Source organism: Streptomyces sp. NPDC058701, assembly GCF_042715295.1.
Taxonomy (GTDB): Bacteria; Actinomycetota; Actinomycetes; order Streptomycetales; family Streptomycetaceae; genus Streptomyces.
Map to the genome: position 1 here is coordinate 112,438 of NZ_JBHXSY010000010.1, position 54,365 is coordinate 166,802.

Consider the following 54,365-nt stretch of genomic DNA (forward strand, 5'->3'; position numbering starts at 1 on the left):
GGGCAGGCGGGGGCGCAGGCAGGCCGAGGCGCAGGCAGGCGGGGGCGCAGGCAGGCCGAGGCGCAGGCAGGCGGGGGCGCAGGCAGGCGGGGCGCAGGCCGAGGCGCGGGCGGGTCGGGGCGCAGGCGGGTCGGGGCCGGGGCGGTCTCGGTCGGCACCGGGCCGGGGGTCAGCGGCGTATGACGCCCGCGTCCTCGGCGTACTCGCCCAGGACGACGACGCTCACGGCGGTCGCCGCGAAGACCTTGGCGGCGCGCAGCACGCCGCCCAGGCTGTGCCGGGGACGGAAGTCGGAGGTGGCGGTGGCGCCGCTCGGGCGGCCGCCCTGGGTCGGGGTGAAGGTTGCGGTGCTCATGTATCCATGGTGCGTTTCCGGCCCGGTTTTCACATCGCCCTCCGGACGGAATCCCGGTGCCCCGGCATCCTCCTCCCGGCCCATACCTCCCCCTAGTGGCTCTGCCCCGGGTATGACACCCCCCGGTACGACACCCGTACGGCGGTCCCGCCCGGCAGGGATGTCCGGCCCCCTAATCCGTTCGCACCGGACCCCGCCCCTCGCTAGAATCTCCGCTCCTGCCGCCTCCCGCCGCCTGACCGGGGAGAGCCGCCCGCCGCACGGAAACCGGCGGGCTCCTTGTTCGCACCCGCGCGCGTTCGCACCCGCGCACCCAGCAGCTGGAGGCAGTCCCGTGCCCGCGCACGCCCCCGCACCGTCCGACCCGCTCGCCCGCGAACGGTCCCACCTCGCCGCGTCCCGCTCCGCGCTCCGCGCCATGCGCGAGGACGCCGAGGCGCTCGACATCCGCGACGTGACCGCGAACTGGGTCAACGCGATCGTCCTGCAGGCCCAGATCGACGACCGCATCAAGTCGCTCGCCGACCTCTCCCACACCCCCCTCTTCTTCGGGCGGCTGAACTACCTGCACGCCCCGGGCGCGACCCTCGCCGAGGGCGCCGAGGGCGAACAGTTCTACATCGGCCGCCGCCACGTCCACGACGCGGGCGGCGACCCGATGGTCATCGACTGGCGGGCGCCCGTCTCCCAGCCGTTCTACCGGGCCTCCAGGAAGGACCCCCAGGACGTCTCGCTGCGCCGCCGCTTCGGCTACACCGGCGGCGAGCTCACCGCGTACGAGGACGAGCACCTCTCCGACCCCGGCGAGGCGGCCGCCGTCAGCAAGCTGCTCCAGCAGGAGATCGAGCGGCCCCGCGTCGGCCCCATGCGGGACATCGTCGCGACGATCCAGCCCGAGCAGGACGAGATCGTCCGCTCCGGCCTCTCCGGTTCCGTCTGCGTGCAGGGCGGCCCCGGCACCGGGAAGACGGCCGTCGGCCTGCACCGCGTCGCCTACCTCCTCTACGCGCACCGCGACCGCCTCGCCCGTACCGGCACGCTCGTCATCGGGCCGAACCGTTCCTTCCTGCACTACATCGAGCAGGTCCTCCCGGCCCTCGGCGAGCTGGAGGTCAAGCAGGCCACCGTCGACGACCTGGTCGCCCGCGACGGCCTGGAGGTACGCGCGGCGGACGCCGCCGAAACCGCCGTCGTCAAGGGCGACGCCCGGATGGCGGAGGTGCTGCGCCGCGCGCTCGGCTCGCACGTCACCCCGCCCGCCGAGCCGCTGATGGTGGTCCGCGGCTCACGCCGCTGGCGCGTACCGGCGTACGAGCTGGCCGAGATGGTCGAGGAGCTCCAGAACCGCGACATCCGCTACGGCGCCGCCCGTGACGCGCTGCCGCAGCGGATCGCGCACGCGGTGCTCGTACGGATGGAGCAGGCGGGCGAGGCGCCCGACGACCGCGTCCAGGACGCGGTGGCGCGCAACGCGGCCGTCAAGGCGGCGGTGAAGGAGGCGTGGCCGCCGGTCGAACCGGCGAAGCTGGTGCTGCGGCTGCTCTCCGACCCGGACTTCCTGGCCGCGCACGCGGAGGGGGTCCTCAGCGCGGACGAGCAGAAGCTGCTGCTGTGGCCCAGGCCCTTCCGGAGCGTGAGGTCGGCGCAGTGGTCGCCGGCCGACCTGGTCCTGATCGACGAGGCCGCCGACCTGGTGGAGCGGACGCACTCGCTGGGCCACGTCGTCCTCGACGAGGCCCAGGACCTGTCGCCGATGCAGTACCGGGCCGTGGGCCGGCGGTGCACGACGGGCTCCGCGACCGTCCTCGGCGACCTCGCGCAGGGCACGACCCCGTGGGCCACGCGCAGCTGGGACGAGGCCCTCGCCCACCTCGGGAAGCCGCAGGCGGTGGTCGAGGAGCTGACGGCCGGCTTCCGCGTGCCGCGCGAGGTGATCGCGTACGCGTCCCGCCTGCTGCCGGCGATCTCCCCGGGCCTGGCGCCGGTCTCCTCGGTCCGCGAGACCCCCGGATCGCTGCGGATCACGGAGGTCGCCGATCCGACGGCGGCGGTGCTCGCGGCCTGCCGGGACGCGCTGGCGCACGAGGGCTCGACCGGTCTGATCGCGGCGGACGCCCGCGTCCCGGCGCTCGCGGAGGCCCTGTTGGCGGCGGGGTTGCCGTACCTGTCGCCGGGCGAGGAGACGACGGCGCAGTCGCGGCTGACTTTGGTGCCGGCGTCGCTGGCGAAGGGCCTGGAGTACGACTACGTGGTCCTGGACGAGCCGGCGGCGATCGTGGACGGCGAGCCCGACGAGCGGACGGGCCTGCGGCGGCTGTACGTCTGCCTCACGCGCGCCGTCTCGGGCCTGGCCCTCCTGCACGCCGCACCGCTGCCCGCCGCCCTGGCCTGACCGGCCCGGAACGGGGCGGGTGCGGGGCGGGTGCGGGGTGCCGGAGGGACGGAGGCGGCGCCGGGCCGGTGGATCGCCCCCCGCCCCGGTGCGTGCCCCGCGTCAGTCCAGGGCCGACCGCCACCGCGCCACCGCGGCCGCCGACACCGGGCGTCCCCACCCGTCGGGGCGCGCCGCCCCGCCGATGTGGAACGCGTCCACGCCGGCCTCGCGCAGCACCGGCAGGTGCGACAGCGCGAGGCCGCCGCCGACCAGGATCCGCGCCTCGTACCCGGGCTCGCCCCGGCGCGCCGCCTCGGCCAGCAGCACCGGCAGGCCCTCGTCCACTCCGGCCGCGGAGCCCGCCGTCAGGTACGCGTCCGGCCCGGCGGGCACCGGCTCGGCGAGGGCCTTGCGCAGCTGGTCCCGGTCCGCCGCCCGGTCGATCGCCCGGTGGAAGGTCCAGCGGCAGCCGTCCAGCTCGGCCACCACGGCCTCGACCGCCGCGAGGTCGGGGGTCCCGTCGGGGTTCAGGAAGCCGAGGACGAACTCGGTCGCCCCCTCCGCCCGCAGCTCCCGCGCGGCCGTCAGCAGGAGCTCGGCGTCGCCCGCCGCGAACCCGTCCGTCGTGCGCAGCATCACGCGCAGCGGGATGTCGACCGCGGCCCTGATCGCCGCGAAGGTCTCGCGCGGCGGGGTGAGCCCGTCGGCGGCCATGTCGGTGACCAGTTCGAGTCGGTCCGCCCCACCGGCCTGGGCCGCGACCGCGTCCTCCGCGTCGAGGGCGATCACCTCCAGGAGCGCACGGTTGCTCATTCGATCCCATCCTTCGGAAATGCTCGGGTGACCCGACGGCCCGATCGGGGCACATGTGGTCAGAGTGGAAAATAGGTCTAGTCCAATATTGAGGGTACGGGCCCACCCCTGGCACCACCAGCACAATCACGCCACCCCCACAATGTGCGCATGGACACAGGCACCCCGCACACCGACACGGCCGCCCTCCGCGCCCGCTGGCGGGCGACCACCGCCGCCGCCGGAGCCCCCGCCGACCGCGACCCCGACCCGTACGCCGACCGGCTCCTCGCCGCCTGGGCGGAGCCGCAGCGCAGGTACCACACCACCGCGCACCTGGCGGACGTCCTCGCGCGGATCGACGTACTGGCGCCGCACGCCGCCGACCCGGCCGCCGTCGAGCTCGCCGCCTGGTTCCACGACGCCGTCTACCGGCCCGACCGCTCCGAGAACGAGGAGCGCAGCGCCGCCATGGCCGAGCGCGCCCTCCCCGAGCTGGGCGTGGACCCGGCGCGCACCGCGGAGACGGCCCGGCTGGTCCGCCTCACCGTCACCCACGACCCCGCCCCCGGGGACACCAACGGCGAGGCGCTCTGCGACGCCGACCTGGCCGTCCTCGCGGGCGACGGGCCGGCCTACGCCGCCTACGCGGCCGCCGTCCGCGCCGAGTACGGGTTCGTCCCGGACGATGCCTTCCGCGACGGCCGCGCGGCCGTCCTGCGCCAGCTCCTGGCCCTGCCCCGGCTCTTCCGCACCCCGTACGGGGCCGCGCACTGGGAGGCCCCGGCCCGCGCCAACCTCGCCGCGGAGCTCGCCGCACTGACGGCCTGAGGCTCCCGGGCCGGGGCGCGATGTCACGCTCCCGACACACGGACGGGGAATTCGCGGGCGTTCGCGGCGGTTGGTGAGGGGCATGCCCGTAGCAGCCGCACGCCCCCGCATGCCCGTCGCCGTGTACGTCCTCGGCCTGTCCGTCTTCGCGCTCGGCACCAGCGAATTCATGCTCTCCGGGCTGCTGCCACCGATCGCCGAGGACATGGGCGTCACCATCCCGCAGGCGGGCCTGCTGATATCCGCCTTCGCGATCGGCATGGTCATCGGGGCGCCGCTGCTGGCCGTGGCCACCCTGCGCCTTCCGCGGCGCACCACCCTCGTCTCCCTCATCAGCCTCTTCGGCCTCGGGCAGGTCGCGGGTGCGCTGGCCCCCTCGTACGAGCTCCTCTTCGCCTCGCGCGTCGTCTCGGCCCTCGCCTGCGCGGGCTTCTGGGCGGTCGGAGCGGCCGTCGCCATCGCCATGGTCGACAAGGACCAGCGGGCCCGTGCCATGGCCGTCATGATCGGCGGCCTGTCCATCGCCAACGTGCTGGGCGTCCCCGCCGGCGCCTTCCTCGGCGAGCACTTCGGCTGGCGCGCCGCGTTCTGGTCGGTGGGCGCCGCCTCCGCGATCGCCCTGGCCGGCATCCTGGCGCTGATCCCGAAGATCCCGCTGCCCGCCGAGAAGCCCCGCCTCGGACGCGAGCTGCGCATCTACCGCGACCGCCAGGTGTGGCTGGCCATCGGCATCACCGCCCTGGCCGCGGGCGGCGTCTTCTGCGCGTTCAGCTACCTCTCGCCGCTGCTCACGGACGTGGCCGGGCTGGACTCGCAGTGGGTCCCCTGGATCCTCGGCCTCTTCGGCCTCGGCGCGCTCGTCGGCACCACCGTCGGCGGCCGAGTCGCCGACGCGCACCTGTTCGGCGTGATGCTCTGGGGCATCACCGCCTCCACCGTCTTCCTGGCCGCGCTGGCCCTGCTGGCCGGGACCGCTGCCGCGGCGATCGCGCTGTCGTTCCTGCTCGGCTTCTCGGCCTTCTTCACCGCTCCGGCGCTCAACGCCCGCATGTTCAACGTGGCCGGAGCCGCCCCGACCCTGGCCGGCGCCACCACGACCGCGGCCTTCAACCTCGGCAACACCGGCGGCCCCTGGCTCGGCGGCACCGTGATCGACGCGGGCCTCGGCTTCTCCGCCACCGCCTGGGCGGGCGCCGCCATGACGGTCACCGCCATCGCCCTCACCGTCATCGCCCTGCGCCTGGACCGCCGCCGCCCGCACCCCGGCACGACCCGCGTGGTCGCCTCGGGCGCGGGCGCCGCGACCCCGGCGGAACAGCCGGCCCACGCCTGACGGCCGACGCGCGGCGGGGCCGCCCGCCGCAACCGCGGTCCGGGTCCGGCCCCGGCGCGGTTACAGCGGGCGGCCCTTCGGGCGGCGCAGGCCCGCGTCCGTGAGGCGGCGGACCAGTTCCTTGCTGCCGATCTCCACCGCGCCCGCACCGACCGCGTCCGCGTACCGGTACGACGGCACGTCGTAGTGGTCGCGCTCGAAGGCGCGGGGCGGGCAGCCTATGGACGCCGCGAAGGCGTGCAGTTCCTCGTACGAGACGTCGCTGACCAGGTGCGACCACATGCGGCCGTGGCCCGGCCAGGTGGGCGGATCGATGTACACCGTCACCGTCGCCTCACCGGCCCGGCCTCAGGACCGGGCCGAGGCCGCCCACCGCTGCGACCCTGACGCCCGCCTCCGAGCACACCCAGTGCGGGTCGGGGCCCAGCTCGGGGTCCACGTCCAGCGCGTGCGGCTCGCCGTGGCCGCAGACCGGGCACAGCGGCCAGCGGCCGTACTTCTCCAGCAGCGCGTCCTGGACGTCCTGGGCGACGAGTCCGGGGAGGAAGCCGGCCCCCTCCGGCCACTGCTCCACCCACCACCGGCGGTGCGTGACCGCGTCCTCGACGAGGGAGACGACATCGGCGTCGGCGACCGCGGCCGCGGCGAGGTCGGCGAGCACGAGGGCGCGGGCGACGTGCAGCGCCTGCTCCAGCGGGGGTGCGTGTTCCATGGCCCCATTGTGAACCCGTGCGGGGCGAGTGGTGAAGGTCCCTTCCGGCTCCTGACGCATGGCGCCTTGACGTCCGGGCTCCGCTGAAAATAGGTTTCAGGCGTGAGCGAGAACGCGAAAGAAACTTTCAGACCGGACGCGCCCCCCACGCCGGCCGCCCCCACGGCCCCTTCGGTCCCGTCAGCCCCTACGGCCCCGGTCGCCCCTTCGGCCCCGGCCGTCCCGGCTCCCCCCTCCGCACCCTCCGCCCCCGCACCCTCCGCCCTCCGGGCCCGGGTCCGCAGTCTCGGCCCCTCGATGACCCGCTCCATGCAGGCCGTCGCCGAGGCCGTCGCCTCCGACCCGGCCGGCTGCGCGCAGCTCACCGTCTCCGCCCTCGCCGAGCACACCGGCACCAGCGAAGCCACCGTCGTCCGCACCGCCCGCCTCCTCGGCTACCCCGGCTACCGCGGCCTGCGCCTCGCGCTGGCCGCGCTCGCCGCGCAGCAGGAGTCCGGCGCCGCGCCCGCCGTCACCGTCGACATAGCCGTCGACGACTCCCTCGCGGACGTCGTCGCCAAGCTGGCCCACGAGGAAGCGCAGACCCTCGCCGACACCGCCGCAGGGCTCGACCTGACCCAGCTGGCCGGCGCCGTCACCGCCCTCGCGACCGCCCGTCGCATCGACATCTACGGCGTCGGCGCCTCCGCCCTCGTCGGCCAGGACCTCGCCCAGAAGCTGCTCCGCATCGGCCTGATCGCCCACGCCCACCAGGACACCCACCTCGCCGTCACCAACGCCGTCCTGCTGCGCCCCGGCGACGTCGCCGTCGCCGTCACCCACTCCGGCTCCACGGGCGACGTCATCGAGCCCCTCCGCACCGCCTTCGAGCGCGGCGCCACCACCATCGCACTGACCGGCCGCCCGAACGCCCCCGTCGCCCACTACGCCGACCACGTCCTGGCCACCTCCGCCGCCCGCGAGACCCAGCTGCGCCCGGCCGCCATGTCCAGCCGGACCAGCCAGCTCCTCGTCGTCGACTGCCTGTTCGTCGGCGTGGCGCAGCGGACGTACGAGACCGCCGCACCCGCCCTCGCCGCCTCGTACGAGGCGCTCGCCCCCCGCCACCAGACCTCCGTACCGACCGCCAAGCGCAGCAGCACCGCCCGCTAGGAGCCCGACCATGACCGCGTACGCCGCCCTCCGCGCCCAGCTGGAGACCCTGACCACCGAGGCCTTCCGCCCCGAACTGGCCGAGGTCGACCGGCTGTCCACCCTGGAGATCGCCCGCCTGATGAACGCCGAGGACGCCACCGTCCCGGCCGCCGTCGCCGGGCGGCTGCCGGAGATCGCCGCCGCGATCGACGCGATCGCCGAACGGATGGCGCGCGGCGGCCGGCTCGTCTACGCGGGCGCCGGCACCGCGGGCCGGATGGGCGTGCTGGACGCCAGCGAGTGCCCGCCCACCTTCAACACCGACCCGGCGGAGGTCGTCGGCCTGATCGCGGGCGGCCCCTCGGCCATGGTCAAGGCCGTCGAGGGCGCCGAGGACTCCCGGGAGCTGGCCGCCGAGGACCTCAGCGCGCTGGAGCTCGGCCCCGACGACACCGTGGTCGGCATCTCCGCGTCCGGGCGCACCCCGTACGCGATCGGCGCCGTCGAGTTCGCCCGTACGCGCGGCGCGCTCACGGTCGGGCTGTCCTGCAACGCGGGCTCGGCGCTCGCCGCAGCCGCCGAGCACGGCATCGAGGTGGTCGTGGGGCCCGAACTGCTCACCGGATCCACCCGGTTGAAGGCGGGCACCGCGCAGAAGCTCGTACTCAACCTGATCTCGACGGTGACGATGATCCGGCTCGGGAAGACGTACGGGAACCTGATGGTCGACATGCGCTCGTCCAACGAGAAGCTGCGCGCCCGCGCCCGCCGCATCGTGGCCCTGGCCACCGGCGCGCCCGACGAGGAGATCGAGGCCGCCCTGACGGCCACCGGCGGCGAGGTGAAGAACGCCATCCTCGTCGTCCTCGGCCGCGTCGACGGCCCGAAGGCCGCCGAACTGCTCGCGTCCTCGCGGGGCCACCTGCGGGCCGCGCTCGCCGCGGCCTCCTGAGCCGCGGTCTCCTGAATCGCGGCCCCCTGAGCCGCGGTCTCCTGAAACGCCTCCCACCCCCGCCCGCACCCCCCGACGCAAGGCGACCCCCAGCATGTCCACTGACAAGAACCGCGCCACAGCCGCCGCGATCCTTCCTCTGGTCGGCGGCCCGGACAACATCACCTCGATCGCGCACTGCATGACCCGCCTGCGCATCGGTCTGCGCGACCGGAGCCTGGTCCAGGAGGAGGCCCTCAAGGCCGTCCCGGCCGTCATGGGCGTCGTCGAGGACGACACCTACCAGATCGTGCTGGGGCCGGGCACCGTCGCCCGGGTCACCCCGGAGTTCGAGGCGCTCGTAGCGGAAGGCCGCTCGGCGGCGGCCGCACCGGCCGCGGCGCAGACGGCGTCCGCGGCGCAGACGGCGTCCGCGGCGCAGGCCGCGTCCGCCCCCGCGCCCGCCGGCGGCCACCCCGTCACGGCCGGCGAACTGGCCTCGCAGGGCGCGGCGCTGAAGGAGGCCCGCAAGGCCAGGAACGCCACCCCCTTCAAGCTGTTCCTGCGCCGCATCGCGAACATCTTCGTCCCGCTCATCCCCGCCCTGATCGGCTGCGGCGTCATCGCCGGCCTGAACGGCCTGCTGACGAACCTGGGCTGGCTGCCCGCGCTGGTCCCGGCCCTCGCCGCGATCGCCTCCGGCTTCATGTCGCTGATCGCGGTGTTCGTCGGCTACAACACGGCCAAGGAGTTCGGCGGTACGGCCGTCCTGGGCGGCGCGGTCGCCGCGATCATCGTCTTCCCGGGCGTCGCGAAGGTCACCGCCTTCGGGCTGGAGCTCCGGCCCGGCCAGGGCGGCGTCCTCGGCGCGCTCGCCGCCGCCCTGCTCGCCGTGTACGTGGAGAAGTGGTGCCGCAGGTGGGTCCCCGAGGCACTGGACGTGCTGGTCACTCCGACCCTCACGGTCCTGATCTCGGGCCTGGTCACCCTCTTCGGCCTGATGTTCCTCGCCGGTGAGGCCTCCACCGCCATCGGCACCTTCGCCGACTGGCTCCTCGCCACCGGCGGCGCCTTCGCCGGGCTGGTCCTCGGCGGGCTGTTCCTCCCGCTGGTGATGCTGGGCCTGCACCAGGCCCTGATCCCCATCCACACCACGCTCATCGAGCAGTCCGGCTACACCGTCCTGCTGCCCATCCTCGCCATGGCGGGCGCCGGCCAGGTCGGCGCGGCCGTCGCCGTCTACTACAAGCTGCCGCACAACGGCTCGCTGCGCGCCACCGTCAAGTCCGCGCTCCCGGCCGGGTTCCTGGGCGTCGGCGAACCGCTGATCTACGGCGTCTCGCTGCCGCTGGGCCGCCCGTTCGTCACCGCCTGCGTCGGCGGCGCGGCCGGCGGGGCCTTCGTCGGCCTCTTCAACCAGCTGGGCGTGGGCTTCGGCTCGACCGCCATCGGCCCCTCGGGCTGGGCCCTGTTCCCCCTGCTGGACGGCACGTCGGGCATGGGCGCCACCCTCGCGATCTACGCGGGCGGCCTGGCGGTCGGTTACCTGGTGGGCTTCGCCGCCACCTACTTCTTCGGCTTCACGCGGCAGATGCTGGCCGAACTCAACACCGCCCCGGAACCCACCCCGCCCGCCCCGTCCGGAAACCCGGACCCGGACAAGCAGCCGGCCCTGGCCTGACCTCCCCCCATCCGGCCGCCGCCCCCGGCAGGGCCTCGACGGCAGGAGCGCCCCCGCCGGGACGCCCCCGGCCCCGCTCCGCGCGACGGCGCTCCGACCCGCCCCGCGCATCGGCGGCCGAGCCGTCCGGGGCGGCCTCCGGCCACCCCGGACGGCACCCGTCGCGCTCGATTCCCGCCCGGCCCCACGGGTCCGGCAGGATGCGCTCATGAGCGACGCGATACCCCCTGTGGTCCCCGCCGGCCGACTGGCCGCCCTGCCCCAGCCGGAGTTCTACCTCCCCGGCACCGGCGGACTGCACCTGCGCCCCTGGACCTCGTACGACGCACCCGCGCTCGTCGAGGCCTGCTACGACCCCGACATCCGGTTCTGGAACCGTCCGAGCCTGCTCGACGAGGCCGGAGCCGTGGCGCGGATCGCCCGATGGGAGGCCCGCAGGCAGGCCGAGGAGGGCGTGGTCTGGGCCGTGGCCCCGGCCCAGGGCGGCCGGCCCTTCGGCCTGGTCGGGCTGGGGGACGTCGACCTCGCCGGCGGCAGCGCCGAGTTCCTGTACTGGCTGCTGCCCGCCGGCCGCGGCGCCGGGGTCATGGCCCGGGCCACCGACCTCGTCAGCCGCTGGGCCTTCGAGACCCTCGGCCTGCACCGCCTGCGCATCACCCACTCCGTGCGCAACCCGGCCTCCTGCGTCGTCGCCCTGCGGGCCGGGTTCCCCCTCGAGGGCGTCATGCGCGGCGCGCTCCTGCACGCGGACGGCTGGCACGACGAGCACCTGCACGCCCGCCTGCGCACCGACTGAACGTCAGGGTCCGCTGGTGAACAGCAGCTTGTCCGGCTGCCGGCGCTGAGGATCCGAACGGGCGGCCCGGCCTTCTTCGGGTGCGCCCCGGGACGGGTTCGAGCCACCCGCCTCCGCCTGGCCCCGTACGGTCGGCCCGGGCGCGCCGCGGCGGGGCGCGGCGGGCCGGTCAGAGCCCGCCGGTGAACAGCAGCGCGTTGGGGCTGGACTTGCTGAGGCTGGACAGCACGTCCTTGGTGGACTCCTCGACCAGCCAGGCCGCGATGTCCTCGGGAGCCGCCTTCGGGTTCGCCTGCTGGTAGAGCGCGGCCACCCCCGCGACGTGCGGAGACGCCATGGACGTACCGTCCAGGGCCACGCTGCCGCCGCCCAGCTGCGCGGACACGACCTGCTCGCCGGGCGCGTGGATCGAGACGCACGCGCCGTAGTTCGAGAAGGAGGTCTCCTCGTCCCACTTGTTGGAAGCCGCCACGGTCAGCACCTTCGACGCGGATGCCGGGGAGACCGTGCAGGCGTCCTTCGAGGAGTTGCCGGCCGCGACGACGGGCAGGACGCCCGCCGCGGTCACCGCGTCCGCGGCGCCGTTCAGGGCGTCGGACCGATCGCCGCCGAAGGAGGCGTTCAGCACGGCGGGCCGAACGGCGTTCCTGGCAACCCAGTCCAGTCCGGCGACGATCCCCGAGTACGTGCCCTGCCCGTCACACCCCAGCACCCGTACGCTCACGAGGTTCGCCTTCTTCGCGACGCCGTACGTGCTGCCGCCGACCGTGCCCGCGACGTGCGTGCCGTGGCCGTTGCAGTCCGCGCCGCCCCGGCCGTCGCCGACGGCGTCGAAGCCGAGGGTGGCGCGCCCCGCGAACTCCTCGTGCCCGTAGTCGATGCCCGTGTCGAGGATGTACGCGGTCACCCCGGAGCCGTTGCCCTGGGTGGTGAACTGGCCGTCGCCCCGCCCGCTCGCCCTGTCCCACGCCCGCTGGTCGATCCGGTCGAGCCCCCACGACGCGGCCGGCGCCCGCGTCGCCCCGGTCCGGCTCGGCTTCGGCACCGACCGCACCTTCGCGTCCTCCTCGACCGCCGTCACGCCCGGGCTGTTGCGGACGATCGTCAGCTGGAGCGGGGTCAGCGGGACGGCGAAGCCGTTGAGCGCCGAGGAGTAGAGGAACGACGGCTTCAGACCCAGCCGCTGTGCGACCTTCGCCGCGTCCTGGTCCTTCTCCAGGGTCACGATGTACCGGCCGGGCACGGCGTTGGCAGCGGTCTTGAGCGGCACCGGGGTCGGCTCCGGAGCGGCGGCGGACGCCGTCCCGGCCGGGGCCGGGGCCAGGGCGATGAGCGTGGCGGTGGCCAGACGGGCGATCAGGCGCATGGAGGAGGCTCCCGGACGGAGTGGGAGCGGCACGGGTGGGCCGCCCCGCGGTCGGCATGGGTGAGCCGCCCCCGCGGCATCAGGACCTTCCGCGGGGGCGGCCTTCCGTTCCATCGGTGCCACCTGCCGGATGGTTCAATCAGCCCCGCGCGTCGGCCGGTCGCGCGCCGGGCCCGCGGACACGCCGGTCACACCGGATGAAGAAACGTTCCTTCCCCGGTGCCGCCCAGGATGTCCCGAGCACGTACGGTCCGGGCCGGCCCCGCAAGATCACCCGTACGGCCTGCCGCCACCCCAGGGGGGCGCACGGCGGGTGCGATCCCGTGACCCCGCCGCACCCCGGGCGGTCGTTGACCGGCCCCTCCCGGCGTGATGGCCTCGGCCCCATGCGCACCCCCCTGAGCCGAGCCGGCGTACGCCTGGCCGCCGTCGTCCTGGCGGCCACGGCCGCCGCCGCCCCGCTCGTGTCCGCAGCCGCCGCCGAGCCGGTACCCGGCTCCCGCGTCACGGCCCCCGCCGCCGACCACCCCACGTACATCGTCACCGTCCACCCGGGCCTCGACCCGGTCACCGTGGCCGACGCCTACGGGATCTCGCCGCTCCGCGTCTACCGCGACGCCCTGAACGGCTTCGCCGCCCGTCTCTCCCCCGAGCAGGTCGAAGACCTCCGGGCGACCTCCGTGCTCGTGCGGTCCGTCGAGGCGGACGGCACCGCGTCCGGCTCCGGGATCCACTGAGGACAGGGGTCAGTGGGGGAAGTGCTCCGTCTCCAACGTCACCGAGAAGGGGTCCGGGAGCTTCAGCGCCTCCCCGAAGGCCACCCGTTCGGTGTGCCGGTAGGCACCGTTCTCGGGGCCGGTGAACAGCGTGGCCGTGGGCCCGTGCTCGTCGAAGCGGTCGATCAGCAGATAGACCGGGACCGGGGCATGGGCGTAGGCCCAGAGCTTCTTCTTGCGGTCGTCTTCGGCATTGCCCTTCGAGGTGATCTCCACGACGAGCAGCGCCTCGGCCGCGTCCACCGGATCGCTGACGTCCGCGTCGACCCCTTCGACGAGCGCCGACGGCGCGACCACCAGGTCCGGCACGTACAGCTTCCCCGAGCGGCGATGTGGACGCCGAGCGTCTGGCAGACACCCCGTTCCGGCGACAACCCGGCATAGAGAGCGCGTTGCACCCGTTCAGCGATCCCGTTGTGGTGTCGGTGGGGCGGCGGTACCAGGGTGATCCGTCCTCCGTCGATCTCGGCGCGCCAGCCCTCCGGCACGTCCAGCTCACGCCAGCTCTGCAGCAGGTACTCCCACGCACGGCCACCGGCACTCCGACCGGGCTCGACCATGGCTGCGGTCATCGCGGGTCCCCTCTCCTGTGGCCCATGTGCGTGAGCGTAGACAGACGGATCAGCGGCCCGGGGGCCGCTCCGTCCAGCGTCCCACGATCGGGGGGCGCACGCAGCCGTCTCCGCGCCGCGCCGCCCCCGTCCGCCGGGCGTTCCGGCCTAGCGCCGGTACACGCGCAGTTCCGACACCTCGTACGACATCTCCGTGGTCCCCGGGTCCGGCGCCGGGTGGTAGCGGCCCGCCGACACCGAGAGGTTGACGATGAGGTACGCGCGCCAGTTCCGGCCGACGCCCCGGCCGTCGCTGAAGACGCGGGCGCCGTTCACCCACCAGACCACCGAGTTCCGCCCGAACTCGACCTTCAGGTCGACCCACCCGCCGGGCCGCACCGACGGGTCCCGGTGGTAGCGGTGCCCCTCGCGGACGTGGTTGGACAGCTCCAGCAGGTCCGGGTTGTCGGGGTGGTACTCGAAGACGTCGATCTCCTGCCCGCCGTCCCGCCAGGTCCAGATCGCGGGCCACGCCCCGCGCTCCACCGGAAGCCTCACCCGGGCCTCCAGCACGTCGCCGGTGCGCGCCATGAACCCGCCGTCGCTGCCCTCGGTGGTGAGCAGCCCGGCGTCCCAGTTGCCGTCGGGGCGCAGGGTCGCCCGGAAGACCCCGCCGCGGCTGTAGGCCGGGTCGGCGACGAGGTGGTCCAGCTTGTTGTCGTTCGGGTTGACCGGACCGCCGCCGGGATACGCCCAGGAGCGGCCGGCGACCCACTGGGAGGTGGAGGCGAAGTCGGCGGTGAAGACGGGAGTGCGGCGCGGCGCGAACACGGGCACGCCTCCACCGCCCTCAGGAACGAGGCGGCTTGTCAGGCGCCGCAGCCATCCGAGCGTGTCCGAGAGCATGTTCAGTGCTCTGCCCGCCGGAAACCGGCCCAACCTCCGGTTCTCGCGGAGAGTAATCGCACGAACGCGTTCAGCGATCAGAGGCGTGCGCCGCGCGCACGAAGGCGTGGATGAGCGCCGGGGACTTCACTCCCCGCTCCCCCTCGACCCCGCTGGAGACGTCCACGCCCCACGCACCCGTGGCCTCCAGGGCCTCCCGGACGTTGCCGGGCGTCAGTCCGCCCGCCAGCAGCCATCGGCCCTCCGGCGCCCTGAACTCCTCCGAGCCCCAGTTCCAGGGCTTGCCGGAGCCCGGGTCCGGCGCGTCGATCAGCAGCAGGTCCTCGCCGTGCTCACCGCACCGCCGGACGTGCTCGGCGGTGGCCCGCAGCAGGGTCCGGCCCGCGGCCCGCAGCGCCGCGAAGTCCTCGGGGCCCTCCTCGCCGTGCAGCTGGACACCCCGTACCCCGCTCTCCTCGGTGAACCGGCGGACCTCCGCCACCGGCTGTCCCCGGAACACCCCGACGGTGAGCACCCCCGGCGGCACCTCCGCCGCGAGGACGCGCGCGGTCGCGGCGTCGACCGTACGCGGGCTGCCCGGGGCGAACACGAAACCGACGGCGGCCGCCCCCGCGGCCACGGCCGCCTCGACGTCGCGCGCGTTCTTGAGGCCGCAGATCTTGACGAAGGGTGCACTGCTCTCGCTCATCCCCCGAGTCAACCAAACCCACCCGCCCCCCGGCACTCCGTCCCGAGGACCGGGCACGGCCCCGGCTCCGGCGCTAGCCTGATCTGAGACACGGGCCCCGGCCCGGCACAGGGCGCACGCCATGCGGAGGACCACGGTGACCACCATGACCGAACGGGCCACACCCATAGACACCACGCTGTCGGCACCTCCGACATTCGAGAGCCTCCTGCGCACCGTCGAGGAGATGAACACGCCAGACGGCTTCAAGGCCGAGCTCATCCGGGGGAAGATCGTCGTGTCACCGTGGTCCAAGCTGCGCTACGTCCGCCCCATGCGTGCCCTGCGCCGACAGCTGGAGGCAGCGGCTCCGGACGGGCACATCGTGGAAACCTCCCCCTTCCTCTTCCGGTTTCCCTCGGTCGGTCGCGCGTACGGTCCCGATCTCTTCGTCGCCGACGAAGCGGCCTTCGAGGCGGACGGCCGCCACGCGGACGGGGCGGCCCTGTCCCTGGTCGGGGAGTTCACCTCCGTCTCCACGAAGGACGCGGACTGGACCGACAAGCTCGACGTCTACGGCCTGCTCGTGCCGGTCTACCTGGTCGTCGACATGCAGGGCTCGGAGATCACCTGCTTCTCGGACCCCTCCCCGCACGGCTACCGCTCCCGCACCACCGTGTCCTTCGGCGAGCCCCTGCACGTACCGGAACCGTTCGGCTGCGTCATCGACTCGTCCGGGTTCTGACCGCCCGGGGGACTCCGGAAACCGTTCGCGGCGGCGCGGGGCCGGGCCGCAGAATGGGCCGATGAACGACAACGGGGCGGAGATCACCACCGGCGGCGCGGACGCCGGGCTCGACGCGCGGCTGAGCAAGGAGCTCGACGCCTTCAACCAGGCGGCGACGGCGGGACACGAGCAGTCCGAGTTCACCGTCCGGGTCACGGACGCGGACGGCGCGCTCGTCGCCGGGCTCAGCGGCTGGAGCTGGGGCGACCGGGCGGGCATCGGCATGACCTGGGTCCGCGAGGACTGCCGCGGCGACGGCTGGGGCGGCAGGCTGCTGGCCGCCGCCGAGGACGAGGCCCGCCGGCGCGGCTGCGCGACCGTCCTCGTCTCGTCGTTCACCTTCCAGGCCCCGGCCTTCTACGCCCGTCACGGGTACGTGGAGACGGCCCGCGTCCCCGGCTTCCCGGGGGGCCACGAGGACGTGTACTTCCTCAAGCAGCTCTGACCGGGCCGCCACGGTCCCGGCCCCGCGGCCGGGGAAACGCCCGAGGGCGGCACCCCCCGCGGGGGGTGCCGCCCTCGTTCGAGAACAGCCGATCAGCCGGGGCCGATCAGAAGTCCATGTCACCACCCGGCATGCCGCCGCCCGCGGGGGCACCGGCCTTCTCGGGCTTGTCGGCGATGACGGCCTCGGTCGTCAGGAACAGCGCGGCGATCGACGCGGCGTTCTGCAGCGCGGAGCGCGTGACCTTCGCCGGGTCGATGATGCCCTCGGCGATGAGGTCGACGTACTCACCGGTGGCCGCGTTCAGACCCCAGCCGGGGGTCAGGTTGCGGACCTTCTCCACGACGACGCCACCCTCGAGGCCGGCGTTGACGGCGATCTGCTTCAGCGGGGCCTCCAGGGCGAGCTTGACGGCGGCAGCGCCGGTCGCCTCGTCACCCGTGAGCTCCAGCTTCTCGAAGACCGCGGAGGCCTGCAGCAGGGCTACGCCGCCACCGGCGACGATGCCCTCCTCGACGGCCGCCTTCGCGTTGCGAACGGCGTCCTCGATGCGGTGCTTGCGCTCCTTGAGCTCGACCTCGGTCGCGGCACCGGCCTTGATGACGGCCACGCCGCCGGCCAGCTTCGCGAGGCGCTCCTGGAGCTTCTCGCGGTCGTAGTCCGAGTCGGAGTTCTCGATCTCGGCGCGGATCTGGTTGACGCGACCGGCGACCTGGTCGCTGTCGCCGGCACCGTCGACGATGGTGGTCTCGTCCTTGGTGATGACGACCTTGCGGGCGCGGCCCAGCAGGTCGAGACCGGCGTTCTCCAGCTTGAGGCCGACCTCCTCGGAGATGACCGTGCCGCCCGTGAGGATGGCGATGTCACCGAGCATGGCCTTGCGGCGGTCGCCGAAGCCCGGGGCCTTGACGGCGACGGACTTGAAGGTGCCGCGGATCTTGTTGACGACCAGGGTCGACAGGGCCTCGCCCTCGACGTCCTCGGCGATGATCAGCAGCGGCTTGCCGGACTGCATGACCTTCTCCAGGAGCGGCAGCAGGTCCTTGACCGAGCCGATCTTGGAGTTGACGATCAGGACGTACGGGTCGTCGAGGGACGACTCCATGCGCTCCATGTCGGTGGCGAAGTACGCCGAGATGTAGCCCTTGTCGAAGCGCATGCCCTCGGTGAGCTCGAGCTCCAGACCGAAGGTCTGCGACTCCTCGACCGTGATGACGCCTTCCTTGCCGACCTTGTCCATCGCCTCGGCGATGAGCTCGCCGATCTGGGTGTCGGCGGCGGAGATGGACGCCGTGGAGGCGATCTGCTCCTTGGTCTCGACGTCCTTGGCCTGGGCCAGCAGGGCGGCGGAGACGGCCTCGACGGCCTTCTCGATACCACGCTTGAGGGCCATCGGGTTGGCGCCGGCGGCTACGTTGCGCAGACCCTCGCGGACGAGGGCCTGGGCCAGCACGGTGGCGGTGGTCGTACCGTCGCCGGCGACGTCGTCCGTCTTCTTGGCGACTTCCTTGACCAGCTCGGCGCCGATCTTCTCGTACGGGTCCTCGAGCTCGATCTCCTTGGCGATGGAGACACCATCGTTGGTGATCGTGGGGGCGCCCCACTTCTTCTCAAGGACGACGTTGCGACCCTTGGGGCCAAGGGTGACCTTGACGGCGTCGGCGAGCTGGTTCATCCCACGCTCGAGACCGCGCCGGGCCTCCTCGTTGAACGCAATGATCTTGGCCATCTGAAGTGGTCCTCCCGGACAGCGGTGGATTGCTCCCGGACCGCGCCCGCGCCCGCGACGGACGGCCTGCGTGCCCGGCGGTTCCTTCCCGCCGGACCCTGCGGGCCTCACCGACCCGGTCCTCGTTGAGTAGCACTCTCACCGGGAGAGTGCTAACGCCAATGATTAGCACTCGACCCCCTCGAGTGCAAGCGGCTTGGGTCAACACTCCGGGGAAGAGGCAGGCGCCGCACGGGTCGTGCGGGCCGGACGCACGAGGGGCCCACATCCCCGTGTCCAGGATGTGGGCCCCTCGTAATGCCTCGTACGCCGTGCATCGGTAACGACCGTGCACGCCGTACGTGTGCGTCGGTGGTCGATCGCGTGGGGACTAGCCGGCGGCCGCGAGCTTGACCATGTCCGCCTGCGGCCCCTTCTGGCCCTGCGAGATCTCGAACTCGACCCGCTGACCCTCTTCAAGGGTGCGGTAACCGTCCATCTGGATGGCGCTGTAGTGGACGAACACATCCGCGCCACCGTCGACCGCGATGAAGCCGTAGCCCTTCTCCGCGTTGAACCACTTGACGGTGCCCTGAGCCATGCCTAACTCCCCTATTACCGGCCCTTGCGCGGGAACGCACTTCGCGATCCCGGGTCAGATCTTGCGTCGGAACGCGTCGACCGAGGCTGAATGTATCCGCGCCGATGCTGTCTGCAACAGGTCAATCCGACGAGAATTCCGGCCACTCGGAAACATTGAAAAAGAGTGAAAATTTGGCATACTCCAGGGCAACTCGGGCCCGGCATCTCTCGCCAAAGCCCCATAGCGCACTCGCACATTGACCCGATGTCGACCCTCACGCGACCCGTTCATATGCGGCGGGCAAGTACAGCGGAGGGGACTTCCCCAACCCTACCGCGCACAATCAAGCAGAATTGCCCCCTCCGCTTATGAGCGGAGGGGGCAATTTCGGTTTTAGCGTGTCACCGCACGGCGGTCAGCAGCCGCCCGCGACGGCCGGGATGATCGAGACGCCGGCCCCGTCCGGGGTGACGGCCTCCAGGCCGCCCTCGAAGCGCACGTCGTCGTCGTTCACGTAGACGTTCACGAAGCGGCGGAGCTTGCCCTGGTCGTCCAGGACGCGCGCGGCGATCCCCGGGTGGCTCCGCTCCAGCGACTCGATGACCTCGGCCAGGTTCGCGCCCTCGGCGGAGACCTCGGCCTTGCCACCGGTGTAGGTGCGCAGGATGGTGGGGATGCGGACGTTGACGCTCATGGCGCTACTGCCTTTCCGGTGTGCGGGGGGAGGGTCAGGCCAGGCCGGCGGCGCGGAAGGCGTCCAGGCTCGGGCGGATGGTGGCGGTCTGCCCGCTGTCCGCGGCCACCGCCTCCAGGGTCTTGAGGCCGTCACCGGTGTTCAGGATGACGGTGGTCAGCGCCGGGTCGAGGTGTCCCGCCTCGATGAGCTTCTTCGTGACGCCGACGGTCACGCCGCCCGCGGTCTCGGCGAAGATGCCCTCGGTCTGCGCCAGGATCTTGATGGCCTCGACGACCTGCTCGTCGTTGACGTCGTCGACGAAGCCGCCGGTGCGCCGCGCGATGTCCAGGACGTACGGGCCGTCCGCCGGGTTGCCGATCGCCAGGGACTTGGCGATGGTGTTCGGCTTCTGCGGGCGGACCACGTCGTGACCGGCCTTGAAGGCGGTCGAGACCGGGGAGCAGCCCTCGGCCTGGGCGCCGAAGATCTTGTACGGCTTGTCCTCGACGAGGCCGAGCTTGATCAGCTCCTGCAGACCCTTGTCGATCTTCGTCAGCTGCGAGCCGGAGGCGATCGGGATGACCAGCTGGTCGGGCAGCTGCCAGCCGAGCTGCTCGCAGATCTCGTACGCGAGCGTCTTGGAGCCCTCGCCGTAGTACGGGCGCAGGTTGACGTTGACGAAGCCCCAGCCCTCGCCGAGCGGATCGCCGATGAGCTCGGAGCAGAAGCGGTTGACGTCGTCGTAGTTGCCCTCGATGCCGACGAGGTCGCCGCCGTAGACAGCGGCCATGACGACCTTGCCCTGCTCCAGGTCGTGCGGGATGAACACGCAGGAGCGGAAGCCGGCGCGGGCGGCCGCGGCGCCGACGGCGCCGGCCAGGTTGCCGGTGGAGGAGCAGGAGAGCGTGGTGAAGCCGAAGGCGCGGGCCGCCTCGACGGCGATGGCCACGACGCGGTCCTTGAAGGAGTGCGTCGGGTTGCCGGAGTCGTCCTTGACGTAGAGCTTGCCGGTGACGCCGAGCTCCTTGGCCAGGTTGGCCGCGTCCACGAGCTTGGTGAAGCCGGGGTTCAGGCTCGGCTTGGAGGCCACGTCGGCGGGGACGGGCAGCAGCGGCGCGTAGCGCCAGATGTTGTTCGGACCGGCCTCGATCGCGGCGCGCAGGGCCTCGGGGTCGCCGGTGGGAAGGTCGTAGGCGACTTCCAGCGGTCCGAAGCACTCGACGCACGCGAAGATGGGGCCGAGTTCGAACCGGGTACCGCACTCGCGACAGGAAAGGCCGGTGGCGGGTCCGAGATCGACAGAGGTGGTTTCAGTCTGTACAGCCATGATGGCGAGGCCCTTTCTCCTCATCTTCCCCATGGCGCACTTCGCCATGAGACGGAATTGGCACCTTCCCTAGCCGGGGACCTCGCGGAGTGTGCGCAGAACGCATCGCGAGAACCGACTGGAGGGTTGCCGGGGCTTCAACGGGCCGTGTCCCTCTGCCCCTCTGGATGAGCGGTATGGCACCGGGCCGCGCGCTCCTGGCGCGTCCGGGCGTTTGTGTGCGAGCACCCCCGGCATGCGGTGGTGCTTCGCGTTGTTCAAGACTGTAACGGAAGGTCCGGGTGGTTGAGACAGCCGTCCGAACCGCGAGATGGATCACATTTCGGCTTATACCGCCGAGTAACCAGGGAGTGCCGAGAGTGCTGGAAGAGGTGGAGCGCTGGCTGGCCGAGCGCTCCTGGGCCGCCGCCGACCGACCGCTCGCCCAGCTGATCGAACGGAAGCGGGCGACCGGCGCCACGGTCAGCGTGGTGCTGCCCGCGCTCGACGAGGAGGCCACGGTCGGGGAGATCGTGGAGGTGATCCGGCGCGAGCTGATGGACGGGCTGCCCGTCCCCCTGGTGGACGAACTCCTCGTCGTGGACTCGGGCTCCACCGACCGCACCGCGGAGGTGGCGGCGAAGGCCGGCGCCCGGGTGGAGCACCGCGACGCGATCCTGCCCCGCGTCCCGGCGCTGCCCGGCAAGGGCGAGGTGCTGTGGCGCTCGCTGCTGGCCACGACCGGGGACCTCGTGTGCTTCGTCGACGCCGACCTGCGGGACTTCTCGGCCTCCTTCGTGTCCGGCATCGTGGGACCGCTGCTGACCGACCCCGAGGTGCAGTTCGTCAAGGCGATGTACGACCGCCCGCTGGGCGGCGCACCGGGCCAGGGCGGGCGGGTGACGGAGCTGGTCGCCCGGCCCCTGCTCAACCTCCACTGGCCGCAGCTGGCGGGCTTCGTCCAGCCGCTGGGCGGGGAGTACGCCGTGCGGCGCTCGCTGCTGGAGCGGCTCCCCTTCCCCGTCGGGTACGGGGTCGAGCTGGGCCTGCTGGTGGACGCGCTGCACACGGTCGGGCTGGACGCGCTGGCCCAGGTCGACGTGGGCGTACGGGTCCACCGCCATCAGGACGGGCAGGCGCTGGGCCGGATGGCCGCGGCGATCTACCGCACGGCGCAGCTGCGGCTCTCGCGCGGCCACCTCGTACGGCCGGAACTGACGCAGTTCGAGCGGGGCCCGGGCGGCTTCGTGCCCCGGACCTACGCGGTGGACACCGAGGAGCGGCCGCCGATGCGCGAGGTCGAGGAGTACGCGGTACGCCGCGTGGCGTGACGGATCGGACGGTTTGAGGGGGCCCGGGCCCGGCTAGGTTGGCGGCATGGCTTCTCAGGTACTCGTTGCAGCGAACCGCGGCCCGCTCTCCTACGCCCTGTCCGACGACGGGGAACTCGGCGCCCGCCGCGGCGGGGGCGGACTCGTCTCCGGACTCTCCGCCGCCCTCGCGGAGCAGCCGGACGCGCTGTGGATCTGCGCGGCGCTCTCGGACGCCGACCGTGAGGCGGTGCGCCGGGGCGTCTCCGAGCCCGGCGTCCGGATGCTGGACATCGATCCCACTGTGTACGACGACGCGTACAACGGCATCGCGAACTCCGTTCTCTGGTTCACCCACCACCACCTGTACGACGTCCCGCGCGAGCCGGTCTTCGACGCGCGGTTCCGCCGCCAGTGGGACTCGTACACCGAGTACAACCGCGCCTTCGCGCGGGCCCTCGCGCAGGAGGCGGCGCCCGGCGCCCGCGTCCTGGTGCAGGACTACCACCTCGCGCTGGTCCCGGGGCAGCTGCGGGAGCTGCGGCCGGACCTGCGGATCGCGCACTTCACGCACACGCCGTGGGCCTCGCCCGACGTCCTCGGCATGCTCCCCGACGACGTCCGCCAGCAGCTGGTGTGGGGGATGCTCGGCGCGGACGTGCTGGGCTTCCACACGGGCGAGTGGGCGCGGAACTTCGTCGCCGGGGCGCAGGCCGACGACGCGAGCGGGGTGGCGGAGGGCTTCTGGCCGGCCGCGGGGCCCAGCGGGGTGCGGCACCGCAGGACGGTGGAGGACGGGCGGCGCGAGGAGCGGCCGGAGGAGCCCCGCTTCACGGAGGTGACCGCGTTCCCCCTGGGTGTGGACGGGGACGACCTGCGGGCGCTCGCGCACCGGCCCGAGGTCGACGCGAAGCTGGCGGAGCTGCGGGCGGAGGTCGGGGACCGCAGGACGGTCGTCCGGGTGGACCGCACGGAGCTGTCGAAGAACATCCTGCGCGGGCTCCTGGCCTACCGGGAGCTGCTGACGGTCCACCCCGAGTGGCGCGGCCGGGTGGTGCACCTGGCCTCCGCGTACCCGTCGCGGCAGGACCTGAAGGTGTACCGGGACTACACGGCGGCGGTGGCGGAGCTGGCGGCGGAGATCAACGCGGAGTTCGGCACGGAGGGCTGGGAGCCGGTGCTGGTGTCGGTGAAGGACGACTTCGCGCGCTCGCTGGCCGCGTACCGGCTGGCGGACGTGGCCCTGGTCAACCCGGTGCGCGACGGGATGAACCTGGTGGCGAAGGAGATCCCGGTGGTGTCGGAGGCGGGCTGCGCGCTGGTGCTGTCGACGGGCGCGGGGGCGTACGAGGAGCTCCGCGACCACGCGCTGACGGTGAACCCGTTCGACGTGACGCGGACGGCGCAGGCCCTGAACGAGGCGCTGACCATGCCGGAGCCGGAGCGCGCGGAGCGTACGAAGCGGCTGGCCGCGGCGGCCACGGCGCTGCCCCCGGCGGCCTGGTTCCGCGCCCAGCTCGACGCCCTGGACGCCCCGGAGTCCTGACCCGCCGGCGCGGCGCGGGTTCCGGGGCCGGGCCCCGGAGCCGTGCGCACCGCCCCGGGGGTCAGGACCGCAGCGCGTCCGCCAGGGCGGCCAGCAGGGCGACGACCTCGGCGGGGCCGGCGAGGACGATGTCGGCCCGCGCGGCCAGTTCCGGTACCTCCGCGGAGCCGCTGCACACCAGCAGGCCCGGGTGCCCGTCGGTCCGCCGCTTCTCGACGGCGGCGTAGGCGGCGAGGTCGCCCAGGTCGTCCCCGGCGTACAGCACCGTCTCGGCGCCGGTCTCCTCCAGGAACTCGGTGAGGGCGACGCCCTTGTCCATGCCCGGGGGCCGCAGCTCCAGCACGGCCCGGCCCGGCTCCACCATCAGCCCGTGCCGGGCGGCGAGGTCGGCCAGCGGCTCGCGCAGGGCGTCGAAGGCGGCGGCGGGGTCCGCGGCGCGCCGGGTGTGGACGGCGAGCGCCTGGCCCTTCTCCTCGATCCAGGTGCCGCGCCAGGCCCCGATCGACTCCAGGAACCCCGGCAGCTCCGCCCGGACCGCCGCGACCCCGGGGTGCTCGGCCGGGGCGTGGACGGTGCCGGTGACGGCGTCCCAGCGCTCGGCGCCGTAGTGCCCGAGGACCACGAGGTGTTCGAGTCCGGAGACGCCGGCGAAGCCGCCGTAGCGTACGGCGACGCCCGCCGGGCGGCCGGTGACCACGGCCACGGAGGCGACCTCGGGGGCGAGCGCGGCGAGCGCCGGCACGGCTCCGGGGTGGGCGCGGGCCTGGTCGGGGTCGGGAACGATGTCGGCCAGGGTGCCGTCGAAGTCGAGGGCGACCACGGACCGGCGGGGCGCGCGGAGCAGGGCGTCCAGGCCCTCGCGTCCGGATGCGGTGACGGGCATCGGCAGGTCGTGCGGATGGCTCCCCATAGGGACGACCCTAACGGGCGAGCCCGGCGACGGCTACGGCGCGGTACCGGTCCGCGCCGACCGGCCCCGTACGGTCACCGCCGCGCCCGCTGGGCCTCGCGGATGCGGCGCAGCCGGTTCACCGTGCCCGGGGCGTGGGCCAGCGCCCGGGGGTCGTCCATGAGCGCGTTGAGCAGCTGGTAGTACCGGACCGGGGTCATCCCCAGCCCCTCCCGTACCGCCCGCTCCTTGGCGCCGGGTCCCGGCCAGGTCCGGGACTCGTACGCGAGCACCTCGGCCTCCGTGGCCGTCAGCCGCCCCTCGTCCGTCATACCGCCAGATTAACGCCGCCCGCCGACACCGGCCCGCGCCGGGCGGGCCGGTGGACCGGCGGGCGTACCGGCGGGCCGGCGGGCGGGCCGGCCTGCCCGGTCAGCTCGGGTCGGCCTTGCGGGCCGCCGTGGCGATCTCCTCCAGCACCTTCGCGGGCTGGCCGCCGGGTTGCACGGTCTTGCCGATCTTCTGCTTGATGTCCTCGCTGACGCCCGCCCAGGACTTCTTGCCTACGGGGTAGAGCCGGGAGTTCGGCAGGGCCGCCAGGAAGGTCTTGAGCTGCGGCGAGGAGCCGCCCGTGTCCGCCGCGGCGGCCCGGTAGCCGCTCGTGGTGACCGGCAGCAGGTCGTACTTCTCGGTGAAGGCCGTCACGTTCTTCGCCTGGTACAGGTAGTCGAGGAAGGTGCCGGACTCCTTGCGGTGCCCGTTCTTGAAGGCCATCACCCAGTCCGCGACGCCCATGGTCGGGTGCTCGGTGCCGTCCGCGCTGGGCAGGGCCACCATGCCGTACTTCACGCCCCGGTCGCCCGCCTGCTTGAGCAGCGTCGGGTGACCGTTGAGCATGCCGACCTCGCCGCGCGCGAACGCGTCGAAGGCGGCCTGCCGGTCCAGCTTGCCCGGCTCGACCGAGCCGGTCAGGCCCTGACCGACCAGCTTGTCCCGCAGGAACTCCAGCGTCTTGGCGTTGTCGGCGGAGTCGAGGGAGTAGTTCTCCTCGTTGTCCGTGTAGCCGCCGCCGCCCGCGAGCATCCACATCATCGTCTCGGCCTGGGCCTCCTCGCGGCCCAGCGGCAGCGCGAAGGGGGTCGGGACGCCCGAGCCCTTCAGCTTCTTCGCGGCGGCCTCCAGCTCGCTCCAGCTCTTCGGCTGCCAGGCGGTCCTGCCGTCCTTGGGGATGACGCCGGCGTCGCCGAGCAGCTTCTCGTTGTAGAAGAGCAGCCGGGTGCTGGCGACGAAGGGCAGGCCGTACTGGACCCGCTTGACCTTGCCCGCGTCGGCGAGCGGCGCCAGGAAGTCCGCCTCGGTCTTCACGGAGAGCAGCTCGTCCGCGGTGTACAGCTTGCCGTCGGCCGCGTAGTCGGCGTAGGCGCCGATCTGGGCGATGTCGGGGGCCTTGCCGGCCTTGACCATCGCGGCGACCTTGGCGTCGACCTCCGACCAGTTGAAGACGCTGACCTCGACCTTGATGCCGGGGTGCTGCTTCGTGAAGGCGTCGCCGAGGTCCTTCCAGTAGGCGGCGGAGGAGTTCTGCGGATTGTCCCCGTAGTCGGCCGCCACGACCCGGAGGGTCACCTCGTTGTCCCCGGCGAGTCCGTCGACGGCTCCGCAGCCCGTCAGCGTCACGCCCGTCAGGCAGAGTGCGGCGCCGGAGGCGGCCAGGCTCAGGTAACGGCGCTTCACAGTTCTCGTTCCACCCCTTGTTGTACGTACGATCCACGTAAGGTCTACACCACTTTGGCGACTGGTCCACATCCCGGGCGCGGTCCGTGTCCGCTTCGTATCCGGACCCGGGCCCCGATTTTGTATGGCCACTCAACAATCCCTCCCAATGGACTAGACCTTTCCCCGTCGAGCACGCGAGACTGTCCCCTGTGAAACCCGTGAAACACGTCATCGCCCTCGATGTGGGCGGCACCGGGATGAAGGCCGCCCTCGTCGCCGACGACGGCACCCTGCTGCACGAGGCGCGCCGCGCCACCGGCCGCGAGCGGGGTCCCGACGCCGTCGTCGAGACGATCCAGGACTTCGCCGCGGAGCTGCTGCGCACCGGCGCGGAGCGCTTCGGGCGGCCCGCGTCGGCCGCCGGGGTCGCCGTGCCCGGCATCGTCGACGCCGAGAACGGGATCGCCGTCTACGCGGCGAACCTGGGCTGGCGCGACGTCCCCCTGCGCGAGCTGATCGGCAGACGGCTCGGCGGCATCCCGGTGGCCCTGGGGCACGACGTCCGCACGGGCGGCCTGGCCGAGGGCCGCATCGGCGCCGGCCGCGGCGCCGACCGCTTCCTCTTCGTCCCCCTGGGCACCGGCATCGCCGGCGCCATCGGGATCGCCGGCCGCATCGAGGCCGGCGCCCACGGCTACGCGGGCGAGATCGGCCACATCGTGGTGCGCCCCGGCGGGCCCGCCTGCGGCTGCGGGCAGCGCGGCTGCCTGGAGACCCTCGCCTCGGCCTCCGCCGTCTCCCGCGCGTGGGCGGCGGCCTCCGGCGACCCCGCGGCGGACGCGGCGCGGTGCGCCGAGGCCGTCGAGGCCGGCGACGAGCGGGCCCGCGAGGTCTGGCTGGCGGCCGTCGGCGCGCTCGCCGACGGCCTGGTCACGGCGATCACCCTGCTGGACCCGCGCACGCTGATCATCGGTGGCGGGCTGGCCGAGGCCGGGGAAACCTTGTTCACACCACTACGGGCGGCCGTCGAGGAGCGCGTGACGTTCCAGCGGCTGCCGCACATCGTTCCGGCGGCCCTCGGGGACACGGCCGGATGCCTGGGCGCAGGGCTGCTCGCCTGGGACCTACTCGCCACGGAGGTACCCGCCTGATGTCCGGAAGCGCTCACAGCACCGTTCTCTCCGGCGCCAGGGTGGTGCTGCCCACCGGAACCGTCGCCAACGGCCGGGTCATCGTCGAGGGCGCCCGCATCGCCGGCAGCGCCCGGGAGGGCGCGGACGTCCTGGACCTGACCGGGCACTGGATCGTCCCCGGCTTCGTCGACATGCACAACCACGGCGGCGGCGGCGCCTCCTTCACCTCCGGCACCCCCGAGGAGGTCCTCAGGGGCGTGCGGACGCACCGCGAGCACGGCACCACCACCGTGGTCGCCTCCACCGTCACCGGCGACCTGGACGAACTCGCCCGCCGCGCCGGGCTGCTCGCCGAGCTGACCCAGCAGGGCGAGATCGCGGGCATCCACTTCGAGGGGCCGTTCATCAACCCCTGCCGCAAGGGCGCCCACAAGGAGGACCTGCTCCGCGACCCCGACCCGGCCGAGGTCCGCAAGCTGATCGACGCCGCGCAGGGCGCCGCCCGGATGTTCACCCTCGCCACCGAGCTGCCGGGCGGCCTGGAATCCGTACGGCTCCTCGCCGAGCACGGGGTCATCGCGGCCATCGGCCACACCGACTCCACGTACGAGCAGACGTGTCAGGCCATCGACGCGGGCGCGACCGTGGCCACCCACCTCTACAACGCCATGCCGGGCCTGGAGCACCGCGCCCCGGGCCCCATCGCGGCGCTGCTGGAGGACGAGCGGGTGACCGTCGAGCTGATCAACGACGGCGTCCACCTGCACCCGGCCATGCTGGAGCTGGCCTTCCACCACGCCGGCGCGCACCGCGTGGCGCTGATCACCGACGCGATGGACGCGGCCGGCTTCGGCGACGGGACCTACCACCTCGGTCCGCTGGAGGTCGAGGTCAAGGAGGGCGTGGCCCGGCTCGTGGAGGGCGGCTCCATCGCCGGTTCGACCCTCACCCTGGACACCGCCTTCAAGCGGTCGGTGACCCTGGACCGGCTGCCGGTGGAGTCCGTGGTCCAGGCGATCTCCGCGAACCCGGCCAAGCTGATCGGCCTGTACGGCGAGATCGGCTCGCTGGAGGCCGGCAAGTACGCCGACCTGGTCGTCCTCGACGCCGCGTTCGACGTCAAGGGCGTCATGCGGCGCGGCGAATGGATCGTCACCCCGGCCGTGCGGGCCGGTTCCTGACGGTCCGGCACACCGGCGGGACACGCACGGAAGGCGGTCGGCCCGCGGGACTGGGCCGACCGCCTTCCGTTTGGCATGATCCCGGCAGCAACAGACCCGGGAGTGCCCATGATCCTGACCGTCACGCTCAACACGGCGCTCGACGTCACCTACCGCGTGCCGCGGCTGCTCCCGCACGCCTCGCACCGCGTCTCGGACGTCGCCGAACGACCCGGCGGCAAGGGCCTCAACGTGGCTCGCGTCCTGGCCGCGCTCGGCCACGAGGTCACCGCCACCGGCTTCGCCGGCGGCCGGACCGGCGCCGTCGTACGGGACCTGCTGGCGGCCTTCCCCGGGGTGACGGACGCGCTGGTCCCCTGCGCGGGCACCACCCGCCGCACCGTGGCCGTGGTGGACGCGGCCTCCGGGGACACCACGCAGTTCAACGAGCCGGGCCCGCTGATCACGGCCCCGGAGTGGTCGGCGTTCCTGACCCGGTACGACGCCCTGCTGGCCGGCGCCGAGGCCGTCGCCCTGTGCGGCAGCCTCCCGCCGGGCGTGCCGGTGGGCGCGTACGCGGTGCTCGTACGGGCCGCCCGCGCCGCCGGGGTCCCGGTGCTCCTGGACACCGGCGGCGAGGCCCTGCGCCGCGGGGTCGCCGCCCGGCCGGAGGTCATCAAGCCGAACGCCACCGAACTGGCGGAGCTCACCGGGTCCCGCGACCCGCTCCCCGCCACCCGTGACGCCCGCCGCCGGGGCGCCCACGCGGTGGTCACCTCGCTCGGCCCGGGCGGGCTGCTGGCCGCCACCCCCGACGGCACCTGGCAGGCCGCCCCGCCGCGCCCGCTGGCCGGCAACCCCACCGGGGCCGGCGACTCCGCGGTCGCGGGGCTGCTGTCCGCCCTGACGCAGGGCCTGGACTGGCCGAGCCGCCTCACCCGCGCGGTCGCCCTCTCGGCGGCCACGGTCCTCGCCCCGGTGGCGGGAGAGTTCGACCGGGGCGCCTACGAGGAGTTGAGGCTCGGCGTCCGCGTCACCGACCGGAGCGCAAGCTGAACCCCTTCCGCATGCCCGGGGCACGGACGGTCCGGCAACGGAACCGGCCCCCACCGCGCGAGCGATGGGGGCCGGGTTCAGCCGACGGGCGGGCCGGCCGGGCGGGAGGTCAGCGCCGGACGTGGCCCGAGGCCATCTCCAGCTGGTCGAAGACCACGTCGCACTGGTTGCCCGTCTCGCAGGAGATCTTCACGTTGTTCGTGCCCTTCTTGAGGGTGATCCAGGCGTAGGTGGTCGTCCACCCCTTGTCCCAGGCACCCTCCGAGGCCTTCGCGAAGTTGGCGAGGTTCAGCGCCTGGTTGGGGCTCTGACCGTTGACCGTGAGCGTCGCCTTCGCGTCCTTCCCGGGCACGCCGTACTTCACGTAGACCGTGTAGTCGCCGGCCGACGGGACGTCGACCGTCCAGGTCAGCGCCGCACCGGGCTGGTTGAAGCCGCCCACGTACTGGCCGTCGCCGCTCTTGGCTCCGGGCACCGTGCTCTGCAGCTGCGCGCCGCCCGTGAGCACCATGCCCGCGCCCGAGGCGTCCGCCTTCGGAAGGGGGGCCTCCGAGGGCTTCGCCGAGGCGCCGGGGGTCGGGGACGCCGGCTTCTGCGGGGCGGCCGACTGCTGGCCGCCGTCACCGCCCGCCTTCTCGTCGGTCTTCTCCTTGCCGTCACCGCCGAAGGTCAGCGCCGCGCCGATGCCGATCACGACCGCGCCGACCACGGCGACCGCCGCGATCAGCAGGCCCTTGCGGCTGGAACCGCCGCCGCGGCCCGATCCCCCGTGGCCGTGGCTCCCGCCGCCGCCGTGCGAGGAGATCGCCTGGGTCTGGGAGGACTGCGACGCACCGCCCTGCTGCGGCGGGACGCCGTAACCGCCGGCCTGGAGTGCCTCGGGGGCCTGGTACTGCGCCTGGTAGGACGGCTGGCCCTGCGGGGGAACGGGGCCCCGGGGGCCGCCGCCGCTCCTGCGGTCGCCGACCGTGCGCACCTGGTGGTGGGAGGTCCGCGGGACACCGGGCTGCGTACCGGGGTGACCGCCGCCCGGGCCGGGGTAGCCGTATCCGCCCTGACCGGGCGGGGTGGCCCCGGCGGCCTGGCCGTCCTCGTAGAGGTAGCCGAACGGATCGTCGTCCTCGGGCTTGTTCGCCCCACTGTGCGAGCCGTTGTTCGCGGGCGTCGTCATCGCAGGTCACTCCTTTCGACCCCCGGGAGCCTACCCCGAACGCATGCGCCCCCGAGCGGCCGATCGCCTCATCCGGCCCGGCGGTGCGACTTCGACCGCGACCGCTTCTCGATGTACATCCGCTGGTCGGCGGAGCGCAGCACCTCGTCGGCGGACATCCCGCAACTCGCCCATCCGATCCCGAAACTCGCTCCCACGCGGACCGCGCGGCCGTCGACCCGGATCGGCGGGATGATCGCGTTGCGCAGCCGGACCGCGAGGTCGGCGGCGTCCGCGGCGCCCAGACCGTCGGCGAGGACGACGAACTCGTCACCGCCCAGCCGGGCGACGGTGTCGCCGTCCCTGACGCCGGTCGTCAGCCGCCGGGCGACCTCGATCAGGACCGCGTCGCCCGTGTGGTGCCCGAACCGGTCGTTGATCGACTTGAAGCCGTCGAGGTCGCAGAAGAGGACCGCGAGCCCCTTCGTCCCGTCGTCGACGTCGGTCGCGGGCGCCACCGTGTGCACGTGGTGGTCGTACGGCCCGTCCGAGGGGCCCGCCACCGCCCCGGGAAACTCGAAGGGGTCGGCCCCGCCGAACCGGTCGGGGCCGACGGGCTGGAAGTCGGGCTGAAAGCCGTGCTCACCCGCACCACCCGCCTCCCCGTGCACTTCGTACCCCGTACGCACCTCGCGTCCCTCGTAGGCCGCGTCCAGGGCCTCGACCGCGGTGGCCCGCACGGACTGCGGGCGGCGGCACAGCCGGGCCCCGAGCCGGGACCTGAGCTCGGCGCTGTTGGGCAGGCCGGTCAGCGAGTCGTGGCTGGCCCGGTGGGCGAGCTGGAGCTCGTGCCGCTTGCGCTCCTCGATGTCCTCGACGTGGGTCAGCAGGAACCGCGGCCCGTCGGCGGCGTCCGCGACCACGGAGTTGCGCAGCGAGACCCATACGTACGTGCCGTCGCGGCGGCCGAGGCGCAGCTCGGCCCGGCCGCCCTCGGCGGAGGTGCGCAGCAGGGTGCCGATGTCCTCGGGGTGGACCAGGTCGGAGAAGGAGTAGCGGCGCAGTACGGAGGCCGGTCTGCCGAGCAGCCGGCACAGCGCGTCGTTGGTCCGCAGCAGACGGCCGTGCTGGTCCCCGCCCATCTCGGCGATGGCCATGCCGCTGGGTGCGTACTCGAAGGCCTGGCGGAACGACTCCTCGCTGGCGCGGAGCGCCTGCTGCTCGCGCTCCAGCCGGACCAGGGCCCGCTGCATGTTCGCGCGGAGCCTGGCATTGCTGATCGCAATCGCCGCCTGGAAGGCGTACATCTGGAGCGCCTCGCGCCCCCACGCCCCGGGGCGCCGCCCGTTGCGCGGTCTGTCCACCGAAATGACACCCAGAAGTTCCCCGCCGGACGCGTACATGGGCGCGTAGAGCCGGTCCTCGGGGTGCCACTCGTCCTCGAACCGCGGTTCGGGCCCCTCGGTGTGCCACTGGGGGACGTCGTCCTCCATGAGGACCCAGCCCTCGGTGTGCGGGATGAAGCGGAGCCCGTCCCAGTTCTCACCCATCGTCAGGCGGCGTTCCCAGGAGGCGCGGGAGCCGACCCGGCCGGTGATGAGGGCCTCGGCGGCGGGGTCGCCGGCGAAGGCCGCGACGACGAGATCCCCGTCAGGACGTACGAGGTTGACACAGGCGAGTTCGTAGCCGAGCCCCACGACGATGCCGTCCACCACGGTCTGCAGGGTGTCCGCCAGGCTCCGGGCCGTATTGAGCTCGGCCACCACCCGGTGCAGCTGCCGCAGGGTCGCAAGACGGACGTACGGCTCCGACTCGGTCTCCATTGCTCGCTCTCCCCGAGACCTCGACAGCAACTCCAGGTTTGTCATCGGCGTTTCGTTGCGGTGTCCCGTCCACTGAATCACAGTGAGCTGTGCGGCAGGTACACAGGGTCAACAAATCTTGCCCTCTGTGACTCAAGTCACATGAGATGAATAACGGTACGCAACGGACCTCCCGGGCTGGAAGCACTCCCCCCGCCTTCCCGTGAGCAAACGATACGCCCGGGCCTAGGACGAGAGGCGGGGGCGCGACTCGGCCCGGGGCCCGATGTGCGCCGGGGAGCGCGAGATTAGCGTTTCACCGTGCACCAGACGACCCCCGTACCCACCCTGCCCGAGCGAACCCCCCATGCTGAGGGCGTGAGCAATGACGAGTTCCGCGCCGCGATGGCCCGGCTGGCGGCGGGCGTGTGCCTGATCACCGCGCACGAGGCACCCCTGACGACCGGCGGTCCGCGCGGCGAGGACGTCGGCATGACGGCGCCGCCTTCATGTCCGTCTCGCTGGACCCGCCGCTGGTGGTCGTGAGCCTGCGCGAGGGCTCCCGGATGGACGACCTGCTGGCGGAGCAGCCGCTGTGGGCGGTCTCGGTGCTCGCCGACCACCAGCTCCAGATCGCGGGCCGCTTCTCGATGAAGAACCGGATCAGCGACCGCCTGCTGTTCGCGGACCTCCCGTACGTGCGCGGCGAGGCCTCCGGGGCCCCGCTGCTGACCGGCGCCCTGGCCACCCTCGAATGCCGTACGGAGAACCGCGTGGAGGCGGGCGACCACACCCTGGTCGTCGGCCGCGTGCTGACGGCGGGGCTGCCGTCGCCGGACTCGCCGCCGCTCACGTACTTCCGCGGGCGCTACCGGCACCTCGGGCAGTAGCGGGGACCGGGGGCGGGGCGCACGGGACCGGGCGCGGGGACCGGCCGTAGGGACCGGCCACGGGGACCGGCCGCAGCTTCCGGCCTGGGGGCGCGGCCGGAAGGGCGTGCACGCCGGTGCACGGAGCGCGCGGCGGCCCGGAGGGGCGTGCGGCCGCACGGGGGGCGCGCGGCTGCCGGTGCGCTACCAGTCGCGGCCGGTGCGGCCCCGCTTGGTCTCCGCCCTTGCCTTCTTCTCCCGCAGCCGGCGCTCGTTGATCCCGCGCGGGATCTTGGTCGCCCGGCGCTGCCGAGGCGGCGGCGCCGTCGCCTCGGCGAGCAGCGAGGTCAGCCGGACCAGCGCCATCTCCCGGTTGCGCAGCTGCGAGCGGTGCTCGGAGGCCCGTACGGTCACCACCCCGTCGACGAGGCGGGAGGCGAGCCGCTCCAGCGCCCGCTCCTTCCACACCTCGGGCAGCGCCTTGGTCGCCGCGAGGTCGAAGAGCAGTTCCGCGCGGGAGTCCGAGGTGTTCACGTGCTGTCCGCCGGGCCCCGAGGAGCGCGAGAAGCGCCAGGCGAGCTCCGACTCCGGGAGCACGACCGAACCGCGAATGACATAGGGACCGGGCATGCCCCCTATGATCCGTGCCCGCGGCCGCTCCGTCACCCTTATTTCATTCGGGAACCCGGCAGGCCCCTCGTCGCGTTAGAGGGGACAGCGGTACTTTGACCGCCTGTACGTGCATGTTGGATGAGGAAAGGGACATTCCCATGGCTGTAAGCCTGTCCAAGGGCGGCAACGTCTCGCTCTCGAAGGAGGCCCCCGGTCTGGCTGCCGTCACGGTCGGCCTCGGCTGGGACACCCGCACCACCACCGGTGTCGACTTCGACCTCGACGCCTCGGCCATCGCCGTCAACGCGACCGGCAAGGTCGTCTCCGACGGCCACTTCGTCTTCTTCAACAACAAGTCCACCCCGGACCAGACCATCGTCCACACCGGTGACAACCGCACCGGCGAGGGCGCGGGCGACGACGAGGCCATCAACGTCAACCTCGCCGGCCTACCGGCCGACGTGGACAAGATCGTCTTCCCGGTCTCCATCTACGACGCCGAGACCCGCAACCAGAACTTCGGCCAGGTCCGCAACGCGTACATCCGCGTCGTGAACCAGGCCGGCGGCACCGAGATCGCCCGCTACGACCTCTCCGAGGACGCGGCGACCGAGACCGCCATGGTCTTCGGCGAGCTCTACCGCAACGGCGCCGAGTGGAAGTTCCGCGCGGTCGGCCAGGGCTACGCCTCGGGCCTCACGGGCATCGCGCAGGACTTCGGCGTCAACGTCTGACCGGTTGACCGACTGACCGACTGACCGTCGACCGTCGACGGTCGACCGTCGACCGACTGACCGTTGTCCGGTGGTCCTGTTGTTCGGTCCGTCTGCCACTCGGCCGACACCTGTACTGGTGAAGCCCCCTCCCGGCCGTCCGGGGAGGGGGCTTCGCTACCGTTCGACAGGTGATCATCCACCCGCTCGTCCCCGTGGACGGCGCCCTGCCCGGCCCGGTCCTCACCGAGATCGCCGCCCTCTACGCGACGAACCACGCCTTCTTCGAACTGAGCGGGGACTTCCCCGATCCCGGTCGCATCACGGTCGAGCAGGTCGCGGCCGCCCTCGCCGACGAACTCTCCCACCCCGGCGCCGAGGTCCTCCTCGCCCGCTCGGCGGGCCGGCTGGTCGGCCTGGCCACCACCCTCGCCCACCATCCCGACCCGGCGTCCGAGGACCCCGACCCGTGGATCGGACTGCTGCTCATCGACGCCACCGCGCACCGCGAGGGCTACGGCACGACCGTGGCCGGCCTGGTCGAGGACCGCTTCCGCGCAGCGGGGCGCGCCGGGCTGCGGCTCGCGGTGCTGGACAACAACCCCGGCGCGCTCGCCTTCTGGGAGTCCCGCGGCTACGCCTTCGTACGCCGGGCCGAGGACCGCGAGCGGGGCCGCGCCTGCGTGGTGCTGCGCAAGCCGCTCGAAGCCCCGTAGACCCGCGGTCTAGGGGGCGCCGCCCGGGCGGCCCTTTCCGTACAGCCAGACGTCCCAGACGTCCTTCAGGTCGTGTCCCGTCGTCTTCTCCGCGTAGGCGGTGAAGTCGGCCGTGCTCGCGTTGCCGTGCCGGTGCTCGGCGGCCCAGCCGCGCAGCAGCGCGAAGAACTTCTCGTCGCCCACCTCCTGCCGGACCCGGTGCAGGACCATCGCCCCGCCGTAGTACACCGGGTTCCCGGAGATGTCCGCGGGCCCGGGCGGGGCGGCCGGCGGGAAGGCGTCCCAGTCGGAGTCGGCGTTCTCGTCGACCTCCGTGTCTCCCTCCAGGAAGGCGTCGAACTCCTCCTGGGCCGTGGGCCCGTCGTGGTCCTCGGTCCACAGCCACTCGGCGTAGGTGGCGAAGCCCTCGTTCAGCCACATGTCCTTCCAGGTCTCGGGCGACACCGAGTTGCCGAACCACTGGTGGGCCAGCTCGTGCAGGACGAGCTCCTCACTGCCGGGCGCCCCCGGGAAGACCGGCTTGGTCTGCGTCTCCAGCGCGTAGGCCAGGGTGCCGGCGGGCAGTACGACGGCGCCCGCCGTGCCGAACGGGTACGGGCCGAACCGGCCGCTGCCCCACTCCACCATCTCCGGCAGCCGCGCGAGGACCCCGGCGCTCGACGCGGCCTCGTCGGGCGTCACCGCGTTGTAGAGGGCCACCCCGGAGGGCGTGCGCCCCGTGGTCACCCGGTACTCCCCGACGACGGCGGTGGCCAGGTAGCTCGCCATCGGCTCCGGGTTGTGCCACGCGAAGGCGGTCCGCCCGGCGCCGGCCGGGGTGCGAGAGCGCAGCGCGCCGTTCGACACGGCCTCGTAGCCGTCCGGGACGGTCAGCGTGATGTCGTACGCGGCCTTGTCGCTGGGGTGGTGGTTGCCGGGGAACCAGGTCATCGAGCCGACCGGCTCGCCGACGCCGACCGCACCGGCCGCCGCGCCCGCGCCCCCGGCGCCTCCCGGGGTGGTGATCCAGCCCTCCTTGGAGCCGTCCGGGTCGGTGAGGGCCTTCGGGTGACCGCTGTAGTCGACCTCCGTACGGAAGACCTCGCCCTTCTTCAGGTCCTCGGCCGGCCGCACGGTCAGCTCGTTCCCGGTGCGGTTGTACCGGGCGCCCTCGCCCTGCACGGTCACGGCGTCGACGCGCAGCCCGCTCAGGTCCAGGTTGAACGAGCTGAGGCCCTGCCCGGCGCGGGCGGTGATGACGGCGCGGCCGCGCAGCCGGTTGCCGGCGGGTTCGTAGTCCAGGTCCAGGGCGTAGTGCTCGACCTGGTAGCCGCCGTTGCCGGCCTTGGGGAAGTACGGGTCACGCAGCCCCGACGCACCCGGCCGCCCCTGCACGGTGCCGCCCGTACACGCCGTGGTGAGGGCGAGGAGGGCGGCAGCGGCGGGGACGGCGAGGCGGGAGGAGCGGGATCGGGCGCGGTGTTCCACGCACTCGATCCTAAGCGGGGGACGGGGCGGGCTACTTGCCCAGCGCGTCCGCTCCGGCCTTGGCGAACTTCTCGTCCAGGTCGCCGCTGGGGGCGCCGGCGACGCCGATGCCGGCCACCGGGGCGCCGTTGGCCTGCACCGGGGTGCCGCCGCCGAGGAAGAGGGTGCCGGGGATGTCCTTCAGGTTCGGGGTCTGGGCGAGGCGGCCCACGAGGACGGAGGTGGGCGCGTTCCAGGACACGGCGGTGAACGCCTTGCGCTCGGCGGACTCGTAGGACTGCGGGCCCGCGCCGTCGCCGCGCAGGGTGACGATGGTGTTGCCGTTGCGGTCGACGACCGCGACCGTCACGCGCTGGTTCTCCTTCTCGGCGGCGTCCAGCGCGGCCCGGGCGGCGCGGGTGGCGGCGTCGACGGTGAGGTGGGTGGAGGTGGTGAAGTTCCGGTCGTCGTCCTTCTTCGCCGCGGCGGCGGCCGGGGCGGCGGCGGACGCGCCGGCCGGTGCGGCGGTGGCGCTGGCGCTGACGGCCCCGAAGGTCCCGGCACCGATGACGGCGGCGAGGGCGGTACCGGTGAGGACGCGGGTACGGGTGTTCATCTCTGCTCCTGAGGACGGTGACACGGGGGGCGACATCGGTGGGGCCGTCCGCTCCGGTGGTGCGGGGCGGGCCGGCTCCTCCACTGCTCCAAGCCTGGGTCCGGAACCCCCGCCGGCCCGTCCCCGTACCGGCTCCCGCCGCCGACCGCACCGGTTGACCCGGGGGTCAACCGATCGGCCGATGCGCCGCCCCCGACTCCGGTATTGGCTGACACCACCCCTCCCCCACCAGGAACAGCGCCGGCGGCGCGACCGGGCCCGCCCCCGCCCGAACACCCACCCCGGCGGCAGCCCCGGCCGCCCCCACGGAACCGGATCCGGACGCCTGTCCCGCACCAGGCCGGCCCGGCCCGACCCCGAAGCCCCGCCCCACCGGGGCACCGCCCCACGGCCCCATCGCCCCACGGCCCCGTCGCCCCACCCCGCGCCGCCCCGCGAGGGGACCGCGCCGCCCCGCGCGGACCCGGCAGGATGGGGAGGGCCGCACCCCCCACCCCAGGAGACCCCGTGAGCCACCCCCCACCGCGGCGACCGGACACCCGCACCCTGGCCACCGTCACGCACGCGGCGTTCTTCCTGCTCCTGGGCGCCTCCCTGGCCCGGTTCCTGCTCCGCCACCCCGGCGAACCCCGCACCCCGTGGATCATCGCGCTCAGCGTCACGCTCTCCCTGCTGTACGTGCTCGGCCCCGCGGTCGGCGCCACCCCGCCCCCCGACGCCCGGGCCGCCGGGGCCGGGGCCGCCGCCCCCGCGGCCACCGCACCGGCCCCGCCCCTCGGGCGGCTGCTGTGGCTCGGTCTGGTCGTCGCCACCTGGGTGGTCCTCGTCCTGCTCGCGCCCAGCTTCGCCTGGTGCGCCGTCCCGCTCTTCTACACCGCCCTGCGCACCCTCCGTCCCCGCGCGGCGGTCGTCCTCGTCGCCCTCCTCACCACCTTCGTCGTCCTCGCCCAGCTCCAGCTCGCCACGGCCTTCGACCCGAACCTGCTCCTCGCCCCGCCCGCCGTGGCCGCCCTCGCGACCGCCGTCTTCGTCCACACGGAACGCCAGGCCGAGGCCCAGCGGGCCCTGATCGACGACCTCATCCGCACCCGCCGGGAACTGGCCGCCACCGAGCGCCGCGAAGGCACCCTCGCCGAACGGCAGCGGCTGTCCATGGAGATCCACGACACCCTCGCCCAGAACCTCTCCAGCCAGCAGATGCTGCTCCAGGCCGCCGACCGCACCTGGGACACCGACCCCGGCACCGCCCGCGCGCACGTCCGTACCGCCACCGGCATCGCCGCGCACGGCCTCGCGGAGGCCCGCCGCCTCGTCCACGACCTGGCCCCCTCCGAACTCGCCGACGGTGCCGGCCTCGCCGACGCCCTGCGCGCCCTGGACGCCGGCCCGCACATCGAGGTCCGCTTCCACCTCGAAGGCGCTCCGGCGCCGCTCCCCGACCGCGTCCAGTCGGCCCTGCTGCGCATCGCCCAGGGGGCACTGGCCAACGTCCGCGAGCACTCCGGTGCCCGTTCCGCCGCCCTCACCCTCAGCTTCCTGGGCGACCAGGTCGTCCTGGACGTCGCCGACGACGGCCACGGCTTCGGCGAGCCCCGCACCGGCACCGGCACCGGGATCGGGGACGGGAACGGGAACGGTCCCGGCACCGCCCGCGCCCCCGAACGCGGCCACGGCCTCCCGGCGATGCGCGCCCGCGTGCGCCAGCTGGGCGGCACCCTGACCATCGAATCCGCGCCCGGAGAAGGCACCGTCCTCTCCGCGGCCGTCCCCCTGGAGCCCACCGGATGACGACGATCCTGCTCTGCGACGACCATGTGGTGGTCCGCGCCGGACTGCTGGCCCTGCTCGGCAGCGAGCCGGACATCGAGGTGCTCGGCGAGGCGGGCAGCGGCGAGGAGGCGGTCGCGCTGGCCGCCAAACTGCGGCCCGACGTGGTCCTGATGGACCTCCAGCTGGGCGAGGGCATCGACGGCGTGGAGGCCACCCGCCGCATCACGGCCCTGCCCGGGCCGCCGCACGTCCTGGTCCTCACCACGTACGACACGGACGCCGACATCACCCGCGCCATCGGCGCGGGCGCCACCGGCTACCTGCTCAAGGCGGAGCGGCCCGAGGAGCTCTTCGCGGCCATCCACTCCGCGGCCGCCGGGCGCACCACCCTCTCCCCGCCGGTGGCCAGCCGTGTGATGGCCCACATGCGCGGCACCCGCCCCACCCTGACCGACCGCGAGCTGGACATCCTCGGCCAGCTGGCCCGCGGCCTCGGCAACCGGGACATCGCGCGGGCCCTGTTCATCAGCGAGGCCACCGTCAAGACCCACCTGGGCCGCATCTACGACAAGCTCGGCGTCGACACCCGCGCGGGAGCCGTGTCGGTGGCCAAGGAACAACGCCTCCTGCCGTGAGCACCGCCGCCGTACCCCGCCGCCGCCGTACCCCGCACGGCCGGGGGCGGGGGCGGCCCGGACCCGTGACACCATCGGGTACGTGCTCGACATCGGCTACTCCCTCTCCCGGCGCTTCCCGGACCCCCCGCAGACCGACTACCGCTCGGCGGACGTCCACACCCTGCGCCACGACCTGTTCTGCGGGGACGTCTACCTCGCCGACACCCACGCGGACCGGGAAGTATCCACAGCCTGGGGATGGGTGCCCGTACTGGACTTCGCCTGGGCCCTGTGCGACATCGTCGAGCAGCTCGACCAGGACCCGCGCGGCAGCCGCTCCGCCCACCGCCAGTACGCCGAACTCGACTTCACCGAGTCCACGGACCGGATGCTCTTCGAGCGCCGCTTCGGGTGGGTCGACGTCGAGGCCGACTGGATGCCGGCCGAGGAGGCGCCGCTGACCTTCAGCCACCGCCTGCTGCGCCGCGAGGCCCGCGACTTCCTGCACGACGTGATCGCGGACCTCGTCGACATGCACGAGGGCCTCGCCGACAACCCGGCCATCTGGACCCTCCAGTCCCGCTTCCCCCGCGTCCCGGCGTAACCCCCCGCCACCCCCACCGGGGGCCGACACCAGCCCACGGGGGCCGATACCACCCCCACCGGAGCCGACATCAGCCCACCGGGGCCGATGCCAGCCCCGCCGCAGCCGACACCAGCCCCGCCGGGGGCTGAATCCAGCCCGCCGGGCCAGCATCAGCCCCGCCGGCGTTTGAGGCGCGGGGTCCGGGGCGGAGCCCCGTGGCCCCCGAGCAACCCGCCCCCGCCCGGCCCGAGCCCCCGCCCCCACCGCCCGGCCGGCGCCTGGTCCGCCAGGCCGGGCCCGGCCGGGCAGCGCAAGGCCCGCCCAGGCCAGCGCCGGCGCCCCGGCACCGCTACGCAACCACCCGTACCCCCAGCTGCGCAGCCAACGCCGGCGCCAGGTCGAACAGCTGCGCCGGGCTGATCACCGCCCCGGACAGCGCCTCCACCCCGCGGGCGATCTCCAGCACGGCGGCGTCCCGCAGGTCCACGTCCGTCATCCGTACCCCGGAGAAGTCCGCCCCCCGCACCGCGCAGTCCCGGAACTCCACCCGCTCCAGCACCGCGCCCGCGAAGTCCGGCTCCACGAGCACGCACCCCTCGAAGACCACGTCCTTGAGCCGCGCCTTCCGCAGGTTCAGGTAGTCGATCTTCCCCCCGCGCACCACCACCCGCTCCAGCACCGCCCCGTGCAGCTGCACCCCGCCCAGCCGGGCGTCCACCAGCTCCACGTCCCGCAGGGACGCTCCCGACAGGTCCGTCCCCACGCCCCGGACCCCCTCCAGCACCGAGTCCAGCACGCGCGCCTTCGCCAGCCCCGCCTCGTCCAGTACGCAGCGCCGCACCGCGCAGTCCATGAACCGGGCCCCGATCCCCTCCTGCCCCGTCAGATCCAGGTCGGCGAACTCCACCCCGTCGTAGTCGCCGTCAGGCTCCAGCTCGCCGTCCGCCCACACCGCGAGCTCCGGCAGCCGCACCTCCGGCCGCTTCGCCTCCTTCACCGCCTTCACCGCCTTCACGGCCTCCACGCCCTTGGCCGTCCGCTGCTGCTGCCCGTTTCGCGCCATTCCCCCATCCTGGCGCACCGCACCGACAACACCCCTTGACCTCGAGCCCGCTTGAGACAAGAGCCCGACCCCATGCCGACACCCACGCCAAGCCCCACGCCGATGCCCGCACCCCCTCCCTGCACGCCGTCCGCCTCCACGCCTTCGGCCCCGCCGAGAACCTCACCTACGAATCCGCCCCCACCCCCGTACCGGCCCCCGGCCAGGTCCGCATCGCCGTGGCCGCCGCCGGGGTGCACCTCCTCGACACCGCCCTGCGATACGCCGAGTACGCCGCTTACCCCCTCGCCCAGGCGGCCGCCGCCCACCACGCCCTGGAGACCCGCGCCACGACGGGCAAGGTCATCCTCGAACCTTGACCCTCCCGGGCCGCCCCCCGCCCCCCGCCAGCCCGCGGAGCGCGTCGTCCGTCAGGCGGTGCACCGTCCACTCGTCCATCGGCGCCGCCCCGACCGACCGGTAGAAGTCGAGGGCCGGGGTGTTCCAGTCCAGGACCGACCACTCCAGCCGCTCGTACCCCCGCTCCACGCAGGTCCGCGCCAGTTCCGCCAGCAGCGCCTTGCCGTGGCCGCCGCCGCGCGCGCCGGGGCGTACGTACAGGTCCTCCAGGTAGATCCCGTGCGCCCCGCGCCACGTCGAGAAGCTCAGGAACCACACCGCGAAGCCCACGGGCTCGCCGTCCTCGGACTCCGCGATGTGCGCGAACACCGCCGGCCGCTCGCCGAACAGCGCCTCCCGCAGCTGCTCCTCGGTCGCGCGGGCCTCCCCCGGCACCTTCTCGTACTCCGCCAGCTCTCGGATCATGTCCCGGATGACGGGAACGTCGGCGACACGCGCGTTACGGATCATCCCCGCACTCTAGACATCACGCCCCATCAGCAGCTCCGCCACCGCCCGTTGCTCCTCCGGCAGCCGTTCCTCCCCGTCCTCCACCTCCCACAGGCAGTTCTGCAGCACCCGCGCCAGCGTCCACGCCCGCGCCCGTTCCCGGTCCGGCCCGACCGCCTCCGCCAGCAGGTCGAACCGCCACCGCACCTCCTCCGCCGCGAAGTTGTTCACGATCGCCGGCAGCAGCTCGAAGCCCGCGTCCCCCGCCAGGGGCTTCGGGTCGATCGCCAGCCACTCCCCGCGGCCCCCGGCGCCGCCGCCCAGCACGTTGCCGTCGTGCAGGTCCCAGTGCAGCAACCGGTCGCCGGGCTCCCCCGCCACCTCCGCCAGCGCCGCCGCGCAGTCCGCCAGCACCCGCCGGTCCCGCCCGTCCGCCAGCCGCCCCAGCGCCCGCGGTACGTCCTCCAGCATTCCGGCCGCCATCGCGCCGAGCCCCCGCAGGCCCGCCGGAGCCGGCGTCGCCGTCAGCCGCACCAGCAGCCCGGCGACCACCTCCACCGCCGCGCGCGCGTCCCGCTCCGCGACGGCCGTCAGCGGCCGCCGTTCGTCCAGCCGCTCCAGCAGCATCGCCCCCGACGCCGCGTCGTGCTCCCACAGCCGTACGGCGCCGTCCCCGTCCCACGCCCGCAGCGCCACCGGCTCCCCGGCCGTCTCCTCGTCCACCGTCTGGAGCTTCAGCGCCGCCGGCGTACCGTCCGCCCGCTCCACCGGCAGCACCAGCGCGGCCACCCCGTGCATCCCCGGCCCCGTACGCCGCAGTTCCCACCGCTCCAGGAACCGCCCCGCCAGCGCGGGCAGCCCCGCGATGAACGCCCGGCCCGCGTCGCCGCCGTACGTCGCCTGCGCCTCGACCAGACCCGGCGGGATCTCGAAGCCTCCGGCGTCCCCGGCGTCCCCGATCTCCCTGACGTTCCCGACCCTGTCGACCATGGTCCCGAGGCTACGGCGGCCGCTTCCGGGGTAGCCACACGGCGCACGAACCCCACCCGCACGAACACCACCCACCCGCACCAGCCATACAGGGAGACCGACCGCATGAGCGTGTCCGACCGCTACCGCACGTCCTGGGACGGCTTCTGGGAGCAGAGCTCCGGCGAGCCGGGCGAGCCCTTCTGGGACGCCGATCCCGCCCGCACCGCCGCCCGCGACCTCCCCCGCCTCACCCCGTACGCCGACCCGGGCCTCCCCATCGCCGACCTCGGCTGCGGCAACGGCACCCAGACGCGCTACCTCGCCACCCGTTTCCCCCGCGCCGTCGGCGTCGACCTCTCTGCCGCCGCGGTCGTCCACGCCCGCCGCGCCGACCCGGAGGGCACCGCCGCGTACGAGCAGCTCGACCTCGCCGACGCGGACCAGGCCCCGGCCCGCGCCCTGCACGCCCGCCTCGGCGACACCCACGTCTACATGCGGGCCGTCCTGCACCAGAGCGACCCCGAGGACCGCCCGGCCGTCGCCGCGGCCGTCGCCGCCCTCGTCGGCGCGCGGGGCCGTGCCCTCGTCCTGGAACCCACCGGCGACGCCAAACGGGTCATCGCCGCCATCGCAGAACAGCCCGGCGGCCCCTCCCTCAAACTGCGACGCGTCAAGGAGCACGACCTCCGCCCCGGCGAGGTCGCCGAGGGCGAGGTCGCCGCACTGCTGCGCGGCGCCGGCCTCACCGTCCTGGAGGAGGGCCCCACCACCCTCGCGATGAGCGAGAACCGCGCGGACGGCTCCCCGGTGGAACTGCCCGCCCGCTGGTTCGTCGCGGGCCGCCCCTGACCCGCACGGCTCCGCCAACACGCCACCCGCCACCCGCCACCGGCACCCGGCATCCCCCAACACCCCACCCCCACCGCCTACCCGCCGCCTCCACCCTTCCCGACTCCGGCCTCCCCGAGCGCCGCGGCGAGCGCCGCCCCGTCGAAGATCGACCCGGCGGCACGCTTCCCCAGCGGCTTCCCGTCCAGCACGTGCGGCGCGTCCCCCCGGCCCACGACGACCGTCCCGCCCTCCACCCGGGCCGGCAGCTTCGCCAGCCGGTCGGCGATCGGGCTGGTCCGTACGACGAAGGCCGCGTCGGCGTCCGCCGTCGCGTCCGCGCCGCCGCCCCCGCAGCCCGCCGCGGCCCCGCCGAGGAGGGCCGCCACCGCGACCGCCACGACGGCGCGACCCGCGCGCCCTGCCTTCCGCACCCGCGCCACGAACCGCACCTCTCCACTGAAACAATGACAAACCCCCCGGCCCACCGTACGGATCGCCACCCCGCCCCCGCATCGGTCCTTCGGCCTCCGATCCGCCCCCGGAACACGACACTCCGTCCCTGGACACCCCTTCGGAACCGGGTGTAGCAACTCCTCCATGACGATCAACGGCGGCATCTCCTTCTGGTACGCGACCGACCCCACCGCCCCGACCACCCCACCCCGCGCGCCCCTCACCTCCCACGCCACCGCCGACGTCGTCATCGTCGGCGGCGGCTACACGGGCCTCTGGACCGCCTACTACCTCAAGCGCGCCGCCCCCGACCTGCGCGTCACCGTCCTGGAGCAGGCGTTCTGCGGCTACGGCGCCTCCGGCCGCAACGGCGGCTGGCTCTACAACGGCATCGCCGGCCGCGACCGTTACGCCGCGCTCCACGGCCACCCCGCGGCCCTGCGCCTCCAGCGGGCCATGAACGACACCGTCACCGAGGTCGTCGAGACCGCCTCCTCGGAGGGAATCGACGCCGACATCCACCGCGGCGGCGTCCTCGAAGTCGCCCGCACCCCCGCCCAACTCACCCGCCTGCGGGCCTTCCACGCCACCGAGCTCTCCTTCGGCGAGACCGACCGCGAGCTGTACGACGCGGCCGCCACCCGCGCCCGCGTCAACGTCGCCGGCGCCCTCGGCTCCAGCTGGACCCCGCACGGCGCCCGGATCCACCCCCTCAAGCTGGTCACCGGGCTGGCCGCCGCCTGCGAGCGCCTCGGCGTCGTCATCCACGAGTCCACCCCCGTCACGGGGATCGCCCCCGGCCGCGCCGTCACCCCGTACGGAACCGTCCGCGCCCCCCACGTCCTGCGCTGCACGGAGGGCTTCACCGCCGCCCTCAGGGGGCAGCGCCGCTCGTGGCTGCCGATGAACTCCTCGATGATCGTGACGGCCCCGCTCCCCGCCGCGGTCTGGGAGTCCCTCAACTGGTCGGACGCCGCAACCCTCGGCGACACGGCCCACGCCTACATGTACGCCCAGCGCACCGCCGACGGCCGCATCGCGATCGGCGGCCGCGGCGCCCCGTACCGCTTCGGATCGCGCGCGGCGGGCGCCGGGAACACCGGGCGCACCGAGCCGGCCACCATCACCGCCCTCACCGACCTCCTCACCTCCTTCTTCCCCCAGCTCACCGGTACGGAGATCACCCACGCCTGGTCCGGCGTCCTCGGCGTGCCCCGCGACTGGTGCGCCACCGTCAGCCTCGACCGCGCCACGGGCCTCGGCTGGGCGGGCGGATACGTCGGGTCGGGCGTCGCCACCTCCAACCTGGCCGCCCGCACCCTGCGCGACCTCGTCCTCGGCGAGCCCACCGACCTGACCGCGCTGCCCTGGGTCGGCCACCGCGTCCGCCGCTGGGAACCGGAACCGCTGCGCTGGCTCGGCGTCCACGCCCTGTACGCGGCCTACCGCGCGGCGGACCGCCGCGAGGCGTCCACCGGCAGTCCGCGGACGACCCCCCTGGCCCGCCTGGCCGACCGCGTGGCGGGCCGCCACTGACGGCACGGCGAAGGCCCCGGACGGCGAACGTCCGAGGCCTTCGTGCGCGGAGCCCCCTGTCGGGTTCGAACCGACGACCCCCGCTTTACAAGAGCGGCGCTCTGGCCAGCTGAGCTAAGGAGGCGAGGCGCTCTCACTCTACACAGAGGCCCCTCACCGGGACCATCACGTTGTCGCCGCCGCCGGGCGGCCCGTCCGGCCGCGCGCGAGGGCGCACGGAAGCACGCCGGGCCGACAATCGGGTCCGTCAGGGTGCTGACAGGAGCCGTTTGGACGGGTAGCGTCGAGCGGAGTCCGACAACTGGACTAGACCTTCCACTCGGATCGTCCGGCACGTTCCTGCCGGTAGAAGGGATTCACCACCATGGCTTCTGTCACTTTCGACAAGGCGACCCGCCTGTACCCCGGCGGCGACAAGCCCGCCGTCGACCAGCTGGAGCTGGAGATCGAGGACGGCGAGTTCCTCGTCCTCGTCGGCCCCTCCGGCTGCGGCAAGTCCACCTCGCTGCGCATGCTGGCCGGCCTGGAGGACGTCAACGGCGGTTCCATCCGCATCGGCGAGCGCGACGTGACGCACCTGCCGCCCAAGGACCGGGACATCGCGATGGTGTTCCAGAACTACGCGCTGTACCCGCACATGTCCGTCGCCGACAACATGGGCTTCGCGCTCAAGATCGCCGGCGAGGACAAGGCCACCATCCGCCGCAAGGTGGAGGACGCGGCGAAGATGCTGGACCTGACCCAGTACCTCGACCGCAAGCCGAAGGCGCTCTCCGGCGGCCAGCGCCAGCGCGTCGCCATGGGCCGCGCGATCGTCCGCAAGCCGCAGGTCTTCCTCATGGACGAGCCGCTGTCGAACCTGGACGCCAAGCTCCGCGTGTCCACCCGCACGCAGATCGCCGCGCTCCAGCGCGACCTCGGCATCACCACCGTCTACGTCACCCATGACCAGGTCGAGGCCATGACGATGGGCGACCGGGTCGCGGTCCTCAAGGACGGTCTGCTCCAGCAGGTCGACACCCCGCGGAACATGTACGACCGCCCGGCGAACCTGTTCGTCGCCGGCTTCATCGGCTCCCCGGCCATGAACCTCGTCGAGGTCCCGATCACCGACGGCGGCGTGAAGTTCGGCGACAGCGTCGTCCCGGTGTCGCGCGAGGCGCTGTCCGCCGCGGCCGACGCGGGCGACCGCACCGTCACGGTCGGCGTCCGCCCGGAGCACTTCGACATCGCCGCGACCGGCGGCCTGACCGTCACCGTGAACGTCGTCGAGGAACTCGGCGCCGACGGCTACGTGTACGGCTCGACCTCCGCCGCCGACGGCTCGCAGGACCTCGTGGTCCGCGTCGGCGGCCGCCAGGTCCCGGAGAAGGGCTCCGAGCTCCACGTGGTGCCGCGGGCCGACGAGATCCACGTGTTCTCGACGTCCTCGGGCGCACGGCTCTCCAAGTAGCCGCCGCGGCACGGTCCGACGCACGAGAAGGGGCGCCCCCCAAGGGGCGCCCCTTTCGCGTCCGTTGCCCCGCGCGGCCAGCCGCCAGAACCCCGACAGAACGGGCCATTCGGCCCCAACCGTCAACCCCGTATTCGAAAAGCCACGTCGAACCATCCCCCGACAGGGTGACTAAATGTCGCCAAATCTTCACCGAGCGCTACTCTCGCCCTCGTGACCCACACTGCCCGCCGTATCGGCCGTTCCCTCGCCCTGGTCCTGCCCGTCGTCCTGGTCCTGTCCGGGACCCTCGCGGTCACCATGGTCCCCTGGGCGGACACTTCCTCCTCCCGGATCCTGACCGCCTCCGCCGAGGACGTCTCCGTCCCCGCCAAGCCGCGCGCCGCACAGGACGTACTGCGCGACAAGCTGCTGAGCGAACTGCAGCAGGGCGAGGAACCGGGGGACGTCCTCACCCACCTCCAGCAGGAGGTGGACCGCAGGCCGTCGCTGGCCGAGCACTGCGCGGGCATCGCGCGGGCCCTGGGACGCGCCGCCGTCGACGCGTACGGCCCGACGAAGGCCCAGTCCTTTGCCCGCCCCGTGTGCGACACCTCGTACGCGACCGGCGTCGCCTCCATGGGCTGACACCCGCCGCATCCCTACGCTGGCGGTCATGACCGACGCAGCTCCCGAACCCGCAGCACCCCAACCGTCCGATCCCGCAGCCGCGTTCCCCGCCGCACCCGTCCAGGCAGTCGTCCTGGCGGGAGGCCAGGGTTCGCGGCTGCGGCCGTACACGGACGACCGCCCGAAGCCGATGGTCGAGATCCCGGGGACCGGCGTGCCGATCATCGGGCACCAGCTGGCCTGGCTCGCCTCCGAGGGCGTCACCGACGCGGTGGTCTCCTGCGGGCACCTCGCCGGCGTGCTCCAGGAGTGGCTGGCCGGGGCGCGGTTGCCGCTGCGCGTGACCACCGTCGTCGAGGAGGAGCCGCTGGGGCGCGGCGGCGGCCTGAAGTACGCGGCCCGCAGCCTCCCGTACCCGGAGCTGCCCTGGTACGCGACCAACGGCGACGTCTGGACCCGGTTCTCGCTCCGCGAGATGGCGGCCTTCCACGCCGAGCGGGGGGCGACGGCGACGCTGGCACTGGCCCGGCCGCGCATCCCGTGGGGCGTGGTGGAGACCAACGAGTTCGGCCAGGTGCTGGACTTCATCGAGGCTCCGCAGTCGCCGTACCCCGTCAACGCCGGGGTGTACGTCTTCGGGCCCGAATTCGCGCCACTGCTGCCGGACTTGGGTGACCACGAGCGCACGACCTTCCCGCGGCTGGCGCGTGAGCGCCGCCTGGCGGGCTTCCCGCTGCCCCAGGGGGCCTACTGGCGGGCGATCGACACCGCGAAGGACCTGACCGAGGCCGCACGGGAGTTGGCCGCGCAGACGGGCTCCTGAGGCTTTTCACACGCCCGTACGGGGCCTCGCGCACCCGCACGACACCCCGTGCGCAGCCCCCCGCGGGCCCCGCCCCCGCTGCACGCGAAGGGGCCCGGCACGCTGGCGCGCACCGGGCCCCTCGTGGTTCGGCCGGACTCAGCCGAGGAGGCCGCCGACCAGACCGGGCTTCTTCGGCGCAGTGCTCCCGCCGGTCCCGCCGGTACCGCTGGTGCTCCCCGAGGAGGAGGACGGCGGCTTCTGCGGGGCGGACTGCCGGGGGGTGCTGCGCGGGGTCTGCTGCCGGCCGGTCGCGCCCTTCGTGGCGGAGGGCGACTTGGACCCGGATCCGGTTCCGGTTCCCGCGGTCTCCCGGGCGGGCTCCCCGCTCGCGCTCCGGCCGGACTTGGCGGCCGGTTCGGAGGCGGTGGCGGACGGCTTGGCCGGCGCCCTGGTGGGCTGCTGCGTCGGCTGCTGCCGGACGGGCGCCTTCGGGAGCGGCTGGCCCGGCAGGTAGTTGCTCGGCGGCTCTCCCGGCCCCGGGACGGTGACCACGGTGCTGGAGCGGACGGCCCCGCCGAGCAGCGAGCCGACGAGCAGGGTGAGCCCGCAGACGACGGTGGCCATGACGGCCCCGCGCCGCAGGACCCGACGCCGCAGCCGCCAGACCTCGGAACGCGGCCCGAGGGTGCGCCAGGCCTCGCCCGCGAGCCGCCCGTCGAGGGAGTACACCGGGGCGCCGGCGATGATCAGCGGGCTCCAGGCGGCGAGGTAGATGATGTCGGGCGCGTCGTACGCGGGAACCGTCTTCCAGCTCACCGTCATCAGCAGCGCGGCGGACAGCAGCGCCCCGAAGCTCGCGGCGAACCGCTGCCACAGGCCGAAGACGGTGAGCACGCCCACGATGACCTGGAGGAACGCGACGCTCAGGCCGGCGCCCACCGGGTGCGCGAGCGCGAAGTCGCGCAGCGGCTCGGCCAGCGCCCACGGGTGCAGGGTGTGCAGCCAGGTCACCATGGAGCCGCGCTCGCCGCCGTCGAAGTAGACGGGGTCGCACAGCTTGCCCATGCCGGCGTAGATGGAGATGAACCCGAGGAAGACGCGCAGCGGGAGCAGCACGACGCCGAGGTTCATCCGGCGGCCCGGATAGTAGGAGGCCTGTGCACGGCTGTCGGCGGGCCGCCGGGAGTCCTCCCCGGGCCCGGCGCCGCCCGGCGGCTGCCCGTACGGGAGGTCCCGTACGGCGGCCAGCGGGCGCGTCTCGTCCGGGTCCCCGTAGCTGCGCTGGCCGATGACGGTCGGCGCGGCGAGCGTGTCGTCGGCGAGGTCCTGGGCCAAATCCACCCGGGGGATGGTCTGGGTGGCGCCGCCGTCGTACTCGTCGTGGCCGCGCCCGGCCTCCCGCACGGCCTGGAGGAGTCCCCCCATGGCGGCCGAGTCGCCGGGAGCCGCCTTGCCGCTCCACACGACGGGGGCCCGGCGGCGGGTGGCTCCGGCCGCGGCGACCACGGCGCCGCCGAGGACGGGTGCGCGGCCGGGGGCGTTCGCGGGCTTGGAACGCGCGCTCGGGCTCGGTGCGAGCCGCACGCGGAAGCTGGCGTGGTTGACGATGACCTGTGCGGGATCGCACGGCACCTTGACCATGCTCAGCGCGGGCTGGTCGTCGAACCCTGACGTTCTGGTGTCCACACTCATCTAACCGAGTGATCAGTGTTTAGGACACTGCCTTGACGTCAGGGATCTGTCCGAGACCCGTCAAGATCAAGCCACCCCGCCCGTAACGGGCGGGGTGACACGCGCACGGGTCACTTTCCGTGAGCCAAGTGGATCAAACCGACCGGACCGGTCGGAGCGGTCGGAGCGGTCCCGCGGATCAGACGCGGCCGCGGTCGGCGCGGCGGCGGGCGGCCTCGTACAGCACGACGCCGGCGGCGACACCGGCGTTGAGGGACTCGGCGCCGCCCGGCATCGGGATGCGCACCAGGTAGTCGCAGTTCTCGCCGACGAGGCGGCCGAGGCCCTTGCCCTCGGAGCCGACGACGATGACGACCGGGCCGCCGAGCGCCTCCAGGTCGTTCACGGTGTGCGTGCCCTCGGCGGCGAGGCCGACGACGGTGATGCCCGCCTTCTTGTACTCCTGGATGGCGCGCGTCAGGTTGGTGACGCGGGAGACCGGGGTGCGCGCGGCGGTACCGGCCGACGACTTCCAGGCGCCGGCGGTCATGCCGGCGGCGCGGCGCTCGGGGATGACCACGCCGTGGCCGCCGAAGGCGGAGACGGAGCGGACGATCGCGCCGAGGTTGCGCGGGTCGGTGACGCCGTCGAGGGCGACGATGAGCGGGTCCTCGCCGTTGTCGTACGCGGCGGCGGTCAGGTCCTCCGGGTGCGCGTACTCGTACGGCGGGACCTGGAGGACCATGCCCTGGTGGTTGAGCCCGTTCGTCATGCGGTCGAGCTCGGGGCGCGGGGCTTCCATCAGGTTGATGTTGCCGCGCTCGGCCGCGAGCTGGAGGGCCTCGCGGACGCGCTCGTCGTTGTCGATGAACTGCTGGACGTAGAGCGTGGTGGCCGGAACACCGTCGCGCAGCGCCTCGAAGACCGGGTTGCGGCCGACGACCATCTCGCTGGTGCCCTTGGGACCGCCGCGGCGCGGGGCCGGGCGGCGCTTGGCGGCCTGCCGGGCCATGGCGTTGCTGATGCGGTTCGCCTTGTGCTTCTTGCGGTCCTCGGCCTTGGGGGTGGGGCCCTTGCCCTCCAGGGCCTTGCGCCGCTGGCCACCGCTGCCGACCGTCGCGCCCTTCTTGTTGGACGTGCGGCGGTTCCTGCGCTGGCTGTTCCCGGCCATGACTTCTACCTGTTTTCGTTGATGCTGCGGTATGTACGTATGAAGAGTGTGCCGCCCGGGGGGCCGGGCGGCACAGTCGGACTGCTCCGGTGGGCTCAGCGGGGGCCGAGCGTCCAGCGGGGTCCCGTGGGGCTGTCCTCGATGACCAGGCCGGACTGCTGGAGCTGGTCGCGGATGGCGTCGGCGGTGGCCCAGTCCTTGCGGGCCCGGGCGGATTCGCGCTGCTCCAGGACCAGGCGTACGAGGGTGTCGACCGCGCCGTGCAGGTCCTCGCCCCGGTCGGCCTCGCCGGCCCAGTGCGGGTCGAGCGGGTCCAGGCCGAGGACGCCGAGCATGGCCCGCACCTCGGACAGGCGCGCGACCGCCGCTTCCTTGTCGTCGGCCGCGAGGGCGCTGTTGCCCTGCCGGACGGTGGTGTGGACGATGGCGAGCGCCTGCGGGACGCCGAGGTCGTCGTCCATCGCCTCCGCGAACGCCGGCGGGACCTCGGCGGCGGGCTCGACGGCCTTCCCGGCCTTCTCCACCACGCGCTGGTAGAACCCCTCGATCCGGGCGAACGCGGACTCCGCCTCGCGCAGGGCCTCCTCGCTGTACTCGATCATCGACCGGTAGTGCGGGGTGCCGAGGTAGTAGCGCAGGACGATCGGGCGCCACTGCTTGACCATCTCGGAGACGAGGACCGAGTTCCCGAGGGACTTGGACATCTTCTCGCCGGACATGGTGACCCAGGCGTTGTGGACCCAGTACTTCGCGAAGTCGTCGCCGAAGGCCTTGGCCTGCGCGATCTCGTTCTCGTGGTGCGGGAAGATCAGGTCCAGGCCGCCGCCGTGGATGTCGAAGGCCTCGCCGAGGTACTTGTGCGCCATGGCGGAGCACTCCAGGTGCCAGCCGGGACGGCCGCGGCCCCAGGGCGTCTCCCAGGAGGGCTCGCCGGGCTTGGCGGTCTTCCACATGGCGAAGTCGCGGGCGTCGCGCTTGCCGGTCTCGCCGGTGCTCTCCGGCTGGCGGATGTTGTCGAGGTCCTGACGGGACAGCGAGAGGTAGCCGGGGTACGACTTCACGTCGAAGTAGACGTTGCCCTCGGACTCGTAGGCGTGACCGCGCTCGATGAGCCCGCGCATCATCTCGACCATCTCGGTGACGTGGCCGGTGGCGCGGGGCTCGTAGGTGGGCGGGAGGCAGCCGAGGGCGGCGTAGCCGTCGTTGAAGGCCCGCTCGTTCTCGTAGCCGATGGACCACCAGGGGCGGCGCTGCTCGGCCGACTTCGCGATGATCTTGTCGTCGATGTCGGTCACGTTGCGGATGAACGTGACCTCGTAGCCCCGGTACTCGAACCAGCGGCGCATGATGTCGAAGTTGAGGCCCGACCGGATGTGCCCGATGTGCGGGGCGGCCTGCACCGTGGCGCCACAGAGGTAGATCGAGACGCAGCCCGCTGTGAGCGGGGTGAAGTCACGGATCTGCCGGGCGCTGGTGTCGTACAGGCGAAGAGTCACGGCATCCAGGGTAGTGCGCCCATAGCAGTGCCCCGCGACCCTTTCGGGGCGCGGGGCGGGTTTGTTGCCGAAGCGGTGTCGGCGGCGGCGCGGACGGAGGCCGGACGACGCCCCCCTTAGGCCCGGTTCGTCCGGTACACGAGGGCGGTGGCGAGGGCGGCGAGGCCTTCGGCCCGGCCGGTGAGGCCGAGGCCGTCGGTGGTGGTGCCGGAAACGGACACGGGGGCGCCCGCAGCGGCCGAGAGCGCCTTCTGCGCCTCTTCGCGCCGCTTGCCGACCTTCGGGCGCACGCCGATCACCTGGACGGCGATGTTGCCGATCTCGAAGCCCTCGGCGCGGACGATGCGGGCCGCCTCGGCGAGGAGGGTGGTGCCCGGGGCGCCCGACCACTCGGGGCGGGAGGTGCCGAAGTGCGCGCCGAGGTCGCCGACACCGGCCGCCGAGAACAGGGCGTCGCAGGCGGCGTGCGCGGCGACGTCACCGTCGGAGTGCCCGGCGAGGCCCGTCTCCCCCGGCCACAGCAGCCCGGCGCACCACAGGTCGCGGCCGGTCTCGAAGGCGTGCACGTCGGTGCCGATGCCGACGAGCGGGATCAGCGGGGCCTGCGCGGCGGCTCCGGATCCGGCCACGGGGCCGTCCTGGTCTGCCGGTCCTTCGGTACTAGTACGCATCGGTGGCCCTCCTGCGGGCGAGTACGGCCTCGGCGAGGACGAGGTCGAGGGGGCGGGTGACCTTGAAGGCCTCTTCGTGGCCGGGGACGACCACGACGGTGACGCCGAGCCGCTCCACCATGCCGGCGTCGTCGGTGGCGCCCTCCCCGTCGACGGGGATCTCGGCGTGCGCCCTCAGCAGGGTGGCGACGTCGAAGCCCTGCGGCGTCTGGACGGCGCGCAGCCGGGCCCGGTCGGGGGTGGCGACGACCGGCTCGGGCTCGCCCGGCCCGCCGGGCTCGACCTCCTTGACGGTGTCGGCCAGCGGCAGCGCGGGCACCACGGCGGGCGCCCCGCCCCGGACCGCCTCCACGACGGAGTCGACGGTGTCCACGGGGACCAGCGGCCGG

General features: G+C 73.7%; 53 protein-coding genes, 1 tRNA gene, 3 pseudogenes and 1 riboswitch (1 of these 58 running past the window's edge). Of the genes and pseudogenes, 27 read left to right on the forward strand and 30 right to left on the reverse strand.

Annotation, left to right across the window (positions count from 1 at the left end; all coding sequences use genetic code 11):
- Positions 1-169 precede the first annotated feature (169 nt).
- Complete coding sequence (locus ACFWW8_RS13750; RefSeq protein ID WP_386527840.1) at positions 170-355, reverse strand: hypothetical protein; 186 nt, start codon at positions 353-355, stop codon at positions 170-172.
- 418 nt (positions 356-773) lie between these two features.
- On the opposite strand from ACFWW8_RS13750, the gene ACFWW8_RS13755 reads away from it, so the two are divergent.
- Positions 774-2,747 (forward strand): HelD family protein, encoded by a 1,974-nt coding sequence (locus ACFWW8_RS13755; RefSeq protein WP_386528115.1) that lies wholly within the window; start codon positions 774-776, stop codon positions 2,745-2,747.
- Between the two features lie 102 nt (positions 2,748-2,849).
- Here ACFWW8_RS13755 and ACFWW8_RS13760 read toward each other — a convergent pair whose 3' ends face one another.
- On the reverse strand, positions 2,850-3,542 hold the full coding sequence (locus tag ACFWW8_RS13760; protein ID WP_386527842.1) for a copper homeostasis protein CutC: 693 nt from the start codon (positions 3,540-3,542) through the stop codon (positions 2,850-2,852).
- 150 nt (positions 3,543-3,692) lie between these two features.
- On the opposite strand from ACFWW8_RS13760, the gene ACFWW8_RS13765 reads away from it, so the two are divergent.
- Both ACFWW8_RS13765 and ACFWW8_RS13770 read left to right on the forward strand, forming a co-directional pair.
- Positions 3,693-4,352, forward strand: a complete 660-nt coding sequence (locus ACFWW8_RS13765; RefSeq protein WP_386527845.1) for a hypothetical protein — start codon at positions 3,693-3,695, stop codon at positions 4,350-4,352.
- A gap of 109 nt (positions 4,353-4,461) precedes the next feature.
- Positions 4,462-5,685, forward strand: a complete 1,224-nt coding sequence (locus tag ACFWW8_RS13770) for a Cmx/CmrA family chloramphenicol efflux MFS transporter (protein ID WP_386528118.1) — start codon at positions 4,462-4,464, stop codon at positions 5,683-5,685.
- A gap of 60 nt (positions 5,686-5,745) precedes the next feature.
- On the opposite strand, the gene ACFWW8_RS13775 is transcribed toward ACFWW8_RS13770, so the two are convergent.
- Both ACFWW8_RS13775 and ACFWW8_RS13780 read right to left on the reverse strand, forming a co-directional pair.
- Positions 5,746-6,012 carry a DUF4031 domain-containing protein gene (locus ACFWW8_RS13775; RefSeq protein ID WP_383916984.1) on the reverse strand — a complete coding sequence of 89 codons (267 nt, stop codon included), beginning with the start codon at positions 6,010-6,012 and terminating at the stop codon, positions 5,746-5,748.
- A 7-nt stretch (positions 6,013-6,019) separates the two neighbouring features.
- A complete protein-coding gene (locus ACFWW8_RS13780) occupies positions 6,020-6,397 on the reverse strand; it encodes a hypothetical protein (protein WP_386527848.1) in 378 nt (125 codons plus the stop codon).
- Between the two features lie 102 nt (positions 6,398-6,499).
- Here ACFWW8_RS13780 and ACFWW8_RS13785 point away from each other — a divergent pair, with 102 nt between their 5' ends.
- The 4 genes from ACFWW8_RS13785 to ACFWW8_RS13800 all read left to right on the forward strand — a co-directional run bounded on the left by ACFWW8_RS13785 (position 6,500) and on the right by ACFWW8_RS13800 (position 10,939).
- Positions 6,500-7,549, forward strand: a complete 1,050-nt coding sequence (locus tag ACFWW8_RS13785; RefSeq protein ID WP_386527850.1) for a MurR/RpiR family transcriptional regulator — start codon at positions 6,500-6,502, stop codon at positions 7,547-7,549.
- 10 nt (positions 7,550-7,559) lie between these two features.
- Positions 7,560-8,483: an N-acetylmuramic acid 6-phosphate etherase gene (murQ, locus tag ACFWW8_RS13790; RefSeq protein ID WP_386527851.1), complete on the forward strand. Its 924-nt coding sequence runs from the start codon at positions 7,560-7,562 to the stop codon at positions 8,481-8,483.
- Between the two features lie 94 nt (positions 8,484-8,577).
- The gene (locus tag ACFWW8_RS13795; RefSeq protein WP_386527854.1) at positions 8,578-10,143 is read left to right on the forward strand and encodes a PTS transporter subunit EIIC; all 1,566 of its coding nucleotides are present in this window, start codon (positions 8,578-8,580) and stop codon (positions 10,141-10,143) included.
- 208 nt (positions 10,144-10,351) lie between these two features.
- Positions 10,352-10,939 carry a GNAT family N-acetyltransferase gene (locus ACFWW8_RS13800; RefSeq protein WP_386527856.1) on the forward strand — a complete coding sequence of 196 codons (588 nt, stop codon included), beginning with the start codon at positions 10,352-10,354 and terminating at the stop codon, positions 10,937-10,939.
- 169 nt (positions 10,940-11,108) lie between these two features.
- Here ACFWW8_RS13800 and ACFWW8_RS13805 read toward each other — a convergent pair whose 3' ends face one another.
- Positions 11,109-12,305: a S8 family peptidase gene (locus ACFWW8_RS13805; protein ID WP_386527858.1), complete on the reverse strand. Its 1,197-nt coding sequence runs from the start codon at positions 12,303-12,305 to the stop codon at positions 11,109-11,111.
- A gap of 386 nt (positions 12,306-12,691) precedes the next feature.
- Here ACFWW8_RS13805 and ACFWW8_RS13810 point away from each other — a divergent pair, with 386 nt between their 5' ends.
- Positions 12,692-13,042, forward strand: coding sequence for a protease inhibitor I9 family protein (locus tag ACFWW8_RS13810; RefSeq protein ID WP_386527861.1), 351 nt, complete (start codon positions 12,692-12,694; stop codon positions 13,040-13,042).
- Positions 13,043-13,051: 9 nt separating this feature from the next.
- Here ACFWW8_RS13810 and ACFWW8_RS13815 read toward each other — a convergent pair.
- The 3 genes and pseudogenes from ACFWW8_RS13815 to ACFWW8_RS13825 form a co-directional block, all read right to left on the reverse strand.
- Positions 13,052-13,653: pseudogene (locus ACFWW8_RS13815) on the reverse strand (Uma2 family endonuclease).
- A gap of 147 nt (positions 13,654-13,800) precedes the next feature.
- Entirely contained in the window at positions 13,801-14,469 is a 669-nt protein-coding gene (locus ACFWW8_RS13820) for a beta-glucanase (protein ID WP_386527863.1), read from the reverse strand.
- 139 nt (positions 14,470-14,608) lie between these two features.
- Entirely contained in the window at positions 14,609-15,226 is a 618-nt protein-coding gene (locus ACFWW8_RS13825) for a phosphoribosylanthranilate isomerase (RefSeq protein WP_386527866.1), read from the reverse strand.
- 145 nt (positions 15,227-15,371) lie between these two features.
- Here ACFWW8_RS13825 and ACFWW8_RS13830 point away from each other — a divergent pair, with 145 nt between their 5' ends.
- Entirely contained in the window at positions 15,372-15,950 is a 579-nt protein-coding gene (locus ACFWW8_RS13830; protein WP_386528121.1) for a Uma2 family endonuclease, read from the forward strand.
- Between the two features lie 61 nt (positions 15,951-16,011).
- Positions 16,012-16,437 (forward strand): GNAT family N-acetyltransferase, encoded by a 426-nt coding sequence (locus ACFWW8_RS13835; protein ID WP_386527868.1) that lies wholly within the window; start codon positions 16,012-16,014, stop codon positions 16,435-16,437.
- A 106-nt stretch (positions 16,438-16,543) separates the two neighbouring features.
- Here the strand turns inward: ACFWW8_RS13835 and groL are convergent, their stop codons facing one another.
- From groL to thrC, 4 genes are all read right to left on the reverse strand, one after another.
- Positions 16,544-18,166, reverse strand: coding sequence for a chaperonin GroEL (groL, locus tag ACFWW8_RS13840; RefSeq protein ID WP_383807094.1), 1,623 nt, complete (start codon positions 18,164-18,166; stop codon positions 16,544-16,546).
- A gap of 370 nt (positions 18,167-18,536) precedes the next feature.
- Positions 18,537-18,746, reverse strand: a complete 210-nt coding sequence (locus ACFWW8_RS13845; RefSeq protein WP_030232479.1) for a cold-shock protein — start codon at positions 18,744-18,746, stop codon at positions 18,537-18,539.
- 397 nt (positions 18,747-19,143) lie between these two features.
- A complete protein-coding gene (locus ACFWW8_RS13850; protein ID WP_386527872.1) occupies positions 19,144-19,422 on the reverse strand; it encodes a MoaD/ThiS family protein in 279 nt (92 codons plus the stop codon).
- A gap of 34 nt (positions 19,423-19,456) precedes the next feature.
- Positions 19,457-20,731 carry a threonine synthase gene (gene thrC / locus ACFWW8_RS13855; RefSeq protein ID WP_386527875.1) on the reverse strand — a complete coding sequence of 425 codons (1,275 nt, stop codon included), beginning with the start codon at positions 20,729-20,731 and terminating at the stop codon, positions 19,457-19,459.
- A 17-nt stretch (positions 20,732-20,748) separates the two neighbouring features.
- Positions 20,749-20,905, reverse strand: a riboswitch (SAM riboswitch).
- Positions 20,906-21,090: 185 nt separating this feature from the next.
- Here thrC and ACFWW8_RS13860 point away from each other — a divergent pair.
- Together ACFWW8_RS13860 and ACFWW8_RS13865 are read left to right on the forward strand one after the other, a co-directional pair.
- On the forward strand, positions 21,091-22,041 hold the full coding sequence (locus ACFWW8_RS13860; protein WP_386527877.1) for a glucosyl-3-phosphoglycerate synthase: 951 nt from the start codon (positions 21,091-21,093) through the stop codon (positions 22,039-22,041).
- A 46-nt stretch (positions 22,042-22,087) separates the two neighbouring features.
- Positions 22,088-23,566, forward strand: a complete 1,479-nt coding sequence (locus ACFWW8_RS13865) for a trehalose-6-phosphate synthase (protein ID WP_386527879.1) — start codon at positions 22,088-22,090, stop codon at positions 23,564-23,566.
- A gap of 61 nt (positions 23,567-23,627) precedes the next feature.
- On the opposite strand, the gene otsB is transcribed toward ACFWW8_RS13865, so the two are convergent.
- The 3 genes from otsB to ACFWW8_RS13880 form a co-directional block, all read right to left on the reverse strand.
- Positions 23,628-24,476, reverse strand: coding sequence for a trehalose-phosphatase (gene otsB, locus ACFWW8_RS13870; RefSeq protein ID WP_386527882.1), 849 nt, complete (start codon positions 24,474-24,476; stop codon positions 23,628-23,630).
- A gap of 74 nt (positions 24,477-24,550) precedes the next feature.
- A complete protein-coding gene (locus tag ACFWW8_RS13875) occupies positions 24,551-24,787 on the reverse strand; it encodes a DUF3263 domain-containing protein (RefSeq protein ID WP_386527885.1) in 237 nt (78 codons plus the stop codon).
- Between the two features lie 100 nt (positions 24,788-24,887).
- Positions 24,888-26,174: an extracellular solute-binding protein gene (locus tag ACFWW8_RS13880; protein WP_386528124.1), complete on the reverse strand. Its 1,287-nt coding sequence runs from the start codon at positions 26,172-26,174 to the stop codon at positions 24,888-24,890.
- Between the two features lie 215 nt (positions 26,175-26,389).
- Here ACFWW8_RS13880 and ACFWW8_RS13885 point away from each other — a divergent pair, with 215 nt between their 5' ends.
- The 3 genes from ACFWW8_RS13885 to ACFWW8_RS13895 all read left to right on the forward strand — a co-directional run bounded on the left by ACFWW8_RS13885 (position 26,390) and on the right by ACFWW8_RS13895 (position 29,520).
- On the forward strand, positions 26,390-27,322 hold the full coding sequence (locus tag ACFWW8_RS13885) for an ROK family protein (protein WP_386528127.1): 933 nt from the start codon (positions 26,390-26,392) through the stop codon (positions 27,320-27,322).
- Positions 27,322-28,485 (forward strand): N-acetylglucosamine-6-phosphate deacetylase, encoded by a 1,164-nt coding sequence (gene nagA, locus ACFWW8_RS13890; protein WP_386527888.1) that lies wholly within the window; start codon positions 27,322-27,324, stop codon positions 28,483-28,485. The genes ACFWW8_RS13885 and nagA overlap by 1 nt, the downstream gene beginning before the upstream one ends.
- 108 nt (positions 28,486-28,593) lie before the next feature.
- On the forward strand, positions 28,594-29,520 hold the full coding sequence (locus tag ACFWW8_RS13895; RefSeq protein WP_386527890.1) for a 1-phosphofructokinase family hexose kinase: 927 nt from the start codon (positions 28,594-28,596) through the stop codon (positions 29,518-29,520).
- 109 nt (positions 29,521-29,629) lie between these two features.
- Here ACFWW8_RS13895 and ACFWW8_RS13900 read toward each other — a convergent pair whose 3' ends face one another.
- On the reverse strand, positions 29,630-30,691 hold the full coding sequence (locus ACFWW8_RS13900; protein ID WP_386527893.1) for a CBM35 domain-containing protein: 1,062 nt from the start codon (positions 30,689-30,691) through the stop codon (positions 29,630-29,632).
- Positions 30,692-30,759: 68 nt separating this feature from the next.
- The gene (cdgB, locus tag ACFWW8_RS13905) at positions 30,760-32,493 is read right to left on the reverse strand and encodes a diguanylate cyclase CdgB (protein ID WP_386527896.1); all 1,734 of its coding nucleotides are present in this window, start codon (positions 32,491-32,493) and stop codon (positions 30,760-30,762) included.
- A gap of 357 nt (positions 32,494-32,850) precedes the next feature.
- Here cdgB and ACFWW8_RS13910 point away from each other — a divergent pair.
- Positions 32,851-33,362 (forward strand): annotated as a pseudogene (locus tag ACFWW8_RS13910) (flavin reductase family protein).
- Between the two features lie 183 nt (positions 33,363-33,545).
- Here the strand turns inward: ACFWW8_RS13910 and arfB are convergent.
- Positions 33,546-33,971: an alternative ribosome rescue aminoacyl-tRNA hydrolase ArfB gene (arfB, locus tag ACFWW8_RS13915; RefSeq protein ID WP_386527899.1), complete on the reverse strand. Its 426-nt coding sequence runs from the start codon at positions 33,969-33,971 to the stop codon at positions 33,546-33,548.
- 140 nt (positions 33,972-34,111) lie between these two features.
- On the opposite strand from arfB, the gene ACFWW8_RS13920 reads away from it, so the two are divergent.
- Together ACFWW8_RS13920 and ACFWW8_RS13925 are read left to right on the forward strand one after the other, a co-directional pair.
- Positions 34,112-34,687 (forward strand): TerD family protein, encoded by a 576-nt coding sequence (locus ACFWW8_RS13920; protein WP_267724528.1) that lies wholly within the window; start codon positions 34,112-34,114, stop codon positions 34,685-34,687.
- A gap of 170 nt (positions 34,688-34,857) precedes the next feature.
- Positions 34,858-35,382 carry a GNAT family N-acetyltransferase gene (locus tag ACFWW8_RS13925; RefSeq protein WP_386527902.1) on the forward strand — a complete coding sequence of 175 codons (525 nt, stop codon included), beginning with the start codon at positions 34,858-34,860 and terminating at the stop codon, positions 35,380-35,382.
- Between the two features lie 9 nt (positions 35,383-35,391).
- Here the strand turns inward: ACFWW8_RS13925 and ACFWW8_RS13930 are convergent, their stop codons facing one another.
- Both ACFWW8_RS13930 and ACFWW8_RS13935 read right to left on the reverse strand, forming a co-directional pair.
- Entirely contained in the window at positions 35,392-36,849 is a 1,458-nt protein-coding gene (locus ACFWW8_RS13930) for a M1 family metallopeptidase (protein ID WP_386527904.1), read from the reverse strand.
- 31 nt (positions 36,850-36,880) lie between these two features.
- Positions 36,881-37,444, reverse strand: coding sequence for a heme-binding protein (locus ACFWW8_RS13935; RefSeq protein WP_386527907.1), 564 nt, complete (start codon positions 37,442-37,444; stop codon positions 36,881-36,883).
- Positions 37,445-37,915: 471 nt separating this feature from the next.
- On the opposite strand from ACFWW8_RS13935, the gene ACFWW8_RS13940 reads away from it, so the two are divergent.
- The 3 genes from ACFWW8_RS13940 to ACFWW8_RS13950 all read left to right on the forward strand — a co-directional run bounded on the left by ACFWW8_RS13940 (position 37,916) and on the right by ACFWW8_RS13950 (position 40,435).
- Entirely contained in the window at positions 37,916-39,232 is a 1,317-nt protein-coding gene (locus ACFWW8_RS13940) for a sensor histidine kinase (RefSeq protein WP_386527910.1), read from the forward strand.
- Complete coding sequence (locus tag ACFWW8_RS13945; protein WP_386527913.1) at positions 39,229-39,849, forward strand: response regulator; 621 nt, start codon at positions 39,229-39,231, stop codon at positions 39,847-39,849. Before ACFWW8_RS13940 ends, ACFWW8_RS13945 begins: the two co-directional genes overlap by 4 nt.
- Before the next feature lie 82 nt (positions 39,850-39,931).
- Positions 39,932-40,435: a hypothetical protein gene (locus ACFWW8_RS13950; RefSeq protein ID WP_386527915.1), complete on the forward strand. Its 504-nt coding sequence runs from the start codon at positions 39,932-39,934 to the stop codon at positions 40,433-40,435.
- A 331-nt stretch (positions 40,436-40,766) separates the two neighbouring features.
- On the opposite strand, the gene ACFWW8_RS13955 is transcribed toward ACFWW8_RS13950, so the two are convergent.
- Positions 40,767-41,480, reverse strand: a complete 714-nt coding sequence (locus tag ACFWW8_RS13955) for a pentapeptide repeat-containing protein (RefSeq protein WP_386527917.1) — start codon at positions 41,478-41,480, stop codon at positions 40,767-40,769.
- A gap of 119 nt (positions 41,481-41,599) precedes the next feature.
- On the opposite strand from ACFWW8_RS13955, the pseudogene ACFWW8_RS13960 reads away from it, so the two are divergent.
- Positions 41,600-41,764, forward strand: a pseudogene (locus ACFWW8_RS13960) (oxidoreductase); the annotation flags it as partial.
- 58 nt (positions 41,765-41,822) lie between these two features.
- On the opposite strand, the gene ACFWW8_RS13965 reads toward ACFWW8_RS13960, so the two are convergent.
- Both ACFWW8_RS13965 and ACFWW8_RS13970 read right to left on the reverse strand, forming a co-directional pair.
- Positions 41,823-42,329 carry a GNAT family N-acetyltransferase gene (locus ACFWW8_RS13965; RefSeq protein ID WP_386527919.1) on the reverse strand — a complete coding sequence of 169 codons (507 nt, stop codon included), beginning with the start codon at positions 42,327-42,329 and terminating at the stop codon, positions 41,823-41,825.
- A 9-nt stretch (positions 42,330-42,338) separates the two neighbouring features.
- Positions 42,339-43,298 carry an aminoglycoside phosphotransferase family protein gene (locus tag ACFWW8_RS13970; protein ID WP_386527922.1) on the reverse strand — a complete coding sequence of 320 codons (960 nt, stop codon included), beginning with the start codon at positions 43,296-43,298 and terminating at the stop codon, positions 42,339-42,341.
- Between the two features lie 105 nt (positions 43,299-43,403).
- Here ACFWW8_RS13970 and ACFWW8_RS13975 point away from each other — a divergent pair, with 105 nt between their 5' ends.
- A complete protein-coding gene (locus ACFWW8_RS13975) occupies positions 43,404-44,129 on the forward strand; it encodes a class I SAM-dependent methyltransferase (protein ID WP_386527925.1) in 726 nt (241 codons plus the stop codon).
- Between the two features lie 77 nt (positions 44,130-44,206).
- On the opposite strand, the gene ACFWW8_RS13980 is transcribed toward ACFWW8_RS13975, so the two are convergent.
- Positions 44,207-44,551 carry a hypothetical protein gene (locus ACFWW8_RS13980; RefSeq protein WP_386527927.1) on the reverse strand — a complete coding sequence of 115 codons (345 nt, stop codon included), beginning with the start codon at positions 44,549-44,551 and terminating at the stop codon, positions 44,207-44,209.
- Between the two features lie 157 nt (positions 44,552-44,708).
- Between ACFWW8_RS13980 and ACFWW8_RS13985 the strand changes: the two genes are divergently transcribed.
- Positions 44,709-46,100: an NAD(P)/FAD-dependent oxidoreductase gene (locus ACFWW8_RS13985; RefSeq protein WP_386527930.1), complete on the forward strand. Its 1,392-nt coding sequence runs from the start codon at positions 44,709-44,711 to the stop codon at positions 46,098-46,100.
- A 50-nt stretch (positions 46,101-46,150) separates the two neighbouring features.
- On the opposite strand, the gene ACFWW8_RS13990 is transcribed toward ACFWW8_RS13985, so the two are convergent.
- Positions 46,151-46,224: transfer RNA gene (locus ACFWW8_RS13990), tRNA-Thr, on the reverse strand.
- A gap of 240 nt (positions 46,225-46,464) precedes the next feature.
- Between ACFWW8_RS13990 and ACFWW8_RS13995 the strand changes: the two genes are divergently transcribed.
- The 3 genes from ACFWW8_RS13995 (at position 46,465) to ACFWW8_RS14005 (ending at position 48,985) form a co-directional block, all read left to right on the forward strand.
- Complete coding sequence (locus ACFWW8_RS13995; protein ID WP_386527932.1) at positions 46,465-47,553, forward strand: ABC transporter ATP-binding protein; 1,089 nt, start codon at positions 46,465-46,467, stop codon at positions 47,551-47,553.
- Positions 47,554-47,766: 213 nt separating this feature from the next.
- The gene (locus ACFWW8_RS14000; RefSeq protein ID WP_386527935.1) at positions 47,767-48,180 is read left to right on the forward strand and encodes a hypothetical protein; all 414 of its coding nucleotides are present in this window, start codon (positions 47,767-47,769) and stop codon (positions 48,178-48,180) included.
- 28 nt (positions 48,181-48,208) lie between these two features.
- Complete coding sequence (locus ACFWW8_RS14005) at positions 48,209-48,985, forward strand: NDP-sugar synthase (RefSeq protein ID WP_386527937.1); 777 nt, start codon at positions 48,209-48,211, stop codon at positions 48,983-48,985.
- A gap of 138 nt (positions 48,986-49,123) precedes the next feature.
- On the opposite strand, the gene ACFWW8_RS14010 is transcribed toward ACFWW8_RS14005, so the two are convergent.
- The 5 genes from ACFWW8_RS14010 to ispD all read right to left on the reverse strand — a co-directional run.
- Complete coding sequence (locus ACFWW8_RS14010) at positions 49,124-50,659, reverse strand: DoxX family membrane protein (protein ID WP_386527940.1); 1,536 nt, start codon at positions 50,657-50,659, stop codon at positions 49,124-49,126.
- A gap of 178 nt (positions 50,660-50,837) precedes the next feature.
- Positions 50,838-51,809, reverse strand: coding sequence for a 23S rRNA (guanosine(2251)-2'-O)-methyltransferase RlmB (gene rlmB / locus ACFWW8_RS14015; protein WP_267724489.1), 972 nt, complete (start codon positions 51,807-51,809; stop codon positions 50,838-50,840).
- 95 nt (positions 51,810-51,904) lie between these two features.
- Positions 51,905-53,305 carry a cysteine--tRNA ligase gene (cysS, locus tag ACFWW8_RS14020; RefSeq protein ID WP_386527942.1) on the reverse strand — a complete coding sequence of 467 codons (1,401 nt, stop codon included), beginning with the start codon at positions 53,303-53,305 and terminating at the stop codon, positions 51,905-51,907.
- 116 nt (positions 53,306-53,421) lie between these two features.
- Positions 53,422-53,976 (reverse strand): 2-C-methyl-D-erythritol 2,4-cyclodiphosphate synthase, encoded by a 555-nt coding sequence (ispF, locus tag ACFWW8_RS14025; protein WP_386527944.1) that lies wholly within the window; start codon positions 53,974-53,976, stop codon positions 53,422-53,424.
- Positions 53,966-54,365, reverse strand: the 3' portion of a protein-coding gene (gene ispD / locus ACFWW8_RS14030; RefSeq protein WP_386527946.1) for a 2-C-methyl-D-erythritol 4-phosphate cytidylyltransferase. The gene runs 347 nt beyond the window's last position; 400 of the gene's 747 nt are visible here — the last part of the coding sequence; its start codon lies beyond the right edge, outside the window; it ends in the stop codon at positions 53,966-53,968. Before ispD ends, ispF begins: the two co-directional genes overlap by 11 nt.

Coding starts and splice junctions, on each gene's coding strand:
- ACFWW8_RS13970 (WP_386527922.1), bottom strand. CDS start 43,298: ATGGTCGACAGGGTCGGGAACGTCAGGGAGATCGGGGACGCCGGGGAC.
- otsB (WP_386527882.1), bottom strand. CDS start 24,476: ATGGGGAGCCATCCGCACGACCTGCCGATGCCCGTCACCGCATCCGGA.
- ACFWW8_RS13995 (WP_386527932.1), top strand. CDS start 46,465: ATGGCTTCTGTCACTTTCGACAAGGCGACCCGCCTGTACCCCGGCGGC.
- ACFWW8_RS13810 (WP_386527861.1), top strand. CDS start 12,692: ATGCGCACCCCCCTGAGCCGAGCCGGCGTACGCCTGGCCGCCGTCGTC.
- ACFWW8_RS13835 (WP_386527868.1), top strand. CDS start 16,012: ATGAACGACAACGGGGCGGAGATCACCACCGGCGGCGCGGACGCCGGG.
- ACFWW8_RS13975 (WP_386527925.1), top strand. CDS start 43,404: ATGAGCGTGTCCGACCGCTACCGCACGTCCTGGGACGGCTTCTGGGAG.
- cdgB (WP_386527896.1), bottom strand. CDS start 32,493: ATGGAGACCGAGTCGGAGCCGTACGTCCGTCTTGCGACCCTGCGGCAG.
- nagA (WP_386527888.1), top strand. CDS start 27,322: ATGTCCGGAAGCGCTCACAGCACCGTTCTCTCCGGCGCCAGGGTGGTG.
- ACFWW8_RS13965 (WP_386527919.1), bottom strand. CDS start 42,329: ATGATCCGTAACGCGCGTGTCGCCGACGTTCCCGTCATCCGGGACATG.
- rlmB (WP_267724489.1), bottom strand. CDS start 51,809: ATGGCCGGGAACAGCCAGCGCAGGAACCGCCGCACGTCCAACAAGAAG.
- ACFWW8_RS13830 (WP_386528121.1), top strand. CDS start 15,372: ATGACCGAACGGGCCACACCCATAGACACCACGCTGTCGGCACCTCCG.
- murQ (WP_386527851.1), top strand. CDS start 7,560: ATGACCGCGTACGCCGCCCTCCGCGCCCAGCTGGAGACCCTGACCACC.
- ACFWW8_RS13805 (WP_386527858.1), bottom strand. CDS start 12,305: ATGCGCCTGATCGCCCGTCTGGCCACCGCCACGCTCATCGCCCTGGCC.
- groL (WP_383807094.1), bottom strand. CDS start 18,166: ATGGCCAAGATCATTGCGTTCAACGAGGAGGCCCGGCGCGGTCTCGAG.
- ACFWW8_RS14005 (WP_386527937.1), top strand. CDS start 48,209: ATGACCGACGCAGCTCCCGAACCCGCAGCACCCCAACCGTCCGATCCC.
- ACFWW8_RS13985 (WP_386527930.1), top strand. CDS start 44,709: ATGACGATCAACGGCGGCATCTCCTTCTGGTACGCGACCGACCCCACC.
- ACFWW8_RS13900 (WP_386527893.1), bottom strand. CDS start 30,691: ATGACGACGCCCGCGAACAACGGCTCGCACAGTGGGGCGAACAAGCCC.
- ACFWW8_RS13755 (WP_386528115.1), top strand. CDS start 774: ATGCGCGAGGACGCCGAGGCGCTCGACATCCGCGACGTGACCGCGAAC.
- ispF (WP_386527944.1), bottom strand. CDS start 53,976: ATGCGTACTAGTACCGAAGGACCGGCAGACCAGGACGGCCCCGTGGCC.
- ACFWW8_RS13875 (WP_386527885.1), bottom strand. CDS start 24,787: ATGACGGACGAGGGGCGGCTGACGGCCACGGAGGCCGAGGTGCTCGCG.
- ACFWW8_RS13770 (WP_386528118.1), top strand. CDS start 4,462: ATGCCCGTCGCCGTGTACGTCCTCGGCCTGTCCGTCTTCGCGCTCGGC.
- ACFWW8_RS13865 (WP_386527879.1), top strand. CDS start 22,088: ATGGCTTCTCAGGTACTCGTTGCAGCGAACCGCGGCCCGCTCTCCTAC.
- ACFWW8_RS14010 (WP_386527940.1), bottom strand. CDS start 50,659: ATGAGTGTGGACACCAGAACGTCAGGGTTCGACGACCAGCCCGCGCTG.
- ACFWW8_RS13750 (WP_386527840.1), bottom strand. CDS start 355: ATGAGCACCGCAACCTTCACCCCGACCCAGGGCGGCCGCCCGAGCGGC.
- ACFWW8_RS13920 (WP_267724528.1), top strand. CDS start 34,112: ATGGCTGTAAGCCTGTCCAAGGGCGGCAACGTCTCGCTCTCGAAGGAG.
- ACFWW8_RS13800 (WP_386527856.1), top strand. CDS start 10,352: ATGAGCGACGCGATACCCCCTGTGGTCCCCGCCGGCCGACTGGCCGCC.
- ACFWW8_RS13935 (WP_386527907.1), bottom strand. CDS start 37,444: ATGAACACCCGTACCCGCGTCCTCACCGGTACCGCCCTCGCCGCCGTC.
- thrC (WP_386527875.1), bottom strand. CDS start 20,731: ATGGCTGTACAGACTGAAACCACCTCTGTCGATCTCGGACCCGCCACC.
- ACFWW8_RS13795 (WP_386527854.1), top strand. CDS start 8,578: ATGTCCACTGACAAGAACCGCGCCACAGCCGCCGCGATCCTTCCTCTG.
- ACFWW8_RS13825 (WP_386527866.1), bottom strand. CDS start 15,226: ATGAGCGAGAGCAGTGCACCCTTCGTCAAGATCTGCGGCCTCAAGAAC.
- ACFWW8_RS13940 (WP_386527910.1), top strand. CDS start 37,916: ATGGGGAGGGCCGCACCCCCCACCCCAGGAGACCCCGTGAGCCACCCC.
- ACFWW8_RS13850 (WP_386527872.1), bottom strand. CDS start 19,422: ATGAGCGTCAACGTCCGCATCCCCACCATCCTGCGCACCTACACCGGT.
- ACFWW8_RS13955 (WP_386527917.1), bottom strand. CDS start 41,480: ATGGCGCGAAACGGGCAGCAGCAGCGGACGGCCAAGGGCGTGGAGGCC.
- ACFWW8_RS13895 (WP_386527890.1), top strand. CDS start 28,594: ATGATCCTGACCGTCACGCTCAACACGGCGCTCGACGTCACCTACCGC.
- ACFWW8_RS13765 (WP_386527845.1), top strand. CDS start 3,693: ATGGACACAGGCACCCCGCACACCGACACGGCCGCCCTCCGCGCCCGC.
- ACFWW8_RS13780 (WP_386527848.1), bottom strand. CDS start 6,397: ATGGAACACGCACCCCCGCTGGAGCAGGCGCTGCACGTCGCCCGCGCC.
- ACFWW8_RS13760 (WP_386527842.1), bottom strand. CDS start 3,542: ATGAGCAACCGTGCGCTCCTGGAGGTGATCGCCCTCGACGCGGAGGAC.
- arfB (WP_386527899.1), bottom strand. CDS start 33,971: ATGCCCGGTCCCTATGTCATTCGCGGTTCGGTCGTGCTCCCGGAGTCG.
- ACFWW8_RS13945 (WP_386527913.1), top strand. CDS start 39,229: ATGACGACGATCCTGCTCTGCGACGACCATGTGGTGGTCCGCGCCGGA.
- ACFWW8_RS13845 (WP_030232479.1), bottom strand. CDS start 18,746: ATGGCTCAGGGCACCGTCAAGTGGTTCAACGCGGAGAAGGGCTACGGC.